General features: G+C 38.4%; 64 protein-coding genes, 1 tRNA gene, 1 pseudogene and 3 other annotated features. Of the genes and pseudogenes, 60 read left to right on the top strand and 6 right to left on the bottom strand.

Annotation, left to right across the window (positions count from 1 at the left end):
• The first annotated feature begins 23 nt into the window (after positions 1-23).
• The 21 genes from HMPREF0519_RS06575 to rpmF all read left to right on the top strand — a co-directional run bounded on the left by HMPREF0519_RS06575 (position 24) and on the right by rpmF (position 18022).
• A complete protein-coding gene (locus HMPREF0519_RS06575; protein ID WP_003560758.1) occupies positions 24-731 on the top strand; it encodes a Bax inhibitor-1/YccA family protein in 708 nt (235 codons plus the stop codon).
• A 137-nt stretch (positions 732-868) separates the two neighbouring features.
• Positions 869-3520, top strand: a complete 2652-nt coding sequence (gene polA, locus HMPREF0519_RS06570) for a DNA polymerase I (protein ID WP_004561627.1) — start codon at positions 869-871, stop codon at positions 3518-3520.
• Positions 3521-3611: 91 nt separating this feature from the next.
• A complete protein-coding gene (mutM, locus tag HMPREF0519_RS06565) occupies positions 3612-4454 on the top strand; it encodes a DNA-formamidopyrimidine glycosylase (protein ID WP_004561626.1) in 843 nt (280 codons plus the stop codon).
• Positions 4447-5040 carry a dephospho-CoA kinase gene (gene coaE, locus HMPREF0519_RS06560; RefSeq protein WP_004561625.1) on the top strand — a complete coding sequence of 198 codons (594 nt, stop codon included), beginning with the start codon at positions 4447-4449 and terminating at the stop codon, positions 5038-5040. The genes mutM and coaE overlap by 8 nt, the downstream gene beginning before the upstream one ends.
• A gap of 11 nt (positions 5041-5051) precedes the next feature.
• Positions 5052-5546 carry a transcriptional regulator NrdR gene (nrdR, locus tag HMPREF0519_RS06555; RefSeq protein WP_035444783.1) on the top strand — a complete coding sequence of 165 codons (495 nt, stop codon included), beginning with the start codon at positions 5052-5054 and terminating at the stop codon, positions 5544-5546.
• Positions 5546-6991, top strand: a complete 1446-nt coding sequence (locus tag HMPREF0519_RS06550; protein WP_004561624.1) for a DnaD domain protein — start codon at positions 5546-5548, stop codon at positions 6989-6991. The genes nrdR and HMPREF0519_RS06550 overlap by 1 nt, the downstream gene beginning before the upstream one ends.
• Positions 6991-7929: a primosomal protein DnaI gene (gene dnaI, locus HMPREF0519_RS06545; protein ID WP_004561623.1), complete on the top strand. Its 939-nt coding sequence runs from the start codon at positions 6991-6993 to the stop codon at positions 7927-7929. The genes HMPREF0519_RS06550 and dnaI overlap by 1 nt, the downstream gene beginning before the upstream one ends.
• Positions 7930-8261: 332 nt before the next feature.
• Positions 8262-10205, top strand: coding sequence for a threonine--tRNA ligase (gene thrS / locus HMPREF0519_RS06540; RefSeq protein WP_040472734.1), 1944 nt, complete (start codon positions 8262-8264; stop codon positions 10203-10205).
• A gap of 59 nt (positions 10206-10264) precedes the next feature.
• Positions 10265-10397, top strand: a sequence feature (ribosomal protein L20 leader region).
• Between the two features lie 38 nt (positions 10398-10435).
• Positions 10436-10945 carry a translation initiation factor IF-3 gene (gene infC, locus HMPREF0519_RS06535; RefSeq protein WP_004561620.1) on the top strand — a complete coding sequence of 170 codons (510 nt, stop codon included), beginning with the start codon at positions 10436-10438 and terminating at the stop codon, positions 10943-10945.
• 30 nt (positions 10946-10975) lie between these two features.
• Positions 10976-11170, top strand: a complete 195-nt coding sequence (rpmI, locus tag HMPREF0519_RS06530; protein WP_003554358.1) for a 50S ribosomal protein L35 — start codon at positions 10976-10978, stop codon at positions 11168-11170.
• Positions 11171-11233: 63 nt separating this feature from the next.
• Positions 11234-11590 (top strand): 50S ribosomal protein L20, encoded by a 357-nt coding sequence (gene rplT / locus HMPREF0519_RS06525; RefSeq protein WP_003554356.1) that lies wholly within the window; start codon positions 11234-11236, stop codon positions 11588-11590.
• Positions 11591-11673: 83 nt separating this feature from the next.
• Entirely contained in the window at positions 11674-12189 is a 516-nt protein-coding gene (locus tag HMPREF0519_RS06520) for a YqeG family HAD IIIA-type phosphatase (protein ID WP_003554354.1), read from the top strand.
• 9 nt (positions 12190-12198) lie between these two features.
• A complete protein-coding gene (yqeH, locus tag HMPREF0519_RS06515; protein WP_004561619.1) occupies positions 12199-13335 on the top strand; it encodes a ribosome biogenesis GTPase YqeH in 1137 nt (378 codons plus the stop codon).
• 18 nt (positions 13336-13353) lie between these two features.
• Positions 13354-13665, top strand: coding sequence for a YhbY family RNA-binding protein (locus HMPREF0519_RS06510; protein WP_003560737.1), 312 nt, complete (start codon positions 13354-13356; stop codon positions 13663-13665).
• A gap of 21 nt (positions 13666-13686) precedes the next feature.
• Complete coding sequence (locus tag HMPREF0519_RS06505; RefSeq protein ID WP_003560735.1) at positions 13687-14319, top strand: nicotinate-nucleotide adenylyltransferase; 633 nt, start codon at positions 13687-13689, stop codon at positions 14317-14319.
• The gene (gene yqeK / locus HMPREF0519_RS06500; protein ID WP_003560733.1) at positions 14309-14920 is read left to right on the top strand and encodes a bis(5'-nucleosyl)-tetraphosphatase (symmetrical) YqeK; all 612 of its coding nucleotides are present in this window, start codon (positions 14309-14311) and stop codon (positions 14918-14920) included. Before HMPREF0519_RS06505 ends, yqeK begins: the two co-directional genes overlap by 11 nt.
• Positions 14921-14930: 10 nt before the next feature.
• Positions 14931-15287, top strand: coding sequence for a ribosome silencing factor (rsfS, locus tag HMPREF0519_RS06495; RefSeq protein WP_003560731.1), 357 nt, complete (start codon positions 14931-14933; stop codon positions 15285-15287).
• A complete protein-coding gene (locus HMPREF0519_RS06490; protein WP_004561618.1) occupies positions 15284-16024 on the top strand; it encodes a class I SAM-dependent DNA methyltransferase in 741 nt (246 codons plus the stop codon). The genes rsfS and HMPREF0519_RS06490 overlap by 4 nt, the downstream gene beginning before the upstream one ends.
• 1 nt (position 16025) lies before the next feature.
• Positions 16026-17159, top strand: a complete 1134-nt coding sequence (locus HMPREF0519_RS06485; RefSeq protein WP_003560729.1) for a nucleotidyltransferase — start codon at positions 16026-16028, stop codon at positions 17157-17159.
• Positions 17160-17242: 83 nt separating this feature from the next.
• Positions 17243-17797: a DUF177 domain-containing protein gene (locus HMPREF0519_RS06480; protein ID WP_003560727.1), complete on the top strand. Its 555-nt coding sequence runs from the start codon at positions 17243-17245 to the stop codon at positions 17795-17797.
• Between the two features lie 51 nt (positions 17798-17848).
• Positions 17849-18022 carry a 50S ribosomal protein L32 gene (rpmF, locus tag HMPREF0519_RS06475; RefSeq protein WP_003560725.1) on the top strand — a complete coding sequence of 58 codons (174 nt, stop codon included), beginning with the start codon at positions 17849-17851 and terminating at the stop codon, positions 18020-18022.
• Between the two features lie 265 nt (positions 18023-18287).
• Here the strand turns inward: rpmF and adhP are convergent, their stop codons facing one another.
• Positions 18288-19304 carry an alcohol dehydrogenase AdhP gene (adhP, locus tag HMPREF0519_RS06470; protein WP_004561617.1) on the bottom strand — a complete coding sequence of 339 codons (1017 nt, stop codon included), beginning with the start codon at positions 19302-19304 and terminating at the stop codon, positions 18288-18290.
• Between the two features lie 249 nt (positions 19305-19553).
• Between adhP and HMPREF0519_RS06465 the strand changes: the two genes are divergently transcribed.
• On the top strand, positions 19554-20240 hold the full coding sequence (locus HMPREF0519_RS06465) for a response regulator transcription factor (protein ID WP_004561616.1): 687 nt from the start codon (positions 19554-19556) through the stop codon (positions 20238-20240).
• On the top strand, positions 20237-21814 hold the full coding sequence (locus HMPREF0519_RS06460; RefSeq protein WP_004561615.1) for a HAMP domain-containing sensor histidine kinase: 1578 nt from the start codon (positions 20237-20239) through the stop codon (positions 21812-21814). Before HMPREF0519_RS06465 ends, HMPREF0519_RS06460 begins: the two co-directional genes overlap by 4 nt.
• A 58-nt stretch (positions 21815-21872) precedes the next feature.
• Here HMPREF0519_RS06460 and yidC read toward each other — a convergent pair whose 3' ends face one another.
• Positions 21873-22904, bottom strand: a complete 1032-nt coding sequence (gene yidC, locus HMPREF0519_RS06455) for a membrane protein insertase YidC (RefSeq protein ID WP_003560720.1) — start codon at positions 22902-22904, stop codon at positions 21873-21875.
• A gap of 98 nt (positions 22905-23002) precedes the next feature.
• Positions 23003-23287, bottom strand: coding sequence for an acylphosphatase (locus tag HMPREF0519_RS06450; protein ID WP_003560718.1), 285 nt, complete (start codon positions 23285-23287; stop codon positions 23003-23005).
• Positions 23288-23343: 56 nt separating this feature from the next.
• On the opposite strand from HMPREF0519_RS06450, the gene HMPREF0519_RS06445 reads away from it, so the two are divergent.
• The 9 genes and pseudogenes from HMPREF0519_RS06445 (at position 23344) to HMPREF0519_RS06405 (ending at position 31713) form a co-directional block, all read left to right on the top strand.
• The gene (locus tag HMPREF0519_RS06445; RefSeq protein WP_003554324.1) at positions 23344-24111 is read left to right on the top strand and encodes a TrmH family RNA methyltransferase; all 768 of its coding nucleotides are present in this window, start codon (positions 23344-23346) and stop codon (positions 24109-24111) included.
• 71 nt (positions 24112-24182) lie between these two features.
• On the top strand, positions 24183-24680 hold the full coding sequence (locus HMPREF0519_RS06440; protein WP_003560716.1) for an HD domain-containing protein: 498 nt from the start codon (positions 24183-24185) through the stop codon (positions 24678-24680).
• A gap of 49 nt (positions 24681-24729) precedes the next feature.
• Positions 24730-25080, top strand: a complete 351-nt coding sequence (locus HMPREF0519_RS06435; protein WP_190870462.1) for a winged helix-turn-helix transcriptional regulator — start codon at positions 24730-24732, stop codon at positions 25078-25080.
• A gap of 37 nt (positions 25081-25117) precedes the next feature.
• Positions 25118-25332: a binding site (T-box leader), on the top strand.
• Positions 25333-25422: 90 nt separating this feature from the next.
• On the top strand, positions 25423-26472 hold the full coding sequence (gene pheS / locus HMPREF0519_RS06430) for a phenylalanine--tRNA ligase subunit alpha (protein ID WP_040472733.1): 1050 nt from the start codon (positions 25423-25425) through the stop codon (positions 26470-26472).
• A 3-nt stretch (positions 26473-26475) separates the two neighbouring features.
• On the top strand, positions 26476-28887 hold the full coding sequence (pheT, locus tag HMPREF0519_RS06425) for a phenylalanine--tRNA ligase subunit beta (protein WP_003560712.1): 2412 nt from the start codon (positions 26476-26478) through the stop codon (positions 28885-28887).
• Positions 28888-28931: 44 nt separating this feature from the next.
• Entirely contained in the window at positions 28932-30050 is a 1119-nt protein-coding gene (gene mltG / locus HMPREF0519_RS06420) for an endolytic transglycosylase MltG (protein ID WP_004561612.1), read from the top strand.
• Between the two features lie 29 nt (positions 30051-30079).
• Positions 30080-30764, top strand: a pseudogene (gene udk, locus HMPREF0519_RS06415) (uridine kinase).
• 24 nt (positions 30765-30788) lie between these two features.
• Positions 30789-31265, top strand: coding sequence for a transcription elongation factor GreA (gene greA, locus HMPREF0519_RS06410; protein ID WP_003554310.1), 477 nt, complete (start codon positions 30789-30791; stop codon positions 31263-31265).
• A 136-nt stretch (positions 31266-31401) separates the two neighbouring features.
• On the top strand, positions 31402-31713 hold the full coding sequence (locus HMPREF0519_RS06405; protein ID WP_003554308.1) for a HesB/YadR/YfhF family protein: 312 nt from the start codon (positions 31402-31404) through the stop codon (positions 31711-31713).
• A 68-nt stretch (positions 31714-31781) separates the two neighbouring features.
• Here the strand turns inward: HMPREF0519_RS06405 and HMPREF0519_RS06400 are convergent, their stop codons facing one another.
• Positions 31782-34412 carry a YfhO family protein gene (locus HMPREF0519_RS06400; protein ID WP_004561609.1) on the bottom strand — a complete coding sequence of 877 codons (2631 nt, stop codon included), beginning with the start codon at positions 34410-34412 and terminating at the stop codon, positions 31782-31784.
• A 127-nt stretch (positions 34413-34539) separates the two neighbouring features.
• On the opposite strand from HMPREF0519_RS06400, the gene HMPREF0519_RS06395 reads away from it, so the two are divergent.
• The 7 genes from HMPREF0519_RS06395 (at position 34540) to HMPREF0519_RS06370 (ending at position 40003) form a co-directional block, all read left to right on the top strand.
• Positions 34540-36597 carry a peptidoglycan D,D-transpeptidase FtsI family protein gene (locus tag HMPREF0519_RS06395; protein ID WP_004561608.1) on the top strand — a complete coding sequence of 686 codons (2058 nt, stop codon included), beginning with the start codon at positions 34540-34542 and terminating at the stop codon, positions 36595-36597.
• Between the two features lie 116 nt (positions 36598-36713).
• Positions 36714-36863 carry a 50S ribosomal protein L33 gene (rpmG, locus tag HMPREF0519_RS13325; RefSeq protein WP_003554303.1) on the top strand — a complete coding sequence of 50 codons (150 nt, stop codon included), beginning with the start codon at positions 36714-36716 and terminating at the stop codon, positions 36861-36863.
• 201 nt (positions 36864-37064) lie between these two features.
• Positions 37065-37613, top strand: coding sequence for a 5-formyltetrahydrofolate cyclo-ligase (locus HMPREF0519_RS06390; protein ID WP_003560703.1), 549 nt, complete (start codon positions 37065-37067; stop codon positions 37611-37613).
• Positions 37614-37635: 22 nt separating this feature from the next.
• Positions 37636-38298, top strand: coding sequence for a rhomboid family intramembrane serine protease (locus HMPREF0519_RS06385; protein ID WP_050768666.1), 663 nt, complete (start codon positions 37636-37638; stop codon positions 38296-38298).
• Between the two features lie 46 nt (positions 38299-38344).
• Positions 38345-38569 carry a YqgQ family protein gene (locus tag HMPREF0519_RS06380; RefSeq protein WP_003554296.1) on the top strand — a complete coding sequence of 75 codons (225 nt, stop codon included), beginning with the start codon at positions 38345-38347 and terminating at the stop codon, positions 38567-38569.
• Entirely contained in the window at positions 38538-39539 is a 1002-nt protein-coding gene (locus HMPREF0519_RS06375) for an ROK family glucokinase (protein WP_003560699.1), read from the top strand. The genes HMPREF0519_RS06380 and HMPREF0519_RS06375 overlap by 32 nt, the downstream gene beginning before the upstream one ends.
• A 44-nt stretch (positions 39540-39583) precedes the next feature.
• Positions 39584-40003, top strand: coding sequence for a rhodanese-like domain-containing protein (locus HMPREF0519_RS06370; protein WP_003560697.1), 420 nt, complete (start codon positions 39584-39586; stop codon positions 40001-40003).
• A 94-nt stretch (positions 40004-40097) separates the two neighbouring features.
• On the opposite strand, the gene HMPREF0519_RS13320 is transcribed toward HMPREF0519_RS06370, so the two are convergent.
• The gene (locus HMPREF0519_RS13320) at positions 40098-40274 is read right to left on the bottom strand and encodes a DUF3042 family protein (RefSeq protein WP_003560695.1); all 177 of its coding nucleotides are present in this window, start codon (positions 40272-40274) and stop codon (positions 40098-40100) included.
• A gap of 106 nt (positions 40275-40380) precedes the next feature.
• Here HMPREF0519_RS13320 and HMPREF0519_RS06360 point away from each other — a divergent pair, with 106 nt between their 5' ends.
• From HMPREF0519_RS06360 to HMPREF0519_RS06325, 8 genes are all read left to right on the top strand, one after another.
• Positions 40381-41127, top strand: coding sequence for a glycerophosphodiester phosphodiesterase family protein (locus HMPREF0519_RS06360; protein ID WP_004561604.1), 747 nt, complete (start codon positions 40381-40383; stop codon positions 41125-41127).
• Entirely contained in the window at positions 41124-42047 is a 924-nt protein-coding gene (miaA, locus tag HMPREF0519_RS06355; protein ID WP_004561602.1) for a tRNA (adenosine(37)-N6)-dimethylallyltransferase MiaA, read from the top strand. The genes HMPREF0519_RS06360 and miaA overlap by 4 nt, the downstream gene beginning before the upstream one ends.
• 86 nt (positions 42048-42133) lie before the next feature.
• Positions 42134-42535 (top strand): MerR family transcriptional regulator, encoded by a 402-nt coding sequence (locus HMPREF0519_RS06350; RefSeq protein WP_003554282.1) that lies wholly within the window; start codon positions 42134-42136, stop codon positions 42533-42535.
• A gap of 14 nt (positions 42536-42549) precedes the next feature.
• Positions 42550-43893, top strand: coding sequence for a type I glutamate--ammonia ligase (glnA, locus tag HMPREF0519_RS06345; RefSeq protein WP_003560688.1), 1344 nt, complete (start codon positions 42550-42552; stop codon positions 43891-43893).
• A 187-nt stretch (positions 43894-44080) separates the two neighbouring features.
• On the top strand, positions 44081-44962 hold the full coding sequence (locus HMPREF0519_RS06340) for a hypothetical protein (protein ID WP_004561599.1): 882 nt from the start codon (positions 44081-44083) through the stop codon (positions 44960-44962).
• Positions 44952-45890 carry a hypothetical protein gene (locus tag HMPREF0519_RS06335; protein WP_003560684.1) on the top strand — a complete coding sequence of 313 codons (939 nt, stop codon included), beginning with the start codon at positions 44952-44954 and terminating at the stop codon, positions 45888-45890. Before HMPREF0519_RS06340 ends, HMPREF0519_RS06335 begins: the two co-directional genes overlap by 11 nt.
• Positions 45891-46040: 150 nt before the next feature.
• Positions 46041-46580 (top strand): dUTPase, encoded by a 540-nt coding sequence (locus HMPREF0519_RS06330; RefSeq protein WP_003560682.1) that lies wholly within the window; start codon positions 46041-46043, stop codon positions 46578-46580.
• A 282-nt stretch (positions 46581-46862) separates the two neighbouring features.
• Positions 46863-47120: a hypothetical protein gene (locus HMPREF0519_RS06325; RefSeq protein WP_040472732.1), complete on the top strand. Its 258-nt coding sequence runs from the start codon at positions 46863-46865 to the stop codon at positions 47118-47120.
• 273 nt (positions 47121-47393) lie between these two features.
• Here HMPREF0519_RS06325 and HMPREF0519_RS06320 read toward each other — a convergent pair.
• Positions 47394-47467, bottom strand: a tRNA-Arg gene (locus HMPREF0519_RS06320).
• Positions 47468-47910: 443 nt separating this feature from the next.
• Positions 47911-47987: a sequence feature (ribosomal protein L21 leader region), on the top strand.
• Positions 47988-48004: 17 nt separating this feature from the next.
• On the opposite strand from HMPREF0519_RS06320, the gene rplU reads away from it, so the two are divergent.
• From rplU to recN, 13 genes are all read left to right on the top strand, one after another.
• Positions 48005-48313, top strand: a complete 309-nt coding sequence (rplU, locus tag HMPREF0519_RS06315; protein WP_003554270.1) for a 50S ribosomal protein L21 — start codon at positions 48005-48007, stop codon at positions 48311-48313.
• A gap of 26 nt (positions 48314-48339) precedes the next feature.
• Positions 48340-48675, top strand: a complete 336-nt coding sequence (locus tag HMPREF0519_RS06310) for a ribosomal-processing cysteine protease Prp (protein WP_003554268.1) — start codon at positions 48340-48342, stop codon at positions 48673-48675.
• A 22-nt stretch (positions 48676-48697) separates the two neighbouring features.
• Complete coding sequence (rpmA, locus tag HMPREF0519_RS06305; protein ID WP_003554266.1) at positions 48698-48991, top strand: 50S ribosomal protein L27; 294 nt, start codon at positions 48698-48700, stop codon at positions 48989-48991.
• 231 nt (positions 48992-49222) lie between these two features.
• Complete coding sequence (gene efp, locus HMPREF0519_RS06300; RefSeq protein WP_003560673.1) at positions 49223-49783, top strand: elongation factor P; 561 nt, start codon at positions 49223-49225, stop codon at positions 49781-49783.
• Between the two features lie 30 nt (positions 49784-49813).
• Positions 49814-50248 carry an Asp23/Gls24 family envelope stress response protein gene (locus tag HMPREF0519_RS06295; RefSeq protein ID WP_003560671.1) on the top strand — a complete coding sequence of 145 codons (435 nt, stop codon included), beginning with the start codon at positions 49814-49816 and terminating at the stop codon, positions 50246-50248.
• On the top strand, positions 50248-50661 hold the full coding sequence (nusB, locus tag HMPREF0519_RS06290; protein ID WP_003554260.1) for a transcription antitermination factor NusB: 414 nt from the start codon (positions 50248-50250) through the stop codon (positions 50659-50661). The genes HMPREF0519_RS06295 and nusB overlap by 1 nt, the downstream gene beginning before the upstream one ends.
• 127 nt (positions 50662-50788) lie before the next feature.
• On the top strand, positions 50789-51655 hold the full coding sequence (locus tag HMPREF0519_RS06285) for a bifunctional methylenetetrahydrofolate dehydrogenase/methenyltetrahydrofolate cyclohydrolase (RefSeq protein ID WP_004561597.1): 867 nt from the start codon (positions 50789-50791) through the stop codon (positions 51653-51655).
• Positions 51645-53003 carry an exodeoxyribonuclease VII large subunit gene (xseA, locus tag HMPREF0519_RS06280; protein WP_004561596.1) on the top strand — a complete coding sequence of 453 codons (1359 nt, stop codon included), beginning with the start codon at positions 51645-51647 and terminating at the stop codon, positions 53001-53003. The genes HMPREF0519_RS06285 and xseA overlap by 11 nt, the downstream gene beginning before the upstream one ends.
• Positions 52993-53259, top strand: coding sequence for an exodeoxyribonuclease VII small subunit (locus tag HMPREF0519_RS06275; RefSeq protein WP_225428937.1), 267 nt, complete (start codon positions 52993-52995; stop codon positions 53257-53259). Before xseA ends, HMPREF0519_RS06275 begins: the two co-directional genes overlap by 11 nt.
• Positions 53231-54154 (top strand): polyprenyl synthetase family protein, encoded by a 924-nt coding sequence (locus HMPREF0519_RS06270; protein ID WP_003560663.1) that lies wholly within the window; start codon positions 53231-53233, stop codon positions 54152-54154. The genes HMPREF0519_RS06275 and HMPREF0519_RS06270 overlap by 29 nt, the downstream gene beginning before the upstream one ends.
• Positions 54135-54950 carry a TlyA family RNA methyltransferase gene (locus HMPREF0519_RS06265; RefSeq protein ID WP_040472731.1) on the top strand — a complete coding sequence of 272 codons (816 nt, stop codon included), beginning with the start codon at positions 54135-54137 and terminating at the stop codon, positions 54948-54950. The genes HMPREF0519_RS06270 and HMPREF0519_RS06265 overlap by 20 nt, the downstream gene beginning before the upstream one ends.
• A 32-nt stretch (positions 54951-54982) precedes the next feature.
• On the top strand, positions 54983-55438 hold the full coding sequence (locus tag HMPREF0519_RS06260) for an arginine repressor (protein WP_003554247.1): 456 nt from the start codon (positions 54983-54985) through the stop codon (positions 55436-55438).
• Between the two features lie 40 nt (positions 55439-55478).
• Positions 55479-57173, top strand: a complete 1695-nt coding sequence (recN, locus tag HMPREF0519_RS06255; protein ID WP_004561594.1) for a DNA repair protein RecN — start codon at positions 55479-55481, stop codon at positions 57171-57173.
• Positions 57174-57281 lie beyond the last annotated feature (108 nt).

Here is a 57281-nt window from a genome sequence, read left to right as displayed (position 1 = left end):
ATTCGAAAGAAGGAGCGAAATTAATGGACAATTTTTCAAATGAACGAAACGAGCGGCGAGTTGTTAACAATGCTGCTGGTTTAAATGCTTTTTTAACTAAAATGTATGGTTGGATGAGTTTAGCTGTATTGGTATCAGCTGCAACGGCTTTTCTGACTGTTACGACAGTTTCAAGAGATGTTTTGAACGGCGGAGGTATGTGGATCGCAATAATCGCCTGGTTTATTTTACCGTTTGTTGTGTCTTTTCAGGCCTTAAAGCGACCATCGTTGGCTTTCGCTGCGTTAATGGGGTACGCTGTTTTAAGCGGGTTCGTCTTTTCAACCCTTGCTTATCGTTATACAGGTGCTTCAATTGCGGCGGCCTTTGTGTCAGCGTCGGCAATCTTTATCACAATGACAGTTTTCGGATTAGTGACTAGAAAGAACCTGGATAAAATTGGTCGGCAGGCAATTGCCGCGTTAATTGCACTTGTTATTGCGATGATTATTAATATCTTCTTGAGAAGCAGCCTAATTACGTTTGTCTTTTCAATTATTGCCGTTGTTATTTTTACAGCGCTGACGGCATATGATACGCAAAAGATGAAGCAAATGTACAATCAGGCGGGTAGCACTGGTCAAGTTTCTGTTAGTGGGCTGGCCGTGTTTGGTGCCCTTCAACTATACTTGGATTTTGTTAACCTATTCTTACAATTATTGCAGATTTTTGGTATGGGTGACGAACGCTAATATATGATTTAAAATCGATGGACCGGGGAATTTTCCCCGGTTTTTTTCATGCTTGGATTTTCGTTTGTCAAGGTCTTATTATTGCCTGTTACGAGTGGTAAAATTAACTTATAAGACTATCTTGTGAGGAGAATTTAATGACTAAAAAATTATTATTAATCGATGGCAACAGTATTGCGTTTAAAGCGTTTTATGCACTTTATAATTCATTGGAGCGCTTTACCAATTCATCCGGATTACATACATCTGCTATTTATGGATTTAATCGAATGTTAGACAAAGTTCTCCAAGAAGAGAAACCAACGGATATTTTGGTGGCCTTTGACGCTGGCAAAACAACTTTTCGAACTAAAATGTTTTCTGACTATAAGGCAAACAGGGCAAAAACGCCAACCGAACTATCGGAACAGTTTCCTTTTATCCGAGAATTGGTCAAAGCTCGAGGAATTTCATCTTATGAACTACCTGATTACGAAGCCGATGATATTATCGGTACCTTGGCAAAAGAGGCAGAGGACAAGGGAGATTATCAAGTTGTCATTTTGACAGGTGATCGGGACCTGACACAATTAACTTCTGACAAAACAACTGTTCAAATTTCAAAAAAGGGGACAACGGATCTTGAAAAATATACACCTCAACATGTAGAAGAAAAGTTGGGTGTTAAACCTTCACAAATCATCGATTTTAAAGGACTAAAGGGAGATAATTCTGATAATTACCCTGGCGTCACAAAAGTTGGTGATAAAACTGCAATGAAATTGGTTCAGCAGTTTGGCTCAATCGAAAATATTTATTCAAATATTGATCATGTTTCGGGGAAAATGCTTAAGGAACATTTGCTAAACGATAAGGATAAAGCAGAACGTGGTAAAGTTTTAGCAACGATTAAACGAGACGCACCGATTAAAGTGTCCTTGGATGACTTAAAATATGAGGGCGACAACCTAGATAAGCTGACCGATTTTTATGAACGAATGGGCTTCAAATCTTTTCTGTCAAATCTTGGTGTTGACGCAACAGATAAAAATGAAATTGAAAACATTCAATATACGAAATTAACTTCAGATAATCTTGATCAGTTAAACCAATTTAAGGATGAAGTATCCTTTTACTTAGAAATGGATGATGAAAATTATCATACGGCCAATTTGATGGGGTTTGTGCTTGGGCATGAGGCTCAGTGGTTTGCGTCAAATGATATTTCTTTATTGAACACTAAACAGGTTAAAGCGATTCTCGAAAGTTCAACTGTTCAAAAAAATGTGTTTGATGCCAAACGGACTTACGTTGGGCTTTATCGGTCTTCAATCACGCTACAAAATGTTGATTTTGATATGTTGCTGGTTTCATATTTGCTTAATACAACTAATAATAGTAATGATGTTGGCACAGTCGCAAAGCTTCATGGGTTTGCAAACATTAAAACTGATGAAGAAGTTTACGGAAAAGGTGCGAAGAAGAAAATCGATCCTGAAGTACCCGAATTCTTTGATCATATTGTTCACAAGGCAAAAGCGATTGATCAATTGCATAATGATATGTTTAAAGCACTTGATGAACATAATCAAACAACCTTGTATCGGGATATTGAAATTAAGATTGCTTTTGTGTTGGCTAAAATGGAGATTGCGGGAATCAAAGTAAATCCAGAGACGCTTGAACAGATGGGAAGCAAATTTAAAGAACGCTTGGCTGAAATTGAACAAACCATTTTTCAAGAGGCTGGTGAAGAATTTAATATCGGTTCTCCTAAACAACTCGGTCATATTCTTTTTGAAAAGATGCGGTTGCCGATTCTAAAGAAAACCAAGACCGGTTATTCAACTTCAGTTGATGTATTGGAAAAGTTAGCACCCGATGCGCCTATCGTGCAAAATGTTTTAAATTATCGTCAAATTTCGAAATTACAATCGACTTACATTGATGGTTTGTTAAAAGTGATTCATAGGAATGATTCAAAAGTTCATACAAGATATTTACAAACATTGACGCAGACCGGCCGTTTGTCTTCCGTGGATCCGAATTTGCAGAATATCCCGGTTCGCTCCGAAGAGGGACGTTTAATTCGTCAAGCATTTATTCCTTCCCATGAAAATTGGCAGATTTGGTCATCTGATTATTCGCAGATTGAATTGCGTGTTTTGGCATCCATTACCGGAGACAAGAATATGCAGGAAGCCTTTCGGGAGGGAGAAGATATTCATGCAACAACGGCCCGAAGAATTTTTGGGTTGGCTTCAAATGATGATGTGACACCTGAGTTAAGGCGGCAGGCAAAGGCAGTTAATTTCGGAATTGTTTATGGCATTAGTGATTACGGATTGGCTAATAACACTGGTATTAGTCGAAAACAGGCTCATCAATTTATTCAAAGGTATTTTGAGGAATATCCGGGTGTCAAAAAATATACAGAAGATATTGTTGAATTCGCTAAAAATCATGGTTATGTTGAAACCATTGCTCATCGACGTCGTTATTTACCTGATATTCATTCAAGGAATTTCAATTTAAGGTCCTTTGCGGAACGAACAGCAATGAACACACCCATTCAAGGGAGTGCAGCAGATATCATTAAAATTGCGATGATTAATATGGATGAGGCATTGAAGCCTTTAAAAACGCGCATGCTGCTTCAAGTTCATGATGAATTAATTTTTGAGGTTCCTAATGATGAAATGGAAACTGTCGAAAAGTTAATTCCAAAAGTGATGGATTCTGCAATCAGGCTTAACATTCCATTAAAAGTAGAGAGTCATTGGGGAAAGACTTGGTATGAGGCTAAATGAAGCAAGATATTATTGTTTGATTGACAGATTATTGCTTTATTTAGGCAACAATTTTTAAGCGTTTAATTAAGTAGAATCAAGGAGATAGATTATGCCTGAATTACCAGAAGTTGAAACTGTTCGAAGGGGCCTGACCGAACTGGTTGCAGGAAGTCAAATTCGGACGGTAGATGTGTTATATCCTAAAATGATTAATTTACCACCTGAGGATTTCACAAACGCACTCAAAAATCAGATCATTAAAAAAATTGATCGCCGGGGTAAATATTTATTTATTCGGATTAACAATGGATTAACAATTGTATCCCACCTTCGAATGGAAGGAAAGTACGATGTTGAGCCTGAAGGAACACCTCTAAGCAAGCACACTCATATTGTTTTTCATTTAACCGATGGGCGTCAGCTTCGATATAATGATACGCGAAAATTCGGTAGAATGAACTTGGTTGACACCGGGCATGAACTGACTGTGGCTGGATTAAAAACAATAGGTCCTGAGCCGACTGAAAGGGACTTAACCTTAGATTACATGAGAAAAATATTTGGTAAAAGTAAAAAGCTGGTCAAGCCGTTTCTTTTGGATCAGAGTAATATTGCCGGCTTGGGAAACATTTATGCCGATGAGGTGCTTTGGTTAAGCAAAATCAACCCTAAGCAGCCTGTCAATACACTATCAGTGGTAGAACTCAAATTACTCCGTAAAAGTATTATTGATGAAATCAAAAGGGCAATTGATGGTCACGGGACTACTGTTCATTCCTACTCCAATGCTTATGGCGAAGCTGGCAATTTTCAAAATCATTTAAACGTCTATGGTCGACAGGGAGAACCTTGTCTTAGGTGTGGTACACCTATTGAAAAAATCAAACTGGCCCAAAGGGGGACACATTTTTGCCCAAATTGTCAGGTGATTCACGGTGATCGTCATGAATAAAGTGATTGGATTAACAGGTGGTATTGCAACGGGAAAATCGGCAGTGAGCACTTTTCTTGGCAGGAAAGGCATTCCGATAATTGATGCAGACATCGTGGCACGTCAGGTTCAAGAGCCCGGTGAGAACGGTTTAAAAGCAATCATAGCGGAATTCGGTCAGGAAGTATTAGCGCCAAGCGGTTGCCTTGATCGAACCAGACTCGGGGAAATTGTTTTTCAACATCCTCAAAAATTAAAACGACTTGTTCAAGTGATGGATCCCTTCATCAGAGAAAAAATCATTCATGAAATTGATCGTTACCGTGATAAGCAATTAACGGTCCTAGACGCCCCAACTTTATTTGAAAACGGGTATACTTATTTGACAGATTCAATTGTTGTTGTATATTGTGATCCAGTGACTCAAATGAAACGTTTAAGACGCAGAGATGATTTAACAATTAGTCAGGCGTCTGCCAGAATTAAAAGCCAGTGGTCACTGCAGACAAAATGTGATTTGGCTGATACAATTATTTATAATTCAGGTAGTTTAGAAAATACAAATATGCAAGTAGAAGATTGGTTACAACAAGAAAAGAAATATTAGAGGTGAAAGCCATGCAATGTCCTCATTGTGGATATAACGGGTCAAAGGTTGTCGATAGTCGACCAACCGATGATGGTCGTGTCATTCGGCGCCGTAGAGAATGTGAACACTGTGGCTTTAGATTCACGACGTTTGAACGGGTCGAAGCAACACCACTTCTGGTTATCAAAAAAAATGGCAATCGAGAAGAGTTTAACCGCGAAAAAATTCTTAAAGGTGTCGTGAGGTCGGCTGAAAAGCGGCCGATTTCAATGGATGCGATTACTGATTTGGTTGATCGGGTTGAAAATAAAGTTCGTTCTTCAGGTGAAAATGAAGTTACCAGTCGTCAAATCGGAGAGTATGTGATGGAGGAACTGGTGAATCTGGATGAGATTGCGTATATCAGGTTTGCCAGTGTTTATCGTCAATTTAAGGATATGTCTGTTTTTTATAAAGAACTCAAAGAAGTTATGGAGAAGGATAAGAAAAAGAATGCTGCTAAACAGCATCCTGAGGAGAAGTAATGTTAAATTCGGAAAATAAATTAACTCCCGATTCGAAATATCTTGTTTTGAATGCCAGTGCAAACAAAAGTGTAGATCAAAGTGTTCTTACCAACTTGTATTTACCAATTATTGGGCGGGGTGCAGTGCAGCTTTATAATTTACTTTGGTCATTGAGTGTGAGCGATCATAATCGATTGATTCTTCATAAACATTTTGAACTCCAAAGTATTTTGGATATTGGTATTGACAAATTATTACGGTATCGCCGTAAGCTCGAAGCAGTTAATTTATTAGTCACATCCGTCTCACTTACTTCACCTGATAGTTATGTTTATTCCATGAGAGAGCCATGCACGGCAACCGAGTTTTTAAAAACTGATATTTTGTCGATTTTACTTTTGGGAAGAGTGGGTGAGGATACCTATAACCGAATTGTTGCTCGGCTGTTTATTCCAATGCCGGATGTTGGTCAGGTTAAGAATGTCTCGGCTTCGCTCCTTGATGTTTTTCAGATCCCAGAAAATTCTGTTAAAAATATTCCTGGTCCGGTTAATATTGCCAAGCAAACCATCTCAGGGAATTCTGCTGAACTGAATCATCTTTATTTGGAAGCTTCAAAAGAGGAGTTTGATTTCAATCTTCTTTTGGATATTTTAGAAAATTCATACGTTGATGCTGCCAGTGTTAAGGCGGCACAGCCATTGATTTTGTCTGAGTATTCACTTTATGGTATAGATGAAATTAAAATGGGTGAATTGATCAAAAAAGCGACAAATCTAAACACGAATAAATTGAATCAGAAAAGTTTGAAATTCATTATTGCACGCGACTTTACACAACCACAAGTTAGGGTGACGGATTCAATAAACAAGAATCCTGAAGATGATGCGGATGCTCAACAACTGGTACAACAATTTGATCAGCCCACTCAACAAGTTATCCAGATTAGTAAAGAAAATGCGCCGATTAGCTTTTTAAAGCAAATCAAGGACCAAAAGGGCGGTATGGTAACTGCTGGTGAGCAACGAATGATTCGAGAACTGGTTTCGAAGGGATTGCTTCCGCGTGAAGTTATTAACGTTCTTATTTACTATGTTCTCATCGGAATTGGAAACTCAACCCTCAATCAAAACTTGGTTAATACAATTGCGGATAATTGGGCTCAACATCATGTAACGAATGCAGAAAAAGCTATTTTACAGGTTCAAAAACGAGCTGAAGAAAAGCAGGAAAAAGAGACACAACGATCGCGACGACGATATTCATCCGGTGGCCGCCGACAGATTACAGAAACACTTCCTGACTGGGCAAAGAAAGAAAAGCAGCAGACTAAGGAAGCATCAAAAAAGGCAAAGCAGTCGGCTGAGCAACAGAAAACAGGTCCTGATGAAGCAGAACGAAAGCGAGTTAATGAAGAGTTGGCAGAGTTGCGGAAGAGAAAAGAGAAACGAGGTGAGAACTGATGGAACCGGTTAGCAAATATATTCAGCAGTTTTTGAAGGAACGAACAATTAACGGAAAGGGCGCAAGAAAAAGCTTTCAGGTCGCTGTTAGGCAAATTGAAACGGATCCTGAAATTCAACAGTTTCTAAAAGAAAATAAGTCGAAGTTGGCAGAGGATGCAGCTCAACGATCTATAGCAAAGCTTCGTGAATATTTAATGGTTCGTGATACATTGAAGAAAAAACAAAAATCATTTGTACCGGGATATGTGCCAAAGCTTGTTGTCAGCGATCATTTGATCGAAGTTTCTTACGCACCATCGGCTGAGACGCTTAATAAGCAAAAGGCCGAACGACTGGCACGACGTGTTACGACTATTTCAATGCCCAAAGATATTCGCAATGCATCGCTTGATAATTTTGATCAAACCGACTGTCGATATCGGGCATTTGCAAAAGCCGTTCACTTTACTTCAAAGTATATGGCCAAAGACCAGTTTGAACCTGGTTACTATATTTACGGGCCTTTCGGTGTTGGTAAAACTTATTTATTAGGTGCACTTGCTAATGATTTGGCGGATAGTGGCGTATTGACAACGTTGGTTCATTTTCCCAGTTTTGAAAGTGAAATGAAGGCGTCAATTTCAGATAACAGTTATCTAGACAAAATTGATGCTGTCAAAAAATCACAGATTTTAATGTTGGATGATGTTGGTGCCGGTTCGTTGTCATCGTGGGTACGTGATGAAGTTCTGGGCGTTATCCTTGAATATCGAATGCAGCAGCAACTACCGATGTTCTTCAGTTCAAATTTGTCCATGGAGCAATTGGAAGAAGAGTGGCTGACATTTAACAATCACGGTGACGCTGAACCGTTAAAGGCACAACGGCTCATGCAACGAATTAGGTTCCTATCTCGCGAGGTAGAAATGCCGGGTCAAAATCGTCGGCCAATGTAAATTGTTTAATTTAGATTGACAACTTTAAGAAGGAATCCTATACTTAAAAGCAATGAATCAAGAAGATATGATAATCATTTCTCATCAAAGGGAGGACGGCTCTAAACTGAAAGGCTGTTTGTTTAGAAAATGGTTGTTACCACTTTTTGATAATCGGATTGCGGATAATGCTATCCCGGATGGTCCCGTTAGCAACCACTTGAGAGCTTTTTGGTGAAGTGGATACTTTTCCAAAATCCAAAAGGGTGGAACCGCGCTAATAACGTCCCTAGTATACAATTGTGTACTAGGGATTTTTTGTGGTTCTAGAAAGAAAAAAGGAGTTAGAGGATATGTCAAAACTTTCATTTGAATTTCCAGACGGTAGTGTAAAAGAATTTGACGACGGCGTTACCGCTGAAGACATTGCAAAATCGATTTCAATTAGTTTAGGGAAAAAGGCTGTTGCCGGAAAGGTTGACGGTCAGTTTGTAAATGATAACGAGCCTTTACATAAGGGTGGTAAAGTCGAAATCGTCACAGGCGACAGTCAAGATGGCCTGAATGTTCTTCGAGAAACTGCGGCTCAAGTACTTAAAGCTGCAATTGCTTCAAATTTCAAGGATATTCGTTTTGGTGAAAGTGCAGCCGATGATGATGGCTTCTTTGTTGATACCGATAAGCCTGAGACTCAAATCAGTGTTGATCAATTAGACAGTTTAACAAAATCGATGCAACAAATTATCAGCAAAGATTTACCTATTAAGGTCACGTTCTTAAGTAAAGACGATGCACTGAAACAAGTTGTTGGGGACCCATATCAGACTGAACTTATTAACGAAATTGCTGATGGTAATCAGGTTAAGTTCTTCGAAATTGGTGATTTCAAGTCTGTTGCTGAAGGTGCTGTTTTACCATCGACTGGTAAAGTAAAGATCTTTAAATTATTATCTGTTGCCGGTGCTTATTGGCAAGGCAAGTCGTCAAATCCAATGCTTCAGCGGATTTACGCAACTGCCTTTAACAAACAATCTGAACTTGATGAAGATTTAAAGAAGCGTCAGGAGGCTCATGAACGTGATCATCGAGTAATCGGTAACCAACTCGACTTATTCTTTGTTGATCCTAAAGTCGGCGCAGGGCTGCCATATTGGATGCCAAATGGTGCGACTATTCGACGAACAATCGAACGTTATATTGTCGATAAAGAAGTTGCTAATGGCTATGAACATGTTTACACACCTGTCTTGGCAAATCTTGACCTGTATAAACAATCAGGTCACTGGGAGCATTATCGTGAAGATATGTTTCCACCAATGGACATGGGCGACGGTGAGGAACTTGAGCTGCGTCCTATGAACTGCCCCAGTCATATTCAAATTTACAATCACCATATTCGGTCATATCGTGAGCTCCCGTTGAGAATTGCTGAATTAGGGATGATGCATCGATATGAAAAGTCTGGTGCTTTAAGTGGCCTACAACGGGTTCGTGAAATGACACTTAATGATGGCCACACATTTGTTGCTCTTGACCAGATTCAAGAAGAGTTCCAAAACATTTTGAAATTAATGGTTGAAGTTTACCATGATTTTGATATAAATGATTATACGTTCCGTTTGAGTTATCGTGATCCTGAGAATACTGAAAAGTACTTCGATGACGATGAAATGTGGAATCGTGCTCAAAGCATGTTAAAGGGTGCTATGGATGAGCTTGGCTTGGATTATGTCGAAGCGGAAGGTGAGGCTGCATTCTATGGTCCCAAGTTGGATGTCCAAACTAAAACTGCGCTTGGCAATGAAGAAACATTGTCGACAATTCAACTAGACTTTATGTTGCCGGAACGATTCGATCTTCATTATGTTGGAGAAGATGGTAAGCAACATCGTCCGGTCATGATTCATCGTGGCCTGGTTTCAACAATGGAACGATTTGTTGCTTACCTGACTGAAATTTATAAGGGTGCTTTTCCGACATGGTTGGCACCGCATCAAGTTAAGATTATTCCGGTTTCACAGGATAAACATGGGGATTATGCTAAGCAGATTAATGATCAGTTGCGTCGATTGAAGATCCGTTCGTCCGTTGATACCCGAGCTGAAAAGATGGGATATCTGATTCGGGATGCTCAAACACACAAGATTCCGTATACACTGGTTGTTGGTGATGAAGAAGTCAATGGCAAGAGCGTTTCTGTTCGTCGTTATGGTGAAAAAGAGACACAAGCAGAATCATTAGATACGTTTGTTGATGAAATTCAAAAGGACATTGCATCGTATTCGCGTAATGATTAATCGCAAACAGTTAATGATTGTTGACACGATTATTAATCAATGATATTATATTTAAGTTGACATGAAAGCAGAGGCAACCCGCTTCTCGCCTTAGTAAAATTATTTTGCTGGGCATGATATCGAGTAAGAACCTGTTCAACTAGGTTCTTTAATGGTGGCGGGTGCATTGCGTACCCGCCACTTTTCTGCTTTTTCAAATTATTTGGAGGTGAAGCACCATAGCTAAAGATATGATGGTTAATGAAGGAATCCGCGCACGCGAGGTTCGTTTGATCGGTCCTAATGGTGATCAACTAGGTGTTAAGTCAAAGTCCGAGGCACTTAAATTGGCTGAAGACGCTGAATTGGACTTAGTTCTTGTTGCTCCGAAAGCAAAACCACCAGTTGCTAAGATTCTTGATTATGGGAAATATCGTTTTGAGCTTCAAAAGAAGGAACGAGAATCTCGTAAGAAACAAAAAGTCATCAGTGTCAAAGAAGTACGATTAAGCCCAACAATAGATGTTAATGATTTTAACACCAAACTAAAGAATGCTAAGAAGTTTTTGGCAAAGGGCGAAAAGGTTCGAGTTTTAATTCGTTTTAAAGGACGTGCCATTACACATAAGGAAATTGGTCGAAACGTTCTCGAAAGAATGGCTAAGGAAACAGATGATGTTGCAACTGTTACCCAGCGGCCGAAAATGGACGGAAGAAGTATGTTCTTAATGCTTTCGCCAAAGGAACCCGATAATAAATAATTATTTAAATTTTGAGGAGGATTTTTACCAATGCCTAAACAAAAAACAAACCGTGCCGCAGCAAAGCGTTTCAAGAAAACTGCAAACGGTGGAATCAAGAGTGCCCATGCATATACAAGTCACCGTTTTCACGGTAAGACAAAGAAGCAACGTCGCCAACTTCGTGGTACACATATGATGGATCACACTAATCTTAAGACTTATAAGAAACTGCTTGCAAAGTAATTTTCTTGTAACATCATGCAACTAGATTAATTATATTGATATTTATCATAGGAGGAATTCAAAATGCCACGAGTAAAAGGTGGAACAGTTACACACGCACGTCGTAAACGTGTTTTGAAATTAGCAAAAGGTTATCGCGGTGGTAAGTCACGTTTATTCAAGACTGCTAAAGACCAAGTTATGAAGTCACAGGTTTATGCTTTCCGTGACCGTCGTGCCAATAAGGGTAACTTCCGTAAAATCTGGATTGCCCGAATTAACGCTGCTGCTCGTTTAAACGATCTTAGCTACAGCAAATTGATGCATGGACTTAAGCTTGCCAACATTGACATGAACCGCAAGATGCTTGCTGAATTAGCTGTCAATGATGCTGATGCTTTTAAAGCACTAACTGATGAAGCAAAAAAGGCTCTTAAGTAATTTCGATATGCTAAAATTAACTTTCACCGATAATTTTGGTGGAAGTTTTTTAAATAAAAACTATTAAAACTAAGGAGGAGCATATGTTGTCAAAATTTAGACCAACTTGGATGATTGAGAGTATTTATAATGTATCTCCTCAGTTCTTGTTGGAAAATAATATCAACTGTGTTCTAACCGATCTGGACAATACTTTAGTTCCCTGGAATTCTAAAAAAGGGTCGGAAGAATTAAGATCCTGGCTTCATGAAGTCAAAAAGTATGGGATTAAAGTCATCGTCGTTTCAAACAATAGTCATAAAAGAATTCAAAAAGCTGTTCAAGATTATGAGCTGCCATTCGTTCCACGTGCGATGAAGCCTTTAACAATTGGCATTCGTCATGCATTAAAGTCGTTTAATTTGAATAAAAAAAATACGGTTATGATTGGTGATCAACTTTTAACAGATGTTGTCGCTGCAAACAGTTGTCATGTTCGAAGTATTCTTGTTAAACCGTTGGTTGACAATGACGCTTGGAACACGACACTTAATCGTTGTCTAGAAAAGATCATTTGGAATAAACTGATTAAAAAGTATCCTAATTTACATTGGGAATAGGAGGAGAGCATGTCAGAAAATGAAGTTGTAGTTGATGGTGAGGTTGTTCACTGTATTGGTTGTGGTGCAAAGGTCCAAACAACGAATAAAGATGCATTGGGGTATACACCAAAATCAGCTTTGGAAAAGGGACTGCAAAATGGTGAGGTATATTGCCAAAGATGTTTTAGATTACGCCATTACAACGAAATCGCACCGGTCAGCTTGTCTGATGATGACTTTCTGAAGTTGTTAACCAGTATTTCCGGCACAGACTCCTTGATCGTTTATGTTGTTGATATTTTTGATGTTAACGGGAGTTTGATTCCGGGACTGCATCGATTTGTTGGGGATAATCCAGTTTTACTTGTGGGTAACAAGTTGGATGTCTTACCGGCTTCTATTAAGGAACGCAAGGTGCGTGATTGGCTGCGTCAACGCGCTAATTCGGCCGGTATTCGACCAATTGACGTTGAATTAATTTCAGCTAAGACTAATTTTGACGTTGATCATCTGCTTGATCAAATTGAAAAGTATCGAGATGGCAAGGACGTTTACGTTGTTGGGGTTACTAACGTAGGCAAATCTACTTTAATCAACGCGGTTATTCGTCAGTCTACCGGTATTAAGGAATTAATCACGACGTCTCGCTTTCCGGGAACAACATTGGATCGAATTGATATTCCATTAAACGATGGGCACTCAATTGTTGATACTCCTGGGATTATTCAACCTGAACAGATGGCACATCATTTGGTCGGTAAAGAGCTGAATTTGGTAACGCCTCAGAAAACAATTAAGCCAAAGATTTATCAATTGAACCCTGAGCAGACGTTATTTTTTGGCGGTGTTGCCCGTTTTGATTACGATTCAGGTGATGGAAAACATGGATTTACGGTATATGCTGAAAACAACTTATATATTCACAGAACAAAGTTGGAGAACGCCGAAGCCTTTTATGAAAAGCATTTGGGAGACTTATTATCACCTCCAAGTGAAAATCGAAAAGATGACTTTCCGCCATTGGAACGTCACGAATTTAAAACCTCGCAAAAAAGTGATGTAGTGATTGAAGGCTTGGGTTGGGTAACGGTTCCAAGTGATGTTGTTGTTTCAGGATGGGCACCGAAGGGCGTTTCAGTTTTGATTCGACCAGCAATGATTTAGAAGACTAAAGGGGTATTTATGGAATTAACAGGGAAGCAAAAACGCTATTTACGAGCATCAGCTAATCGGATGAGACCTATTTTTGAAATTGGTAAAAATGGTCTTTCAAAGATATGGCTTGAAGAGGTTGTAAAAGCACTTGATACTCGAGAGCTGATCAAAATTAATATTTTGCAAAATGCAGCTGTTACCACTGATGATGTTCAAGGCTTTATCGAAGGAAACAGCGATATTACAGTAGTCCAGAAGTTGGGGAAGACGCTAGTGCTGTTTAAGCAATCCGCAAATAAGGATAATCGTGATCTATCAAGCAACGTTTTTTCAATCTAATTAGTATCGAGGTATTTCAAAATGGTTAATGTCAGTCAAACAGTACAAACTTTACCCAAAACAAAGGTTGTCACTCAGGGAAAGCGTAAGCGGGTTGGAATCTTGGGTGGTACTTTTAATCCTATTCATAATGGTCATTTAATTATTGCCGAACAGGTGCGTGACCAACTTGGATTAGATCGGGTTTATTTTATGCCGGATGCAAATCCACCTCACGTAGATCCTAAATTTGCGATTGACGCCAAGGATAGAGTTGCAATGGTTAACTTAGCAATTACTGGAAACTCTAAATTTGCGATTGAAATGACTGAAATTTTCAGGGGTGGGGTTAGTTATTCGTACGATACAATGCTGGATTTAACGCGTCGACACCCGGAGAATCAGTACTATTTTATTATCGGTGGTGATATGGTAAATTATTTATCAAAGTGGCATCGAATTGATGATTTAGTTAAGTTGGTTTCCTTTGTAGGGGTCAAACGTGATGGTTATACACCATCATCAAAATATCCTATAATTTGGGTAGACGTACCGTACATTGATATTTCTTCGACACTGATCAGGTCTAAAATTCGCCAGCATCAGTCTATTCGTTATCTAGCACCGGATGCTGTTTTGAAATATATAAAGGAGAATCAGTTGTATGAAAAATAGTCAAATGACGTATCATGAACAAATTGTGCCATATTCTCGAAAAAAATTAGTTAAAAAATTGAAAGATGCCTTAACGGATAGTCGTTATCAGCATGTTCTGAGGGTAGAACAAACTGCAATGGATTTGGCTGAGAAAAATAATGTTGATATTGAACGGGCAAGCATTGCCGGTTTGGTTCATGATTATGCCAAACAACGACCTGATAAAGATTTTATTAAAGCAATTCATGAGTATCAACTAAATCCAATTTTGTTGAATTACGGTAATTCAATTTGGCATGGTGTGGTTGGCTGGCTATTTGTTAAAAATGAACTTCAAATTAATGATATTGAAGTTTTGAATGCTGTTAGATACCATACAGTAGGCCATCAATATATGACCCCTTTGGAACAAATCGTTTATATGGCTGACTATATTGAACCTGGTCGTGACTTTCCGGGAGTTGATGACGCGAGGAAAATTACCTTTTCTAATTTACAGAAAGGCGTTGCCTATCAAACTAAGCAGACGCTAAGTTATTTGGTGGCACATAATAAACCAGTTTTTCCACAAACTATCATCACTTATAATAGCTGGGTACCAAAGTTTGATTTGAAATAAGGAGAATTTTATGGATAGTAAAGAGATTTCACAGATTGTTGTACGTGCTGCTGACAGTAAGCGAGCTCACGACATTGTTGTCCTGGATATGGAAAAAGTCAGTTTGATGGCCGATTATTTTGTCATTGCCGATGCTAATTCAAACCGGCAGGTAAAAGCTATTGCTGAGGAAGTTATCGATCAGGTTGAGGCAAATGATATCCATGTTTACAGTGTTTCTGGCAAAGAATCGTCTAACTGGATTTTAATTGATCTAGGCGATGTCATTGTTCATGTGTTCCAAAAGGATACCCGTGATTTCTATAATTTGGAAAAATTATGGTCAGATGCACCAATTGTTAACATTGATTCATGGGTTGAGGTATGATTTACCACGAATTTGCCAAGTTTTATGATGACTTATTTGATGAAACGTTATACGATAAATGGCTTGAGTATACGCTTAGGCGTACGAATCGGTCGGATAAAATATTGGACCTTGCATGTGGTACCGGACGGCTTGCAGTAAGACTTTCCAGAGCTGGATACAATGTGGATGGTGCTGATTTATCTGAAGATATGCTCACAATGGCCGATCAGCGAGCGCGGGAAGCTGATCAACAAATTAACTTCTTTCAGTTGGATATGCGAAATTTAAGCGAATTGCCATCTTATGATAACATTACATGCTTTGATGATTCTTTGTGTTACTTGTCATCAGAGTCTGATTTACGACAAACTTTTTCCCAGGTTAGCACTCACTTAAAAACTGGCGGTAGTTTCTTATTTGATGTGATTACGCCATATCAAACCGATGAGGTTTATCCTGGATATATGTACAATTATCAGGATGAAGATCGGGCATTTATGTGGTCAAGTTATGCCTCTGAGAGCGTTTCTCACGCTGTGGAGCATGAGCTGACATTCTTCCTTTATGACGGAGATAAGAATGCCTACGATGCTTATAATGAGCTTCATAAAGAGCGTACTTATCCGGTAGACCGTTATTCTCAAATGTTAACTGGTGCAGGTTTCTCTGAAATCCAAATAACGACAAATTTTGGGGAAGATTCTTTTAAAAATGACGTTAAGCGATGGTTATTTGAGTGTAAGAAGGTAAATTAATTTGCTTAAAGCAGTCGGCATTATTTCAGAATACAATCCGTTTCATAATGGGCACCTTTACCAGATGACACAAGCAAAGAAAAAAACCGGTGCAGATGTCACCGTTGCGGTAATGAGTGGTAACTGGCTGCAACGAGGTGAACCGGCTATGTATGACAAATGGACTCGAGCACTAGCTGCACTTGAAACGGGAGTGGACGTGGTGATTGAATTGCCGTTTTATGCGGCTGTTCAGCCATCACATATTTTTTCGGCAGGGGCCGTTAGACTTGTAGCCGCTATGAAATGTGATTGGCTGGCCTTTGGGGCTGAAACACCGGAGATTGATTATCAAAAATTAATTAATAACCAACCTAAGAAAGACGACTCCTTTAAACAGTTTAATCGGCCATATGCCTCAATTTTTCAAGAATATTTATATAACAGAACCGGTATTCGAATTGATAAACCCAATGATATATTGGCTTTTGGATATGCTAATGCAAACATGTTGATAGGCTCTCCATTGCATCTGGTGCCCATTAAAAGAGTTGGAAGTGCACATAACGATCATCAACTAAGTTCGGGTTTAATATCTAGCGCTTCTGCAATTAGGGATCAGCTGAGAAATGGGAATTTCGATATTGTTCGAAAATTTGTACCTGAATCTTCCTGGCAAACCTTTTCAACAGCTAAAGTGATTGATTGGGAACAATTTTGGCCGTTGTTAAGATTTGAACTTATTGAAGCACCTATTGATACACTGCATTCGATATATCAAATGACTGAGGGAATTGAATATCGCCTGAAACAAGCGGCAATTGAATCTGAAACATTCTCGCAATTTTTACAATTTGTGAAAACAAAGCGTTATACTTACACTAGGATTCAGCGTTTGTGCTGTTACGTGCTGTTACATGTAACTTCATCTGAAATGCTGGTTAATCCTCAGTATATTCGTTTGCTAGGGTGTACGCGTCAAGGGAGACGATATTTGAATCAAATTAAAAATGATTTAGAGTTGCCAATGATCTCCAAGGTGAATCAGGAAGTTGCAAAAAAGTTTGTTTATTTGGACTTTAAGGCTGGGATGTTAATCGAGATGGTTAATGGCGCACATCAGGATTTTTATAAACACCCAATCATTCTTCATTAATGAGTTAATACTATCAAGCAAATCACCTTGACAAGCGTTTTTGTTGCCGGTATAATGAATTTTGTTGCATTGGAGGAATTACAGTGAAATGGTTTTTTAAGGATTTGCAAAAGTACTCCGATACAGATCCGTTCACGTTCAATGAAACCCTTGATATTAAAAGTGACTTGTTGAGTCGTTACGCTGATGAAGTGATCGATGCAAGCACTTTTAAAATAGACGGGGCTGCATTCTCTGATCGTGGTGATGTGATCATTGATACTCATATTGTTGGTAAGTTGGTGGTTCCTTCTTCGAGGTCATTAACACCTGTTGATTTACCGTTGGATTTTACGGTTGAAGAGTATTATGTTCCGTCAAAAGCTGCTGAATCAAGATATGGTAAGGACGATGTCGTTTTTATACTTGGTGAAGAGGACGAAGTTGATAATCGTTCTGCGGTCGTTGATAACGTGATTTTGCATATTCCTATGCACATTTTGTCTCCTGAAGAGGAAGCTGGCAAAACAATGCCAAGCGGACACGATTGGAACGTACTTTCAGTTGATGATTACGAAGATCAGAAGGCAGAATTAAAAACAGTTGATCCACGTCTGGCAAAATTAAAGAACTTTTTCAAAGATAAGGGCTCTAATTAGCTGGGCTTAAAAATTCACTAGTGGATATTTTAGTTACGAGGAGGGAAAGACATGGCAACACCAGCACGTAGAACTTCAAAAGCTAGAAAAGGGATGCGTCGCGGTCACATTAAGTTACAGACTCCTAATTTGAGTCTCGACCCAAGAACCGGCGAATATACATTACCACATCACGTTTCATTATCTGGCATGTACAAAGGCCGTAAGGTTTTAAAGAATAAGTAAAACAAAAAGCAATTTAGAACGCCATGGATTCTAAATTGCTTTTTTCTGTCTAAATTTTAAAGATCGGAATCACTTATTCATGGTTTGAGTAACCGATGTTTTGTAGTAAGAATTATTTTAGAAAAAATTTTCGCCTTTTTCTTGTGTAAAAGTGTACAATTTTTACTTAGAAATGAATTGACCGAATGTAAAAGGAATGCGATAAGGGAGACGAATCCCCTCACATTCCTTTTTATAACGTAGTTTTTATGAATTATGGAACTCTTTATTTGGTAAAGTCAACAACCATGCGACCAACGATTTTGTTTTGTTTCATTTCATCAATGATATCATTAACTTCGTCTAAACGACGGGTTTTAACAATTGGTTTAACTTTTCCTTCTGAACCAAATTGGAAAGTTTCTGCCAGATCTTGTCGAGTTCCAACCAATGAACCGGCGACTTGAATGCCATCTAGGACGGTCTTGTCAATATTAAGTGCCATATCACCCTTTGGAAGGGCAACAGCAACTAAACGACCATCTGGACGAAGGGCATTTACTGAAGTAGTGAATGCTTCAGTTGTAACAGCAGTGATTTGAGCATTATGCACACCGCCAACCTTTTTCTGGATTTGTTCAGCAACATCAGGGTCATGACGGTTAATGGTAATATCAGCACCGTTTTCCTTAGCAGCATTGAGCTTGTCTTCATTGCCATCAACAGCGATGACGTTTGCACCGAAAACATTGTGAGCAAATTGAACGGCTAAATTCCCAAGACCACCAGCACCAACAACCTCTACCCATTGTCCGGGACGAGTTTCGCCAACCTTCAACGCTTTGTACATTGTAACACCTGCACAAGTCAAGGAAGTTGCTTCAACAGGATCTAAACCCTCTGGCACCTTAACGGCATAATCTGCCGGTACAATAACTTGTTCGGCCATTGCGCCATCAACAGAAAAACCGGAATTTTGAACATTTCGGCAAAGTGTTTCACGGCCGGTAGTACAGTATTCACAGTGACCACAGCCTCTGTAAAACCAAGCGATAGATACACGATCGCCTATTTTTAAACTGTCGACGTCATCAGCAACTTGAATAACTTTTCCAACGCCTTCGTGTCCAATAATTCTCCCCGGAACCTTACCAAAATCGCCGGCAGCAACGTGGAGATCTGTGTGACATAATCCACAATACTCAACTTTTACAAGTGCTTCCCCTTGGTGAATTGGTCGTAACTGAACATCTTTAATATCAACGTAACCATCAACTGGGTCTCTAACAACTGCAGCTTTCATTTAATAGATCATCCTTTTTTGTAATTTATTTTCAAACAAGTTCATTATAAGCAAGAAAGGAAAATGATTCAAGTGAAAAAATGCACATAAATGAATAAAGTGAAAAATATTTCCAAAATTTAAGATTCTTTCGAATTCTTAAACTACTACACTAATTTTCTCATAACTATGTTAAAATGAGAATTATGTTAAAATGTTTTAAGGTACAATAATAAATAAATTAAGATACTTTAGGAGAGCTGATTATTTATGAGTCGAATTTTGATAATTGAGGATGAAAAGAATTTGGCGCGTTTCGTCGAACTTGAATTAAAACACGAAGGATATGACACCCAAGTTGAGTTGAATGGACGAACAGGTCTACAAGCTGCATTGGATGAAAATTTTGATGTGATATTGCTTGACTTAATGCTTCCAGAGCTTAACGGGATGGAAGTTGCACGACGCCTTCGTGAAAAGAAGAACACACCAATTATTATGATGACCGCCAGGGACTCTGTTATCGATCGTGTTTCCGGATTTGATCACGGCGCCGATGATTATATTGTGAAGCCGTTTGCAATCGAAGAATTGCTTGCAAGGATTCGGGCACTATTGCGACGCATTCAGATTGAAAACGATCAGCAAAAGAGTAGCAAGAAATCCGTTACTTTTAAAGACCTTACAATCGAAAAAGAAAGTCGCATTGTTCGCAGAGGCGACGAAGTGATTAACTTGACCAAACGTGAATATGAGTTGTTATTAACGTTGATGGAAAATGTTGACGTTGTGTTGGCACGGGATGTTCTGTTAACAAAGGTTTGGGGATATGATTCTGAAGTCGAAACAAACGTTGTTGATGTGTATATCAGATATCTTCGTAATAAGATCAATCGTCCAGGTGAAAATAGCTATATCCAAACTGTTAGAGGGACCGGGTATGTGATGAGGTCATGAGTCAAGCCAATAACAAATCTGGGAAACGCAAGATTTCGTTAAAATGGAAATGGGCCTTTTTTACCTCGATCGGTGTTTTGGCAATTGTGGTTGCTTTTTCAGTGTTGATTTTTAATCGCTTTACAAATGTTTTACTTGAACAAGAAAGAATGCATATCGATAATACGTTATCAACAGTTTCTTCGAGACTAACGAATTATTCTTCGACTTTGGGGAAGGGTGACGTTGAACGTTGTTTAAGACCACAACTTAATAGTGGTGACTCTCAAAGCGATGACAGAAACATTTATTCGGACTCGTTAGTTGTTAATTTTTCACGCGATAGCATTCTTGTTAATGTATATAGTGTTAATGGCAAGCGGCTTTTTGAGTCAAAGAAAAATGATTCCAAACTTGCGTCTTCTTCAAAACGAAAAATCATAACTTCTAGGCAGAATGGCAAAAATATTTTAATCGGTATTGAACCATTGCTTTCCAAGAAGAATGGATCGCTTATTGGCTATGCCCAAGTTATCGATGAATTAAGTAGCTATCGGGCAACAGCTCGAAAATTGGCTGCTATTTTAGCAATTCTTGTTTTAATTTCGGTTTTGATATCAATGATTCTTGCCTATGTATTGGTGGCTGAATTATTGCGTCCCATTAATCAGATTCAAGAAACGATTAATAAGGTTAAAACTGATCCGGATTCTGACGCCCGGGTACCAGATCTTAAGACTCACGATGAGCTTTCCGATTTAGCGGACTTGCTTAACAGCATGCTGGATCAGACCCGTCGTTACATTGATCAGCAGCAGCAGTTCGTTGAAGATGTATCGCACGAATTAAGAACACCTGTTGCAGTCATTCAGGGGCATATAGACATGTTGCTGCGGTGGGGGAAAGATGATCCTGAAGTGCTGGAAGAATCGTTAAAAGCATCACTTCAAGAAACGAAGCGGATGAAGAGTTTAGTGTCCGAAATGTTGGATTTATCACGGGCAGAACAGATTGAATTAAATTATGGCGAAGAGATTACTAATGTTACTGAAGTCTTTGAGCAGGTTTATAATGATTTCAAAATGATTCATCCAGATTTTACGTTTACCTTTGATGATGATACTGATGACCATGTATATGTTCAAATTTATCGTAATCATTTAGAACAGGTATTAGTCATTTTATTGGATAATGCGATTAAGTATTCCGAAAAACGTAAAGAGGTTCATATGTCGCTTTCTACTTCAATGTCAATGGTAAACATTGCTATTCAAGATTTTGGCGAAGGAATCTCCCAAGAAGATATTAATAAGGTGTTTAATCGGTTTTATAGAGTTGATAAGGCTAGAAGCCGAGACAAAGGTGGCAATGGATTGGGACTATCAATTGCTCACCGATTGATTGAAGCTTATCATGGTAATATTTCAATCGAAAGTTCCTTAGGATATGGATCAATTTTTCAAATTAATTTACCAATTTTGAAGAATATGTCTCAAGAGGATGATAATGGCAGCGGTGAAGGAGATACACTACTTAACCTTAATAGTTCAGATTCCAAGGAACCGGATCAATCTAATCAAAAAAATGATCATTAAAAAAGAAGTGCCGGGAAAAAGATCCCCCGACGCTTCTTTTTTGGTAAAATTTATTTTTTTAACGATGCCTTTGTTGCTTACCGGCATTTCGCCGTTTGTCATTCTTGTGAGGTTGCTTCTTGGTTTGTGTTTTTTCAGGATTAACATCTTCAACCGGTTTGATTATCTGCTGTGTTTCACCAGTTTGTTGCTTTCCAGCATTTCGTTGCCGATTTCGATTATGAATATTTTCCTTGGTATCAGTGCCGTTTGATTTATTTATAGGTGCTTTCGGCATTAAGTCTTCGACAGTGACAGGCTTCTTGCCTTCCATCTCTTTGGCAATCTTTTTTCGAATGCCAGGACGATATAAATTCATAATAATTGTTTGGAGACAAGCAAACAATCCGCCGATAAAGAAGTAAATCCCCAGGCCGGCCGGGGCAGAAATAGTGAACAGCAAAATCATAATAGGACTCATGAGCATCATGGCACCCATTTGCTTTTTCTGTGCTTTAGGCGTTCCTAACATCATTAAATATCCCTGTAGTAAGTAAGACAAAAATGAAAGAACAGCCAGAAGCCAACTGGATTGACCAAGCCGAATCCCCATAAAGACCGTATGGGATAGTTCGGGCGAATATCGAATTGCGGCATACAAGGCAGTAAAGATCGGCATTTGTATGATGAGCGGCAGACATCCAATGCCACCCGTCATTGAAATATTATTCTGTCGATATAGTGCCATCATTGCTTGGCTGGCAGCCGTTTGTTCCTCGGTCGTTTTTGCTGCTTTTTGCCGTTGTTGCAATTCACGCATTTGTGGACGAATCATTTGCATGCGTTCCTGTTGAATTGTCGAACTCTTCATTTGACGAACCATAATTGGCAAAAGAAACATTCTAACAATGACGGTCAATACAACAATTGCCCATCCATAACTTCCGACAATTTGTGCAATTGCCTCCATAATTGATTGAGCCGGTCGAGCAAGATAATCGTATACCAGGCCATATGGTTTACCTGATTTGGTGGTCTGAACACAACCACTGAGTAGTAACGCCATCCCGGAAAGCATTCCGAATGTCGTTATGCGCTTAAGTTTTTTCATCGATTAAGACCTTTCTTTATTTATACATAGACAAAGTAAATCTTACTCGATACTGGGAAAGTTTTCAATTTAATCTTGACGAAACTTATTAATCTTTATTAATATTTGACATTGAAGCCCTTTAACGTTGGATTCGTTATATACTTAGTAGAGACAGATCTGATATGAGCGTATGGTGTTGGTGAATTTTTTATTTTCATAATAAACTGTGCCAGGGGAATTGGTTTTCCTTGGGCAATGATTTTCACGGAACCGTCTGGCTTGTTTTGGACCCATCCGGAAATGCCCATTTCTTTTGCAACTTGAATGGTTGCCCAACGAAATCCCACTCCTTGGACGATTCCAAAAATAGTCAGTTCAGTTGTTTTGATTTCTTTATCCATATTTTAAAAGTCACCTCACTTTATACTAATAAATTAATTATAAAAGGAAGAGCTTAATGCAATCAATTACTTCTAATCAAAATAATCGAGTTAAAGAATGGCGTAAGATGCAATCTAAGAAAGGACGATTGAGTTCGGGCCAATATATCATTGAGGGATGGCATATTGTGGATGAAGCAATCAAACATGATCAGCAAATTGATGCGGTTATTGTAACGGATGCCAATTTTTTGGATCAGTTGGAAGTTGATCCTGCAGTGACTGATACGTATTTAATTACACCTGAAGTTGCCAAACATATTTCTGCCACTGAGACGCCCCAGGGCGTTTTTGCGGTTTTGACAACAGAAAACTACCATGAATCAATTCCAGAAAAATTGGGCGGGTCGTGGTTAATGCTCGATAATATTCAGGATCCCGGTAATATCGGAACGATGGTGAGGACAGCAGACGCTGCTGGAATGAATGGTGTTATTTTTGGAAAAGGAACTGCTGATATATATAATCCAAAAGTCGTTAGATCTATGCAGGGAAGTCAGTTCCATGTTCGACTATACTCGGGTGATTTGGCAGTGTGGATGGCAGCGTTTAACAAGCATAATGTACCAGTGTATGGAACGGAATTGAATGATCAGGCTATTTCATATGATGATGTTGAGCCTACCAAACAGTTTGCTTTGGTGATGGGAAATGAAGGAAACGGCGTTTCAGCAGATCTACTTGACAAAACGGATCAAAATTTGTATATTCCAATGAATGGAGAAGCCGAATCATTGAATGTCGCGGTTGCGACAGGAATCTTAATATTTCATTTTGTAAAGTAATGTTCGTTTTTGTTGATATTTTTGGTGATATCTAGTATGATGTCTTGTAATAAAGGGCAAAGGGGTATAATATGCGCAAAGATGAATGGAAAAATGATTCTGAATACGTTCAAATTGTTGGCGATCTGATTAAGAACCCAACTGTTCAAAAATTAGCCAACTATAAACAACACCATCATTCTACCAGACTTGAACATTCTTTAGCTGTTTCATTTGATAGTTATCGAATTGCAAAAAAGCGAGATTTGGATTATCGGGCGGTCGCTCGAGCCGGTCTTCTTCACGACCTGTTCTTTTACGATTGGCGGACAACTAAGTTTGACTTGGGGTCACATGCATTTGTTCACCCACGTGTAGCACTTAGAAACGCAGAAAAGATTACAACGCTTTCACCAGTTGAAAAGGATATTATTTTAAAGCACATGTGGGGACTTACCCTTGCCCGTCCGAAGTATGAAGAGAGTGTGATTGTTTCGCTAGTTGATGACTACGAAGCGGTTAGAGAGTTTATGAATCCATTTAGAACCAAAGTTAAGAACCAAATTGACAGAATTGCAACGACTAAATAATTTTTTTGATTTTCGTATTAATCCAAGTAAGTTTAAGGAGGGGAAACTTATGAAAGAAAACATTGCATTACGTGAACCCATCAACTATTTTCTTTGTCCGAAGTTTGAAAAAACATTTTCGTTTCTGGGGAAGAAATGGAACGGTCTAATCATTGATGTTTTATTGCAAGAAGGTGCCTTGAGATTTCGTGAAGTTGCCAGACAAATTCCAAAGTGCAGCAACCGGGTATTGGTAGAACGATTGCGTGAACTTGAGGATGACGGGGTTGTCATTCGTAAAGATTATCCAAACTCATCCCTTATTGAGTATTCGTTAACGGATCAAGGCAAAGAGTTGGCACCAATTATGCATGCAATTCACTCATGGTCAGAAAAATGGTATCCAAGCACTGAAAGTTAGCTTGACCATTTTTTTATTTTAGATTATCATTCATTAAGTAAATGCGTTTGAGAAAAAGGCAGTAGGCAATTAATTTTTTTAGAGACTCTGTGGTTGGTGTGAACAGAGAAATTGGTTGTACGAATTCATTTTTCGAGCAGAAAATGGGAGTTAATATTAACAAAAATTTTCCGGTAGTCACCGTTAATGATTCTTAAGTGTGTCATTTTTTAGTGACAAATTAGGGTGGTACCGCGAAGCTTCGTCCCTTGATGGACGGGGCTTTTTTTGTGCTTTTATTTTGCTGACGAAATAGTTATTGACTTTGTTTTTGACGCAATAAAAAATATTTGGAGGGAAACCATGTCGTTACGCGATAAATTAACAGAAATTAAACAAAATGGTTTAACGGATATTGATTCAACCGTTGATCTTAAGAAGCTAAACGAGATTCGGGTTCATCTGCTTGGTAAGAAAGGACCAATCACTGCTGCCTTGCGCGGCATTAAAGACTTGCCTGTGGAAGACCGTCCTGAAGTTGGTAGTTATGCAAATAAAATTCGTGATGCGATTACTCAAGCGGTTGCAGAACGTCGTCAAAAGCTTGAAGATGCTGAACTAAATAAGCAGCTTTCAGCTGAAACAATTGACGTGACCTTACCGGGAAAGCCTGTTGCACAAGGTCAGCCCCATGTGATTCAGCAAATCATTGATGAGTTTGTTGATTTGTTTTTAGGAATGGGCTATCAAGTACTGCAAGGCCCTGAGGTTGAGTCTGATAAATATAATTTTGAAATGATGAACTTACCTAAAAACCATCCCGCTCGTGATATGCAAGATACTTTTTATTTAAGTAAAGAGTTTTTAATGCGATCTCAAACATCTCCAATGCAGGCTAGGGCACTTGAAAAGCATGACTTTTCAAAGGGTCCTTTGAAAATGATTTCACCAGGAATCGTCTATCGTCGCGATACTGACGATCCTACTCATTCGCATCAATTCCATCAAGTTGAAGGATTGGTCATCGACCGTCACGTGACGATGGCTGATCTTAAAGGAACACTTATTACAATGGCGCAAAAGATTTTCGGTGATAAGTTTGATATTCGCCTTCGGCCGAGTTACTTTCCATTCACGGAGCCATCTGTGGAAGTTGATGTTACCTGTTTTAACTGTATGGGTAAGGGATGCGATGTCTGCAAGCATACCGGTTGGATCGAAGTTTTGGGTGCCGGAATGGTTCATCCAAATGTTTTGGAAATGGCCGGTGTAGATTCGAAAGTGTATGGTGGCTTTGCATTTGGTGTTGGCCCTGACCGTTTTGCAATGTTGAAATACGGCGTCGATGATATTCGGGATTTCTATCTTGATGATGTTCGATTCTTAGATCAATTTGATAAGAGGGGTAACTAAAGAATGAAAGTATCATATAAATGGTTAAAAAAATACTTGAATTTAGATATTCCAGCTAAAGATTTAGCTGAAAAAATTGAACGGACTGCAGTTGAAGTTGATTCTGTCGACATCGCAGAGGAAGGCTTGAAAAAGTTAGTTATTGGCCACGTTTTATCAATGACTTCCCATCCGGACTCCGATCATTTACACGTTTGCTCTGTTGATGTTGGTGAAGAGGAGCCGCTCCAAATCGTTTGTGGTGCGCCAAATGTTGATGCAGGACAAAAAGTTATTGTAGCTCTGCCCGGTTCGCGTATTGGTGGCAACGTTAAAATTAAGCGTTCGAAGATGCGTGGCGTTGAATCCGAAGGGATGATCTGCGCTCTGGACGAAATTGGATTCAGCAAAGATGTTGTCCCAAAGGAATGGGCAGATGGTATTTATGTCTTTGATGATAGCGTTCCAGTCGGTGAACCCGTTTATCATTATTTAGGAATGGATGATCCAATCATTGATTTGGATGTCACACCCAACCGCGGAGATATGTTAAGTATTTTAGGAACTGTTCATGAATTAGCCGCTATTTACGATCAGCATCCTGATATTAAAAAACCGATTGTTCATGAAGATTCAGCATTAAATGTTAATGACGAAATTAAAGCTTCTGCAGATAATTCTCTCGCAAAAACATATAAGTTACGTGTCATTAAGGATGTAAAAATTGCACCTAGTCCGTCATGGTTACAGATTATCCTTTGGAATGCCGGTGTTCGACCTATAAATAACGTTGTTGATGTGACTAATTATATTTTGATGAAATATGGGCAGCCACTACATTCTTTTGATGAGGATAAAATTGATGGCGATATCCAAGTTCGCTTGGCGCAAAAGGGCGAAAAGATCAAAACACTTGACGAAGAGGACCATGATTTGTCTCCCGAAGATATTGTCATCGCCGATAATGATCATCCAATTGCACTTGCAGGGGTGATGGGTGGTTACAATACTCAAATTGATGAGCAGACGACAAACGTTGTCTTAGAATCTGCTATTTTTGATTCTATTAGAATCCGGAAGACAGCTCAACGACACGTCCTTCATTCCGAAGCATCACAACGCTTTGAACGTGGTATTAATCCAGATGGCGTTGAAGATGCCATTAATGAAGCTGTTAATCTCATTCAAGAGCTTGCTGGTGGCAAAGTTGCTAAAGGAATCGTGACTGCTTCAGAATATCATCCCGAATTACCAACGATTTTTATAACAGCTGCAAGAACGAATCATGTTCTTGGTACTGATCTTAAGATTGAAGACATTAAAGCAATTTTTGATCGTTTAGGATTTATCAGTGAAAAACAAAACGATGGGTTAAACGTTACAATTCCAGCACGTCGTTGGGATATTCATATTGAGGCTGACTTATTTGAAGAGGTTGCTCGAATTTATGGCTATGATAATTTGCCAGCAACGTTGCCGACTGGTCGTCAAACGATAGGTGTGTTAACGTCGGCACAAAAAGTCCAAAGAGTTGCTCGACATGTGCTGGAGGGGCTTGGATTAACACAAGCTATTTCATATTCATTGACAACGGAAGAAAAGGCGCAACTATTCATGATGCGGGAGAGCAAACTGACAAAATTACTTTCTCCGATGACACAGGATCATTCGACATTAAGAATGAATCTACTTAGTGGTTTGTTGGATGATGTTTCTTATAATCATGCTCATAAGGTTAATGATGTTGCCTTATATGAAACTGGTCGGGTATTCTACAAAGATACCGATGATCAAGTTCGTCCAGATGAAGTGGAACATGTTGCCGGTGTTGTAACTGGTAATTTAACAGATCCTTCATGGAATAATCATGTTAAATCGGTTGATTTTTACGATTTAAAGGGAATTGTTGATCAGTTTATCGAGAACCTTGGCATTAATGGTGATATTGAGTATACGTCAACAAATAAGTATCCGGAAATGCATCCCGGAAGAACTGCAGATATTAATATCCACGGTCATTATGTAGGATTTATTGGACAAGTTCATCCAAAGATCACCAAACAATTCAAGATTAAGGAAACTTATGCTTTTGAACTTAATCTGCAAACATTAATCGATCTGCCAAAGAGTGATGATCAATATCAGGCAATTTCGAAGTATCCATCAGTTGAACGAGATATTTCATTCTTAGTTGACAGTGACGTGACTAATGATCAAATTGTTAATTTAATGAAAAAACGTGGTGGTGCATTCCTTCATGATATTCGTTTGTTTGATATTTATGATGGTGCAAATGTTCCTGACGGTAAAAAATCAATGGCTTATTCGTTACATTATGTCAATCCTCGTGAGACATTAAAGGATGAAGTTGTGACAACTGCTTTTGAAAAGATTAAAAAACGGTTAACTGATGAACTAAATGCGGAAATTAGGTAGTTTCAAACTTATAATGAAAGCTGAGAATATAGGAGGAGCATCTAATGAGTAACAACTCAAATGAACGGACCCCCAAACCCAACCGTAGTTTAGGGCGAAAAATCATTATTTCCGTAATTGCGATTTTAATTATTCTGGCGGTGTCCATTAGTTTTCTTGGTTATCGGTATTTTCAAGAGGCCCTGAAACCAATGAATCCGCAGAATACAAACGTTACCCAGGTTCATATCCCACTTGGGGCATCCAATAAACAGATTGGCTCAATCTTGCAGAACAAGAAAGTTGTAAAGAGTGGGATGGTTTTTGATTACTATGTTAAATCCAATAACATGAGTGAGTTTCGTGCTGGCTATTACCAGTTGAAACCAGCGATGAGTTTGAAAACAATTGCTAAACAGCTTCAAAAAGGTGGCAGTGATCAGCCAATCCAAAGTACTAAAGGAAAGGTTTTGGTTCGCGAGGGAGCAAATATTGATCAAATTGCTACTCAGGTTTCTTTAACGACAGATTTTTCGAAGCAAAACTTTATTAGTGTGATGAAAGATCAAGCATTTATGGAACAGCTTGAAAAATCTTATCCTAAGTTATTGGGTTCTGCTATGAAAGCAAAGCAAGTCAGATACCGGCTTGAAGGATATTTGTATCCAGCAACTTATGAAGTTAAGAAGAATACGTCACTTAAGTCTCTTGTTAATCAGATGGTTGCCAAAACTAATCAAGTATTAGCGCCTCACTATCAACAAATTAAAAAGACTAAATTGACCGTTCAGCAATTTATGACACTGGCTTCTCTAATTGAGCGGGAAGGGGTTAATCAGACAGATCGTCGTAAGATGTCAGGCGTGTTATTGAACAGAATCGACATTAACATGCCGCTTCAGTCTGATGTCGCCGTGTTGTATGCCATTCATCGTAATAATAAACAACTGACAACTAAGGATCTTCAGAGTAACTCTCCTTATAATCTATATAAATATACAGGCTTTGGCCCTGGACCTTTTGATAGTCCAAGTATCAGCTCTGTTCAAGCATTACTTCATCCACTTGATCGTTCAAAAAATTATTTATACTTTGTTGCAAATACCAAGACCAGGAAAGTATATTATTCGAAAACGTACGAAGAACATCAACAGCAAATTGCTAAACATGCTTCAAATAATTAAGAGTTGATAACCGAAAGGAAATTCGATTAATGACAGAACCAGCAAAAAAACCGGTTGTGATTGGTGTCACTGGTGGCTCGGGAAGTGGTAAGACAACCGTTAGCCGAAAAATATTTGATGAGTTATCAAACTATTCAATCATGATCTTGCAGCAGGATTCGTATTACAAAGATCAAGATGAGATGACAATGGCGCAGCGAAAACGGGTTAACTACGATCATCCGATGGCTTTTGACTATGATTTATTGGTTAAACAGCTGAAGTCACTTCTAAAGTATCAAGCGATTGAAAAACCGGTATACGCCGGTATACGATTATAATCAATTTACTCGAAGTAAAAAAACCATTCATCAGGATCCTCGAGAAGTTATTATTCTTGATGGCATTTTAATACTTGACGATGAGCGATTACGTGATTTAATGGACATTAAAGTATTTGTCGATACAGACGATGATATTCGACTGATTCGCCGTATTGAGCGGGATACTAAGAAACGCGGCCGTTCATTAGACAGCATTATTCATCAGTATTTGACAACGGTTAAACCAATGTATCATCAGTTTGTTGAACCGACTAAGCGTTACGCAGATATCATTGTGCCTGAGGGTGGCGAGAACCAAGTTGCAATTGATCTGTTAACAACCAAAATGCGCTCGATTTTAAAGAGTCGTGGCAGTGAACAAATCAAACAGAATTTTGATTCAACAATTTAATCTTTTATAAAGGAGAATTTTTAGATGGCTGAACAAGAATCATATCCAATGACCGCAGAAGGTCGGGACAAGTTACAAAAAGAATTGGAGGATTTGAAGGTAAATCAACGACCAAAAGTGGTTGAAAGAATTAAAATTGCTCGAAGTTATGGTGATTTATCGGAAAACTCCGAGTATGAATCAGCAAAAGATGAGCAGAGTATGTTAGAGAGTCGAATTACGACAATTGAGCATATGATTCAATATGCACAGATTATTGACTCTCATGACAGTGACAAGGACGAGGTTACTGTTGGGAAAGCTGTGACATTTAAAGAACTCCCTGATGAGGAACCGGAAACATATACGATTGTTGGGGCTGCTGAGGCTGATCCAATGTCTGGCAAAATTTCAAATGATTCACCAATTGCCAAGGGACTTTTAGGACACCGCTTAAATGAAGAGGTAGTTATTCATATTCCCGCTGGTGATATGAAAGTAAAAATTTTGGAAGTTAAATAGACTATTTTTTTAAAGGCACCCGGTTTAGTGAAATACTTAACCGGGTGCCTTTTGCTCTTTCTTTGTTAATTTCACAAACGATGATATAATGTGTTGTAAGCGAATTCAGAGAAAATCTATAAGGAGTGTGCGATTAATGAAACTTGAGATTACCGATGCTGCAAGTAAATGGTTCCATGATGAAATGGGATTATCTGATGGTAATGGCGTTCGATTTTATGGAAAGGTTTATGGCAAGACTCCCGTACACGATGGCTTCTCATTAGCGATTACCCGTGATGATAATCCTGAAGAGGTTTATACGGAAACTGATAAAGATGGCATCAAATATTTTGTGGATGCTGGCGATGAATGGTTCTTTAAGGGCTATGATTTAGGAGTCGACTTTGATCCGAAGAAGGATCCTGAGAATGTCACTTATTCTTATACACCCAATGGTGAATTATAATTTTAATAAAGTTAAGGAGCTAATACCGATTTTGATTGGCGGTATTAGCTCCTTTAGTTTTACTTTACTTAAATAACTTTTTTGTTCTTGTTATAGTAATATTCCCCGATGATTAAACATACGCCAATCAAAGAGATGGTTACACCAATGCCCAGCCCTTGTGGCCAATAGGTAAACGTCACATGATGGGTTCCCTTTGAGACTGGTACGTAGATAAACATTTTAGCCCATTTTTTGGGGGTCACCGAATGGTTATCTACTTTTACATGCCATCCCTTCGAATAAGGAATAGTTGTTGTGAGGGCTTGTTGCTTTGCTTTAACGTTAACAGTGCCAGTAAATTTATGATTACACCATCTGTCGATTTTATAAGGTGATTTTTTTAGATCTTTTGCAAAGTTGGCAATCTTTTGATCATTTACTTTGTAAAGTTTAACATCTTGTAACCAAACATCATTTGCGTTTGCATAGAATTTAACGTTAATCGTGTCATTTGCAGTACCACCAGTGGCAATATTTGCGACTACGGTTTTTTTAGCGGGCCTAAACTGAACCAGACTATTACCATTAACCAACACTGATAACTGCGTGTTTGAGATGTTTGGCCCCATTGTCATGTAATAAGAAGTGTTCTTTTCGATTGGCACCTTAATTGTTACGTAAGACTGTTCCATCATATTTTTCTTTCGAAGGACGGCATTATCCAAGTCCAAAACCGGATAAATATTATGATATGAAACGTTGGTATAGTTTGCTGACTTGAAGAGGTCGCCGATTTTAGGATCGAGTTGCTGAGCCAATTGATTTTGATATGTGATCGGATTATTTGGAACAACAGTTGTTTTTAGACTGTTTTCGGGTGATACGAAGCCTAGAGGAAGAGCATATGGATTCTTGTAGGTATTTGTTAACTTTGTTTGAGAAGTCAGGTCGTATTTACTCAAATCCGGTTTGCTTGTGAGCGTGCTTAAAAATTGAGGCATCGTTTTTTGGCTTGTTCTTATTGTAACCGGACGTTCATTCATCCAATACTTCATGGATAAAAGCGAATCGGTAAACATTGTGCCATTGGAATAGAATACGTAGGCATCTCCATTAGGTTGGCCGATATTTCCAAAGAAATTTGAAGTTGCCGACTCCAATGTCGAAGAGAAAATAGAACCACCGTTAAAGCCGGCTGTTAGGGCATCATTTTTGGTCCTGGAGAAGGTTTCTCCTGTTCGATAAAACCCCTTGTCTGATTGTTTAATTTTATCCACAAGTGGTCTGGTAATAGAGGCGAATTTTGTGTAATCACTATTATTTAAGTACGAAATATTATTAAGCGAGTTGACAAAGTTTAGGCTCATTTCACCGGTCATTAAAATAGCCATTGCGATTGAAAGCAGTATATTTTTGCGATATAAACCATAAAAGACGATTAATCCGATGCTCAAGATTAAATAAATCCATCCCCAAACATAGTTTTCTGGTTTTAAGTATTCAAATGATTTTATTTTTGTACCAATGTAAATCATGCCAATTAAAATAATCAGTGTACTGCCAATAAAAGTTTTCCAATGAAGACCATTGGTCAAAATGTCTTTAAAAGCTTCAACAGCGGTTAAAATCATCCAGAATGAGAAAATAAATGAAAATCTATATGGGTACCAAACCGGCAACTGCATGCCGTGCCAGAAAAGATCGAGTGGCTGGAAACACATCGAAAGCACAAAAAAGACAGTTAGGGCAAAGCTGGCGATTCTAAGCCGTCCCTTAATTGTTGGTGAGAGGTAGTAATAAGCAAACAAAATGATGATGATGCTGGCAACAAAAATATTGGCGGTACCGTTTGGCAGTTGTTTAAAATCAAATGAACCATTTATAAATTTGCCGAGAATATCAAGCGGATTATATTCGAAACGCACTCGAAATTCATTTTTTGAATAATTGGTTTTGCTCGTCAATAAAGAGAAAAAAGTTGGAATTAGGATCCAAGCTGATAAAATCCCACTAATTAGTGAGGCTTTGATCCATCTATAGAATATTTTTCCATATGAATAAGAAGTAGGTAAAGCCCTTGCGATACCGAAAGTCACCATATATGCGCTCACAAATATGGCAACCATCCAGCCCATGTAGTAATTAATAATAAGCATGGCTGTAAAACTGATTATGTACAGTTTAGTTGATTGGTGCTTGAGGATATTATCAATTCCAAGAAAAATGATTGGAAGCAAAATGACTGCATCTATCCAAAGCATATTTAATTGGTTGGCAACCATCCAGCCCATTAATGCGTATGAAGCTGAAAAGCCAATGACAGGCCAGTCGGTTGCTTGATATTTTTTTTGAAGAAAATAACCGAAACTTAAGCCAGCCAATCCATATTTCAAAATTGTCATAAGTGCTAAAACACTTGGCAACATTGAAATAGGGAATAGTAAAATCAACAGATTGACCGGGCTCATCAGATAATAGCTCCAAGTTCCAAACATATCGCCGCCCAGTCCCTTTGCGAAGGAATACAAAATACCGCTGGGATTATGGAGTAACGTATCTCGGTAGTAAGCAAAAAAATCAATGTATTGCTGCCCCATATCAACTGTCAATATTGAGGAATTACCAAACGGTGCAAAATGTCTGAAGATAAAGTACCCAACTGTGACAATGATTGGAATCAAAAAGCACAGTATTAAAGGATAACGCTTTGATTTCATTTTTGAACTTCCTTTTCTCAAAAAAATAAATGTCAATATTTAGAATATCATAAGAAGTTAAAGATTGGCCAACAGTTCTAGTTTTTGTAATAGAAATTTGATAGAATTGAATTCATGGCAAGGAGTAATGACTTTGAAAATCTTTAAAAAACGAAATAAGAAGAGCAAGAAAACTAAGGCAGCGTCATTGCCTTTTAGAATTAACATTATTTTTATTGTTGTTGGTATTTTATTTATTGCATTATTAACCCAGCTGGCTTATCTTCAGGTCATGTACGGCTCGAAATTTAAGGCAGAGGTTAATCGATCAGATACGTCCGTCGTTTCTGGAAACGTTCAGCGAGGGATGATTTATGATTCGACCGGTAAGGTGTTGGTTGGAAATTCAGCACATCAGGCCATTATTTACACTAAGGGCGTTAATGAAATGTCCAGTGATCTATACCAGACGGCTACGAAGCTTTCTCAGTACGTTAAAGTTTCTAAGAGCAGTCTAACAAAGCGTCAATTGGCCGATTACTATTTGGCTAATACTAATCGTTTAACTGCTGTAGAGAAGAGATTAGGTGGTCTTGATAGCTATAGTGAAGATGCAAAGTACAATAAGGCACTTGAATACGTGGAAAAGATTCCAAATTCAAGATTTAGTCAAGCAACCAAAAATGCGGCCGAAATCTTTGCAAAAATGAGTGGTGCGTATCAACTGTCAACGGTTAACATTAAGGATGATAATGTTTCCGAAACTGAAATTGCGCAAGTCGGTGAGCATTTGTCTGAAATGCCCGGTGTCAATGTTGGAACCAGCTGGAGCCGTAATTATCCTAACGGCAAGGCAATTCAAGGGCTTGCAGGAACAGTTTCAAATGAAAAGACCGGTTTGCCAAGTGATCGGGTAAATGAGTTGCTGGCTGAAGGATACTCTAGAAATGATAGCGTTGGCCAAAGTTACTTGGAACGTCAATATGAACCTGTTTTGCGTGGTACCAAATCACAAACTCAGGTTGTTTTAAACAGTGATAATGAGATTAAGAAGGAAATTAAAAAATACGGTGGTCAAAAGGGTGATAACCTTCAATTAACCATTAATGCCAAGTTCCAGAAGACCCTTCAATCTTTGGTTCGATCAGCTGAACAGGGTGCCGGTGGTAACTCAACCGGTACGTATGCAGTTGTAATGGATCCTAACAACGGTGCTGTTATTGGGATGGCTGGTGTAGATCGTAATCCGAAGACTTCTAAAATCACTGACAATGTCCTTGGAAATATTAACAGCCCGATTGTTATGGGGTCAGTCGTTAAGGGTGCAATGGTCTCTGGTGCTTTAATGGATGGCGTCATCACACCGACAAATAGTACATTGACAGATCAGCCAATTACAACCGGAGGCGTAAAAAAATCTTCATGGTTTAATCATAACGGTGGATCAAATATTTCTGTTGATGCTAGTGGGGCATTGGAAGTTTCATCGAACTCGTATATGATGCAGTTGGCCATGAAAGAGGCTCACTTCAAGTATGTTGAGGGCGGTGCTTTAACCATGAGCCCATCAATTTTTAGCAAACTTAGAGGTTATTTTAATGAGTTTGGTTTAGGGGTTGATACCGGTATCGATATTCCTGGAGAGTCAACCGGATTAAAGGGTGCCAGTGGGCGGCAACACATCGGAAGTGCCCTTGATGAGGCCTTTGGTAACTATGATGCCTATACAACGATGCAGGTTGCTCAGTACATGTCGACCATTGCTAATGGCGGCTATCGGATTGCACCTCATGTTGTTCAATCAATTCGCGGGACCAACAAAAATGGAAGTTTGGGTGCTGTGAAGGCAACTGTGATGCCAAAAGTTCTCAATCATATTGATATGACAAGTGCGCAGCGTGCGGTTGTTAAGCGTGGCCTTTATGACGTTGTTCATGGAACAAACACCTATAAGACCGGTGGAGAATTGGATACAATCAAACCGGAAATCTCTGCTAAGACCGGTACAGCTCAGACCTTCTACAATGGTAATGAAACAGTTACACTTAGTTTAGCTTCTTATGCGCCATCTACTCATCCCCAGGTTGTTGTTGCTTTGGCTATGCCTAATTTAGGCGTAAACGCCGAAAGCAATAACATGCAGTTGGCAAAGAGAATTTATGCGGCATATTGGAAAGAGGTCCAGTCAACGTCGACTGTTAAGTAAAAATACTTAACATTTATCAATTTAATCCTAGTAATTTATAAAGATTGATGATAAAATATTCAGAGTTAATGCTATTAGACTAGCTATAAAAAGAAAAAGTTTGGAGGTCCTATTCCATGCGAGTACACATTACATTGGAATGTACTGAATGCCATGAACGTACTTACTTATCAAGCAAAAACCGTCGAAACAATCCTGACCGTTTGGAGCTTAAAAAGTATTGCCCACGTGAACGCAAAGTGACATTACATCGAGAAACAAAATAAGAGCGTCAGGTTGTAAATTGAATGATGCGGAATTTCGATTTAATTATTTTTGGGTAGTTAAAACAGTCGAAGGCCTATCCGCATTCATTTTACAACGATGCAACCTAAACAGAAGAGGCCGGAAACAAACTGTAATCAGTTTGTCCAGTCTCTTTTTTCTCGTAACACACGATAGTTAGGTCAATTAAAGTAGGTTGGAGAATGCAAAATAAAGCAAAAATGAATCTGCGAAAACAGCAATTGCAAAAGATAAATCACTTTTTACAATGTAAAAATGCTAATACGCTCCTTAAGCAACTATACCAACAGCTTTTTACTGATCCAGATTATTTAAGGGCTGAAACAATAGGAATTACATTAAGCATGGATGGTGAAGTTCCCACCCAAAAAGTGATTGACTTTGCATTGTCGAATGGCAAAAAAGTCGTGGTTCCACGAACGCTTCCACACCGTCAAATGGAATTTGTGTTATTCGATGATTCAACACAGTTGGCAATCACAAAGTTTGGGACCAGGGAACCAATAGGTGGATCTGTGGTATCTAAATCTGCAATTGATATCCTCGTTGTTCCTGGACTGGCATTTTCTCGTAATCACTATCGGGTTGGCTTTGGTGGTGGTTATTATGACCGCTTCCTTACTGATTTTCATGGCCTTTCCATTTCAATTGCAACACCGCCTCAATTTTTTGATGAGCCGGTCTGGCCAATTGAATCCTTTGATATAAAGATTGATAAAATTATCCATTAATGGAAAGGGAGAGATTAGTTTTATGGGCAGATTACGAGATAAACCGTATATGACTTATGCCTTACTCGGAATAATGGTACTTGTTTATTTACTGATGACTATTTCCGGAGGAACCGAAAACGTCGCCAATTTAGTTCGTTTTGGCGCTAAATATAATCCACTTATCCGTGCTGGTGAATATTGGCGGCTACTGACACCTATTTTCATCCATATCGGCTTTACACACATCTTAATGAACGGGATTACTTTATATTTTATAGGTCAATATGTAGAGACGTTGTTTGGCCATTGGCGATTTTTATTAATCTTTTTGGTTTCTGGGATTGCCGGTAACTTAGCAAGTTTTGCTTTCAGTCCAAGTTTATCTGCCGGTGCAAGCACCTCTATTTTTGGGTTGTTTGGTGCTTTTATGATGCTTGGCGAAAGCTTTTCCAGAAACCAAGCTATTGTGTCGATGGCTAGAACGTTTCTTTTATTTATTGTCTTAAATATCGCAACGGATATTTTTGTATCCGGGATTGATATTGCCAGTCATTTAGGTGGTTTGGTAGGCGGCTTTTTAATTGCGTATGTTTCTGGCGTTACTTTTGGAAAGGTCAGCTTGGTAAAGCGGATTGTGGCCGGTATCACGCTGGTTGTGATTATTATTGCAATGTTTATAATGGGCATGCGTAGTAGTTTTTAGGATAAATTTCTAAAATTGAAAGAAATTTGGCTGAGGATGTGAGATAATGAAAACGCTGTATGATGTTCAGCAGTTACTGAAAAAATTCAACATATATGTATATGTTGGCAAACGGTTGTGGGACATAGAGGTGATGGCATTGGAGCTTGATCACTTGCATAAGGCGCACTTAATTAGCCATGATGACTTTATCCATGCCAAACTCATTTTGACTCATGAACACCGTATTGAAGAAAAACATGAAAGCAGGGGGACTTATCTTGGCAAGTAAGAGACTAATTGGAATTGATCTTGGAGGAACCACCACAAAGTTCGCATTTATTGACGAGGATGGAAATATTCTCACAAAATGGAGTATTCCAACAGATATTAGCGATAGTGGCAGCAAGATTGTTCCAAATATGATTAAATCAATTGCCGATCAAATGAGAAGAGAAGATTATAATACTGATGATTTTATCGGTATTGGAATGGGGACGCCAGGTGCTGTCAATCGTGAAAAAGGGACAGTTGTTGGTGCATTCAACCTTGGCTGGGATCAAGTACAACAAGTTGGTCCGACAATTACTGAAGGACTGGGATTACCCATTGCAATTGACAATGACGCCAATTCCGCTGCATTAGGTGAGTATTGGAAAGGTGCTGGCGATAAGGCTGACGATGTTGTTTTCGTGACGCTTGGAACCGGCGTTGGCGGTGGTGTTGTCACCAACGGTAAACTTGTCCATGGTATTAATAACGGTGCTGGCGAAATTGGACATATTTGTGTCCAAAAGAACGGATTTTTATGTACTTGTGGTAAACGTGGTTGCTTGGAACAGTACGCTTCTGCAACTGGCGTTGTGAAGGTAGCTAAGAGTTTGGCAAAGCGGTTTACTGGTAAATCACGCATTAAAGAACTGATTGAAGGTCAAGAAGAATTAACGTCGAAGATGGTTTTCTTCTTGGCGGACAACGGTGATATTTTGGCCAATCAAATTGTCAATGAAGTTTGTTCATATCTCGGATTGGCTTTATCCCATGTTGGAAACACACTTAATCCTGAAAATATTATTATTGGTGGTGGTGTTTCAAATGCAGGAAATACGTTATTACAACCAACAACACGTTATTTCCAAGAAAATGCGTTTAAATCGGTTCGTGATTCAACCAAATTAAAATTAGCACAGTTGGGCAATGATGCTGGTGTTATTGGAGCAGCCTCATTGGCTTTAAAGTTTAAAAATGATAAAGCTATGTAGTTATAGCTAAATCCTTGAAATAAAAATAAAAGTTTGAAAGAGAGATGCTGAAATTGATTGTTGGGGCGTTGAATGCAAATGGTTGGATGTCAATTATTTTAATCGTTATTTTGTTGGGGTGGCTTATCTACACACTAGTCCAAAACTATCGTGTGAAGCAAGCAGCCAAGTATCTGACAAATAAGGATTTTCAATTAGGTATGCGTAAGGCACAAGTAGTCGATTTGCGTGAGCCGAAAACCTTTAAGGATGGCCATATTCTTGGTGCACGAAACGTTCCATATTCAACAATGCGGAACTTTTATCAACAACTTCGTCCAGATTTACCGGTTTACCTGTATGATCAAGGTAAAACAGTCAGTAAACGTGCCGCTCTTTTTTTGAGTAAAAAAGGGTATCAGAATATTTTTATTTTAAAAACCGGCTATCAAAACTGGGATGGTAAGGAAAAAAAGAGTCATTAAGATAACGTGAAACTAAAATAAAAGGCCGGACACAAAAGTAAAATTTCTTTTGTTCCGGCTTTTTTACGTTAATGTTATTAAACTGGGTTAATTTTTATCCATGGTGAGCTGCTCGACTTTTGCGCATAGCCCGTTTACGGTTATCTTCAAATTTTTGTTCCTGATCTTCAATAGGATCAACAACAGATTTCTTAAATGTTAGTAATGCGCCTAAGCCAGCGGCGACGGTTCCTAAAACACCAACGATCAAACCATTAGTGAAATGTTTCATTACAATCCCTCCCAAAAATTCTTTTATACTTTCATTATGCGTTATTTACAGAAAGATTTCTAGTTAATTGATTGTTTTAAATATAAATTAAGGAGCTTAATTTGTGATGCAGATTGATACCAAAATAATTGCTCATCGTGGCAGTCGGGGAACCCGCCCCGAAAACACCCTCGTTTCGTTTCAAACTGCAATTAATGAGGGAGCAGAAGGAATTGAAACCGATGTTCATTTTTCCAAGGACAAGCAGTTCATTATTATGCATGACGAAACAGTTGATCGAACGACCAATGGAACGGGTTTGATTATGGATAAAACACTGGGAGAAATTAAAAAATTGGATGCAGGTATTAGATTTAGTGAGGAGTTCAAGGGAACCCAGGTACCAACACTTCAAGAAGTGGTCAACATGTTAATGAAAATAAATTTCACTGGAATTTTTAATTTGGAATTAAAAACCAATAAAATTCATTATCCTGGTTTAGAGCGGGCAGTTTACGAATATTTTGCAGGGTTGCGTTATCCGTTTCAATTAATCTATTCCAGCTTTAATGGCAAGTCACTGGAAATTTTGAATAAGATCGACCCAAAAGCATATGAAGCCAGACTCTTTAAAACGGCAGCCAAGCAGGCAAAAACATTAAAACGCAGTAAAGTGGTTGAAGATTTTCATCCTGACATTAAATGGATTAAACAACATCCTTTCTATGCGCCTGCGCGGCATTTAAGACCATGGGTAGTAAACTCTACCGAAGACATGCAATATTGCTTTGAGCGGAATATGGCGGCCGTTATTACGGATTATCCGGGAAGGGCTGTTCAATTACGCTCAGAAATGCGAGGTGGCTTGATTTGAAAAAGGTTTTGGCAATTGTAGGACCGACAGCAGTTGGTAAAACTGCTATGTCGATAAAGTTAGCGAAAATGTTTCAAGGTGAAGTTATTTCTGGGGATTCTATGCAGGTATACCGAAATCTTAACATTGGCACTGCTAAGATTACTGAGGAAGAAAAGGAAGGGGTCGTCCACCATCTCATTGATGTTAGGGATATTGATCAACGATTTTCAGTTGCAGATTTTGTGAGTGAGGCAACCAAGTTAATTAACGAAATATCCATAGTGGGGAATTTGCCGATTATTGTGGGGGGAACCGGTTTTTATTTGCAGGCATTGCTAGATGGTCTTGATCTTGGTGGGGATCGGTTTGAAAATGACACGCTACGCCAGCAGCTTCTTGATCAGGCTAAGGAACATGGGAACGCGGCTTTGCATGAACAACTTGAGCGTGTGGACCCACAAGCTGCAAAAAAAATTCCGGCAAACAATCTTCGCCGCGTCATTCGGGCTTTAGAAGTGTATATCAAAACCGGCAATCGTTTTTCAGATCAGGAGAATCAACCTAATCAATATGATTCGTTGATTATTGGTTTGACAACTGACAGAAAAAAATTGTACGACAGAATTAACCATCGCGTTGATTTGATGATGACACAAGGATTGCTTAAAGAAGCAGACTATCTCTATAAAAATGGTGGCGACAAGCTTCAAGCTGGAAAGGGAATTGGATACCATGAATTTTATGATTATTTTAAAAGCCAAATCAGTTTAACTGAGGCGGTTGACCTTGTAAAGAAAGATTCCCGTCATTATGCTAAACGTCAGTTGACGTGGTTTCGAAATAAAACAAAGCCAAACTGGTACGATGTTTTAGACTTCCCTGACTATGTCAAACGACTAGAAGTGGACGTTGAAAACTGGCTTGAAAATAGGGATTGAAAAAATGATGTCATAAAACATGACATTTGCTCTTGACTTTGTTTGTGGGAATGGTATTATGATTACAAGAATTTAGGAGGTGAAACATGCGAGAGAAGGAACTACGGCGTTCAATGTCAGTTTTGCCCATCGGAACCGTAATGAAACTTACCGACCTGACTGCGCGGCAAATCCGATATTATGAGCAGCAAGATTTAATTAAACCTGTTCGTAATGAAGGTAACAGGCGGATGTATTCGCTTAATGATGTCGACAGGCTTCTCGAAATCAAAGATTACCTGGATGATGGTCTGAACATTTCTGGGATTAAAGAGGTTTATAAGAAGCAAGAACAACTCGAAGATGAACGGAAAAAGAATTTACAAAAGGGTCTCACTGATAGTGATGTCAGGAAAATTCTGCAAGATGAATTTATGAATATCGGTGGGCTGAAGCCGCCTTCTTCGACGTTTGACAATCCAAATAATTTCCACAAATTTAATGAGTGATAGGAGCGTTATAAATGGCCACGAGACACAATTATTCAAAAGATGATATTCGCAAGATTGTAAAAGATGAAGATGTTAAGTTTCTTCGTCTGATGTTCACTGATTTATTCGGAACAATTAAGAATGTTGAAGTTCCAATCGGTCAACTGGATAAATTATTGGATAACAAGTTGATGTTTGATGGTTCTTCAATTGAAGGATTTGTTCGGATTGAAGAAAGTGACATGTATTTGCATCCTGATTTGTCAACTTGGATGATCTTCCCATGGAGTACTGATCGCGGTAAAATTGCCCGTGTGATCTGTGAAGTTTATACTCCAGATGGTGAACCGTTCGCAGCTGATCCTCGAAATAACCTGATTCGTGTTCTTGCCGACATGAAGAAGGCAGGCTTTACCTCGTTCAATATTGGACCTGAACCAGAGTTTTTCTTATTCAAAATGAATGAAAATGGTGATCCTACATTACATTTGAATGATAAGGGAAGTTACTTCGACATGGCACCGATGGATCTTGGTGAAAATTGTCGTCGTGAAATTGTACTTACTCTTGAAGAAATGGGCTTTGATGTTGAAGCTGCCCATCATGAAGTTGCACCTGGTCAGCATGAAATTGACTTCAAGTATGCTGATGCATTGACGGCTGCTGATAATATCCAAACTTTTAAACTGGTTGTTAAGACTGTTGCTCGTAAATATGGTTTATACGCAACTTTCATGCCAAAACCATTAAGCGGTATCAATGGTTCTGGTATGCATATCAACATGTCACTCTTTAATGATTCTGGAAACACCTTCTTTGATAAGGATGGTGAATTGGAATTATCACAGGAAGCCTATTATTTTCTTGGCGGTCTCTTAAAGCACGCTCGTTCCTTTACTGCTGTATGTAACCCAATCGTTAACTCATACAAACGATTAGTACCAGGATTTGAAGCACCTGTTTATGTTGCTTGGTCCGGTTCAAACCGCTCACCTCTTATTCGAATTCCAAGCGCCCGTGGCAATTCAACTCGTCTTGAATTGCGAAGTGTTGATCCGGCTGCTAACCCATATTTGGCAATTGCAACTGTTTTGGAAGCTGGCCTTGATGGTTTAAGAAATCAAATTGAACCTGAACACAGTGTTGACCGAAATATTTACCGAATGAATGCTGATGAATTACAAAAGAGTCATATTAAAAACTTGCCAGACACTTTGCATAACGCATTGAAAGATCTTTCTGCCGATGAAGTGATGAAAGGTGCACTTGGAGAACGTCTCTATAACAGTTTCATTGAAGCTAAGAATCTTGAATACGATTCATATAGAACTCAAGTTTCAGAGTGGGAACGCGATCAATATCTTGAAAAGTATTAGTTAATGAATGATATTGTCGAAAATTAACCTGTTAATTTAGTCTCAGAAGTATGCTGAATGCATATTTCTGGGATTTTTTATCTCAAAATTATAAATTATTACGAAATAATTACGTTTGGTCTTTATTTATCTACATTTTTCAGATAACATTGATTATATAAATAACGGGGAAAAACGAGGCTATATTATGGAAAGACAAATGGAAACGGATCAATTCAGTCAAAATGATACGATACTCTCCTCTGCATTGAATGAGAAGATGCAGTATCTAAACGATTTAAATGATTCTGTTAAAAATGGTGATGATTTACAAATTTACCAATTAATGGATCCAAACCGCTATGCAAATGAATTGGCGACAGAAGAGACTGAGAAATCTCAAACGGACCATTTTGGCCTAGCATCAGATTTAACTGCTCAGTTGAGTCATCATTTGAGTAATAAGCTGATTGATTATTTGGGGGCTACATATCCATTCTTTTATTATCATGAGTATGAATTAGGTAAATTTCACATTTATTTTGGGAATTGGTGGGATCATCGTATGTTTGGTGAACTTGATCCAATTAATGTTCGTTTTAATTTCGACGACAATGCATATCAAATGTTATCAAAATCATTTCAACTTGAAGCTGAGAACCGTCGCGTGAATGACGATACAATGCAAAAATTGGGTGATGAGAATGAAAGAATTACTAAATTAATAAGCGAACAAGATCAACGTGATAAACGTAAGGAAGAGATTCGGGAACAGTTAAAAGAGAACCAAGAAAAATCACCGATGCCTTGGGAAGCAGGAAAAGTAAAAGAGGAACGACAACGTTTAAATGATGAAATGTTAAAACTAACTCAAATTGATGAGGAAGCAACAGGCGGTCGTTCAACAATCAAAGAAAACGAAAACAAAATTTTAGCATTATCGAAGGAAGAGACTATTTTGTCTTTGGAAAAGCAAAATATTAGAGCAACCTTTGGAAGCTTCGATGCCTTCATTGAAAATAATAATAATCTTTACACAAAATACCTCCAAAGTCTTTCTAAGGAATCGCAGGTGAGTGATGGTGAGTAATGAAACAGAAGAAAAAGCAATTACCACAAACGAGTTACTGGCAAACTATAGTGATTCCGTACAAAACGGGTTGGATAATGGCTCTAAATACTTACAAGCTTTTCATACGCTGAGTGAAACCACTGACGGTCAGAGTTTATTATCGGCGGCCGTTTCGCTAACGAATTTTAAGTTGAATTCAGATTTTGTAACCTTTCCACATCAGTTTTCTGATGAGGATGTGCAGCTTATTTTCTTTGAGCGGCTGCTTTCATTATCTGGAATTGAAAATAATTTTCGGATTAGTAATCCACAAAGAGTTCAAAAACTTCTATGTAAATTCGATTCATTGGGTGATCAAACATTTACATTTACAAAATCAACTAAGAATTCGGATGGCTTCTTTTTCGGACCAACTTTGAATAATCGTCCACTTTTTTATTTAAATTTAAAAAATAAAGAATTAATGTTTCATGGTGCTTCTTTAATTGAGTATTTTGTTGTTGACTTGGAAGGACTCGAAATTGATGCCATTAAAAATGCACTGGAATTACTAACAAAGGCTGCGGCTATTCTTAAAGAAAATTTTGGTTTTAAGATTGACTTTAATGTTTTGGACGGTGTTAATGGTGAATTCTATCAGTTTGCTGCCGGTGCATTGTCTGAGGATGTCATGGATGAGCTTTTTGTTAAATCAGCAGAGAATCATTTTGTGTTAATGGCTGAAGATAATGGTGGTGCTTCATTAACTTTGGGAAATGGTACTAAGATGACTGTGTATGATGCAAATCAAAATGGTAATCGACCAAAATGGGGTGCGACTATTCGTGATGACCAACAAAATGAAAATTGGTTATATTTATTGTTAGACTATCCATTTATCAAAAAATGGTATTTAAATAACCAAAAACAACTCGAAATTTTATCTAATCAATTTATTTTTGGGTAGATTATTTAAAAAATCAAGTGTGTTCTTGGGCGAATGAAAAGTTGTAAAATTCATTTAAACTCAATAATTCAAATGTGATCAATTCTGATTTGCATTTTGATTATTTATTTAAAAGCGACATGATTTATTAAGAATACAAGAGGTGTCAATATGGATCTGCAGGCATTAGTTTCTTCATCAGTTTATTTAAATCGTCAAATTGAACAAAAAAAACAGATTTTCTGGTCTAACGAAGCCCGGTTAAAAAATGCCTTTGTTTCATTAGATGTTGAATTGGCAGAAATGGCTAATACATCGGAATGGTTTAAAGTTTGGAAAACGCATCGTGGAAAGAGTGATGCGGGCAAGACGCCTCGGGAAACGCTTCTTTATGAATATGTAGATGCACTGGATTTCTTTCTTCTTATTTCGAATCTTAAAAACTGGAATCACTTTGTTCTTAAGTCGCAGGATGATTTTGAGAAGATCAAGCATTTAAAAAAAGAAGATAACCTTGATAAACAGTATCTTGCAATGAAGCGCATGTTGTTTGATGCTTATTTTAATCACAGTGGAGACAGTTTCAATCATTCTTGGCGACTTTTTCTAAAATTTGGTTTAGTTGATTTTGGTTATACTGAACAAGAGATTCAAGATACTTTTAATGATAAAAATAAGATTAATTTAAAACGACAGGATAATAATTATTAAAAAATGTAATTGACTTTTCAAGTTAATTTGTATTTTATGGAGTTTACTATTTTCTATTGAAGAAGTGATTATTAGCAAGCAGCTAGATTTTGATATCAATGGCCATTCAGGCGAGAGTCATTTTTTATTGGGAAAGTTAAATGGACACTGTGAGTGTTAGTGATATAAGGACAGGTAAGATAATTTAAACTAACTTAAACTGATTTTAAGGTCCGTTTAACCTATTTTTGGCATACTGTGATCGTACTAATAAATTTAAACAAGTTTAGGAAGGAATTCCAAATGAAAAAATTATTAGATGACACAAAATTGATTAAAAATGTTGTGGCGGCTCAGTTAACAAAAGTTTTCTTCCCATACATTATTGTAAAAACTGAAAATCAGAAGTATTGGAAACTCAATTTATCAAAGAAGGAGAGCCAAGACCCACTATTCTGGGAATCGATGGAAAAAATATTACAGGAAAAGATTTGGATTCCGGTTGGTCGGAAATATCATCAGATGCTAGATAATGGTTGGGAACTTAGTTCTAAGTCATAAGATTAAAAGGTCTGCTTCATATTAGCTTGAAGCAGATTTTTTTGCATATTTATTTCTTTGGCATATAGAGACCTATCACTCTTCCTTAAAATAATAAGGAACTATCAATATGCTGGCAGGCACTCATTTATTTGGCGATACTATATTGCAAATGATTTTGAAGAGCCAAAATGAGATGGTTTTATAGTGTAAAAAAGCTTCTCAAATCGAAGATTACCAACGACTTGAGAAGCTTTCATCTTAACCGACTACATTGGTTAAGACCTGTATTACTGTCGCAAGAGAGATTCGAACTCTCGACCTACGGTTTAGAAGACCGTTGCTCTATCCAGCTGAGCTATTGCGACAAATCAACAATAACCATTATAGGAAATATGATGGAACTAGTCAATGCGAAATTGGTTTAATTTGTTACTTCCGGAATTAATTACGTTTTTCTTAAGAAAGTTTATTTTTCATTAAATGAAAATGTCTCTCATGCAAAACATTTGAAAAGTTTGCGCTTCAGCTGGATAATTATACTAAGCAGTATTGATATTGCTTATATATTAGGAGGTGGAAGTTGTGGGATTCGTTCTTTTTATTTTTTTAATTTTCGCAATTTGTGGACTTATTCAGTATTTTATCGGTTCTCCAACATCCATGAAGGGGAATGCAAAGCATTTGGCTCAGCGCAAATAGCCATAATTAAAGCAACCGCGGTGTCGGTTGTTTTTTATTATTCTATCTAACAATTAATTTGACGAACGTACCTCATTTATGTATACTTAGAACGTTGTAATTGTGGCTTCCACAGCTACAACCGCTCGGTTCAAGCTATAAGCCCCCTTTATGGGGCGCTTCGTTTCGGCGAGTCTAAGCAAAACTATAAGGAGGTGCACAATATGTACGCAGTTATTACTACAGGCGGTAAGCAATACAAGGTTTCAGAAGGTGACGCTATTTACGTTGAAAAGTTAGACGCAAATGAAGGCGATAAGGTTACTTTTGACCAAGTTGTTATGGTCGGCGGTGATTCAGTTAAATTTGGTACGCCAACAGTTGATGGCGCATCAGTAACTGGCACTGTTGAAAAACAAGGTCGTCAAAAGAAGATTATTATCTTCCGTTACAAACCAAAGAAGGGCTCACGTTCTAAAAAGGGCCATCGTCAACCATATACTAAGGTTGTTATCGATTCTATCAAGGCTTAATTTACGAATGACGAGGTACTGATAAGATGATTAAGGCTACTATCCACCATTATAAAGGGCATGTGTCAGGGATCACGATCACTGGGCATGCAGATGCTGGTGAATATGGACAAGATATCGTTTGCTCAGCAGTTTCGGTTCTTAGCATCACCACAGTTAATGGCTTACAAGAAGTTGTGGGCTTGGATGTTAATGTCGATAGTGATGAGAAAAACGGTGGTTACTTATCGGTTGAAATACCAGTTATTGCTAATTCAACCAAACAAATTCAATCTGATGCCATTTTGAAGACGTTTGAGAATGGGATGGCTGACATCGCAACGAGCTACAGTAAATATATTAAGTTGAACGTAGAAAACTAAACTTTAATCTGGAGGTGTAGATATGCTTGCAATGAACTTACAATTCTTCTCTCACCATAAAGGTGGTGGATCAACTGCCAACGGTCGTAACTCAGCTGGTCGTCGTTTAGGCGCTAAGGCTGCTGATGGTTCTTCAGTTCACAGTGGTTCAATCCTTTATCGTCAACGCGGAACCCACATTTACCCAGGCGCTAATGTTAGTCGTGGTAACGATGATACATTATTTGCATTGGTAGACGGTGTTGTTCGCTTTGAACGTAAAGGTCGCGACAAGCGTCAAGTTTCAGTTTACCCAGTTACTGAAGCTGCTAAGTAATTTTATTAACAACTAACTTTGATGAAGAGGGCCTAGTGGTCCTTTTTTTATGCTTTTTGATTGTTATAATTTTTAAGACCCTTACTTGTTTCACGAAAAATTGGCTATTTAGGATCAAAATATTATATAATCAAGTTATGCTACTTTACAATAAGGCTGTTTGAAGTTTTAAAAATCAATAATTTATTGATTTCAAGCTGACAAACATGTACTTTTAGGAGGAACTATTTAATGGCAATTTCTACTGCTGATTTTAAAAATGGATTAACCATCGAAGTTGATGGCGCAATTTGGCGTATTTTGAGTTTTCAACATGTAAAGCCCGGCAAGGGTGGCGCATTTGTTCGTTCTAAATTAAAGAATCTTAGAACTGGTGCTGTTCAGGAAAAGACATTCAGATCTGGGGCCAAAATGGAACAAGCTCAAATTGAACAACGTAAAATGCAATATCTTTACGCTGATGGTGATATGCATGTTTTTATGGACATGGATACTTATGATCAAATTTCTATTCCAGCTTCCCAAATTAAATCTGAATTAAACTATCTTCAAGAAAACATGGAAGTTAATGTCATTCAATATGGCAACGAAACGCTTGGTGTTGACTTGCCCAATACGGTTACTCTTGAGGTTGCCTCAACTGAGCCTGGAATTAAAGGTGACACTGCTTCAGGTGGTTCAAAACCGGCCACAATGACAACAGGTCTGACACTTCAAGTACCATTTTTTGTTAACCAAGGTGATAAATTAGTGATTAACACAACTGATGGTACTTACATTTCACGAGCATAACTTTTTTAGAACAGAAACGGAGGCTTTAGAATGGCTGAAGACACTAACATTATTCTTCGTGCGAATGATTCCGGATTAGGTAAGATTGAACTTGCCACGAATGTTTTGGAAATCATTGCGGGAATTGCTGCCTCACAGGTCGATGGGGTTAATCGAATGAGGGGGTCTTTCTCGTCCAGTGTTAATGAACTATTTTCACGCAAAAAAGAGCATGGAAAAGGTGTTAAACTGACGTATCAAAATGAAGAATTAAGTTTTGACATTTATGTTTATTTAAATTACGGAGTTTCTGTTCCCAAAGTTGCTCTTGAAATTCAAGAACAAGTTGAACAACAGGCCTTTTTTATGACTGGATTACAGGTTCATGAAGTTAACGTTCATGTGCAAGGCGTTATTCCGGAAAAAACAACTAGTTCTGTTGATCCAAATAACCCCTTTGCGGACGAAGAGAATGGTGAGGCATAGTGGAATTAACACGACACCAAATTCGCGAAATCGCGTTTCAAACTTTATTTGCGCTAAATGCGAATAAACAAACAAACAAGGAAAATTTCTTTGAAGTTCTAACTGATGGCAAGTATGGTGATGAGTATCCGAAATATCTGGATGAATTGACTACTGGCGTAGTGGATCACAAAGAAGAACTTGACAACTTAATTGAGAAGTATTTAAAAAGTGGTTGGTCAATTAATCGGATCGCTAAAACTGATCTGATTATTTTGGAGATTGCCCTTTATGAAATGCTGCATGTTGATGATCTCCCTGCAAAAGTTTCTATAAACGAAGCGATTGAACTGGCTAAAAAGTATAGCGATGATCGTTCAAGAAAATTTGTTAATGGGATTTTGTCACATGCTCTCGAAGAACTGGTAAAATAGATTTACATGAATGTAAATCTATTTTTTTCTTTACATTCATGATTACAAAAAGGACTTTTGACATAATCTATCCGCAACATAGCGGCCTTAAGCATTGTCATAAAACACAAGGGAGAGAGTTGTAAAGATGGCTACAGTGATTGATGGAAGAGCATTAGCAAAGAAGCTTAATCAGCAAACCAGTGAACGGGTTCAAAAAATGCAGGAAAATGATGGCATCACACCAGGACTGGTTGTGATCATTGTTGGAGATGATCCGGCAAGTCAGCGATACGTTCGTAACAAGCATCGGACTGCACAACGTTTAGGCATTAATTCAATTGTGAAGCAGCTGCCTGAGAGTGTTTCTGAAAAAGAGCTTTTGAAGTGGGTCGATCAGTATAACAATGACCCCACAATTCATGGCATCTTGGTTCAGGATCCCTTACCTGACCAAATCAATGAAAAAGATGTTACCCGTGCAATTTTACCTGAAAAAGATGTTGACGGCTTTCATCCAGTTAATGTGGGTAAATTATTTTTAAATGATTCCACCAAATATCCTGTTTCTTGCACGCCTAAGGGAATTATGACAATGTTTTCCGAATACCATATTGAATTAAAGGGTAAAAATGCGGTTATGCTCGGACGAAGTGCTATTGTAGGAAAGCCGATGGCAGCGCTAATGCTAAACCAAGGTGCAAGTGTGTCGATTCTTCATCGATTAACAAAAGACATTACAGAATATACTAAAGACGCAGATATCATTGTTTCCGCAACTGGGCAGCTACATACGTTGACCAAGAATGACGTAAAGGTAGGGGCAACCGTAATTGATGTTGGTCAAAATCTTAATGAAGAGGGGCATTTGGTTGGCGATGTCGATTACGATGATTTGTTTGACAAAGTTGCTTATATCACACCGGTACCGGGTGGTGTCGGTCCAATGACAATTGCGACTCTAATGCAGCAAAGTGTTGATTTGGCAGAATGGAGCATTCATCGTGACAACTGAGTATCTATCAGTAACTGCGTTAACAAAATATATTAAAAGAAAATTTGATGTTGATCCTTATCTTATGAAAGTTTATTTGACAGGTGAAATTTCCAATTTCAGATTACGACCAAATGCGCATCAATATTTTAGCTTAAAAGATGACCATGCTAAAATTAGTGCGATTATGTTTAAGTCAGCATTTAATCGGATTAAGTTTGTTCCTGAAGAGGGGATGAAAGTTTTGGTAACCGGCCACATTTCGGTATATGAACCGAGTGGCAGCTATCAAATCTATGTTGACAGTATGGAACCGGATGGCGTTGGCCAACTTTATCAGGCCTATGAGCAACTAAAAAAGAGGCTTGATAAAGAAGGCTTATTTAGTCAACCTAAAAGGCAGTTGGTCCAGTTTCCGAAAAGGATTGCTGTGGTGACTTCTCCAAGCGGTGCCGTTGTTCGAGATATTATTACAACAGTTCGACGGCGTTATCCGATTGCTCAAATTGTTCTGTTTCCGGCTTTAGTGCAAGGTGACGAGGCCAGCACCGATATTGTTAGGCAAATTGTAAAGGTGAACCAACTTGGTCATTTTGATACCTTGATTATTGGTCGTGGCGGCGGTTCGATTGAAGATTTATGGCCATTTAATGAAGAAAATGTGGCTCGAGCAATCTCTGCAAGTACAATTCCGGTTATTTCATCTGTTGGTCATGAAACGGATACCACCATTGCAGATCTGGTGGCCGATGTTCGAGCAGCGACCCCAACGGCGGCTGCGGAATTGGCGGTTCCACGTTTAGATCAAGTGTTGGTTGAATTAAAAACAACCCAAAATCGGATTATTAATGCGGAATATCAGTTGATTGAACAGGCTAAATTAAGATTGAAGCGGCTTCAACAATCGACGGTTTTCACTTCACCCCAACGGATTTACGAGACCTTTTCCCAAAAATTAGACCTACTAAGGCAACGTTTGGAAAATCAAGCAGATAAAGTAACTGCATCACGAAAAAATAATTTGTCTCAGTTACATATGAGACTTCGCCTAGTTGCGCCAACTTATATGATTAAAGAGCAAAAACAACGTTTGAATGTGTTGCAGTTGCGTCTTAAGCAGAGTCAATTGCAGAATTTGAATAAAGTCAAACAACAGTATCTGATGTTAGTTGGCTCGCTTGATCACCTAAGTCCTTTGAAAATTTTAGGTAGAGGATATACGTATACAACTGATGAAAATGATCACTTCATTAGCAAAATGGCAGATTTAAAAGCGAAGACGATTAACGTTCACTTCTCTGATGGTGTTATCAATGCATCTATCAATAAAATGACAAAAGGAAAAGAGGATGAAGATGATGGCAGATAGTCAGTCTAACGAAACATTTGAGCAAAAAATGGATAAATTGGAGCAAATTGTAAATCAACTCGAGCAAGGAAACGTTTCGCTTGAAGAATCCATGGATAAATTTAAAACCGGTATTAAACTAAGTGAAGAGCTTCAAGAAACCTTGACAAAAGCCGAGCATACAATGGCCAAAATGATGGATAAAGATGGCAACGAAGTTCAATTTGAAAGTCCAGATAATACAAAGGATGATAATAATGGGAACCAAGCTCAATGAGTTCATAAAGGAATGGACGCCCAGGATTAACCAAGTGTTGGAAAGTAAAATCGAGCAGGATACCGATCAGCAAAAATTGTTTGAGTCAATGAGTTATTCGGTTAATGCGGGAGGAAAAAGATTACGACCGCTTTTAACAATAGCAACCTTAATAACTTTCAATCAAGCAATAACTGATTCAATTTTAAAGGCAACTTGTGCATTGGAATTATTGCATTCATATTCGTTAATTCATGATGATCTTCCAGCAATGGATAATGACGGTCTTCGTCGCGGTAAACCTACTAATCATACAATATATGGTGCAGGAATGGCGACATTGGCAGGTGACGGTTTACAGGCACTTGCATTTCAATGGGTTGTTGATAATGATTTGACTGCTGACACTCGTTGTCAGTTGGCCTTAGCTTTGGCAAAAGCAGCGGGTCCACGTGGTATGGCTTCCGGACAAGCCGATGATATAGAATTCGAAGGTACACGTTTAAAGCTGCATGAACTTCAGAAACTTGATCGCAATAAAACCGGAGCGTTAATTTCTTATGCGGTAAATGCCGGTTTAATAATGGCACAAGTACCTAAAGATCAGAAAAAAGATTTGTTGGCGTTTGCGAATAATTTTGGAGCAGCGTTTCAAATCTATGATGATATTCTTGATATTGTTGGTGATGAAAAGGCAATTGGCAAACCGGTTCATCAGGATGCTGATAAAAACACCTATCCTAATCTTATGGGATTGGATGGTGCTTATGAAGCTTTACAGCGGACGGTTGATCAAGCCCGTCACGCTTTAAATACAGCAGGTCATGAGTTGAATATCGATACCTCTTTATTATTAGACTTTTGCAGTTATTTTGTAATTAAGGATGAAAGGCATAATGGAAAAACAACGCGTTGATGTATTACTAGTAACTCAAGGCCTCTTTGACACTCGTGAAAAAGCAAAGAGGGCCGTTATGGCCGGGGAGATACTTGGCGATAACGAAGAACGTTTAGACAAGCCGGGCATGAAGATTTCGGTGGATACCGAGTTGCATTTAAAGGGAAAACCAATGCCATACGTGAGTCGTGGCGGATTGAAACTAGAAAAAGCACTTAAGGTTTTCGGCATTAGTGTTAAAGACTTAACCGTTCTTGATATCGGATCATCAACGGGGGGATTTACGGATGTTATGCTGCAAAATGGTGCCAAACTCAGTTATGCTTTGGATGTTGGCAGTAACCAACTTGTGTGGAAACTGCGGCAAGACCCAAGAGTTGTTGTCATGGAGCACACCAATTTTAGATATAGTAAATTGGCAGATTTTTCTCAGGGACAGCCACAGTTTGCTTCAATTGACGTTTCGTTCATTTCACTTGAATTAATCCTACCGCCATTGAAAGCGATTTTAATTCCCAACGGAGAGGTTGTTGCTTTGATTAAGCCTCAATTTGAAGCAGGAAAGAAAAATGTTGGTAAACATGGTATTGTTCACGATCCGGCCGTTCACAAAATGGTGCTTGAAAAAATATTGAATTTTGCGGTCACATCCGGTTATTCTGTTGAAAACCTTGATTTTTCACCGATTAAGGGTGGGGCCGGCAACATTGAGTTTTTAGTTGAATTAAAGTCAGTTGAGCAACCTCGAATGAATCCAAATGTTTCAATTGAAAAAGTGATTGAAAACGCTTATTCTGAGTTAAAGAAGCAATAAAAGATTTCTCGTTAATTTTTGGAGGTGTTCTCATGCGTAAAAAGGAAAGGCAGCGCTTGATTAAACAACTGCTTGTCAGTAACGATATTCAGCGTCAGGAAGATTTCGTTTCCTTGCTCAGCGAGCAAGGTGTCAAGGTTACCCAAGCAACGGTTTCACGCGATATTAAAGATATGCAATTGGTTAAGGTTCCTTCGATTACTGGGGGCTATCGATATAGTTTACCAACTCAAAAAAATGTTGATACCGAAAAGAAGCTAATCCAAACTATTCGTGATTCTTTTGTATCGGTAGATTCTCAGGATAAATTTGTTTTCATGAAGGTGTTGCCTGGGAGTGGTCCAGTTATTTCAACACTGCTTTATCAAATGAATTATAGTGAAATATTTGCGACCATTGGCGACGACAGCACCGTTTTTATTGTTTGCAAAACAGATGAAGACGCTGCTGATTTTCGTGGGCGGATTAATAGTATGGTAAGCAGCTAGGAAGCTGAGTCAACTTATTATCATTTGAAAGGGTTTAAAAATGTTACTTGAATTATCTATTACCGACTTTGCCATAATTGAACATTTAGATATTGAATTTCAGTCCGGGATGACTGTCTTGACCGGAGAAACAGGTGCTGGGAAGTCTATCATCATTGACGCGGTTGGTTTACTGGTTGGTGGAAGAGGATCCCACGATTTAATACGAACTGGTGCTAAAAAATCAGTAATTCAAGGCAACTTTATTTTAAGTGATGATAATCCTACATATGAAGTTTTAGATGAACTTGGGATTGACCATAGTGATGGGAATGTCATCATTGAAAGAGAGATATTTGCCAGTGGTCGCAATAGCTGTCGTGTTAACGGCATGATGATTAATATTGCAACGCTTCGTCGAATTGGTGAAACAATGGTTGATATTCAAGGTCAAAATGAACATCAAGAATTAATGAAGCCCGAACGCCATATTGAATTGTTGGATGACTTTGCCGAGGACACCATTCAACCGGTTTTGGTAAAGTATCAAAAAGATTATGATCAATTTGTAAAATTACGGGCAATTAATGAAAAAAAGCATCAAAATGAGAAGGAATGGGCGCAACGTGTCGATATGTTAAAATTTCAGATAAAAGAAATTGAGGCGGCTGATCTTCATGAACATGAGGATGAAGAATTGACGGCTGAACGTGATCGATTGAATAATTTCCAAAAAATTCATGATGCTCTTCTTAATAGTTACGAAGGCATCAGTGGTGAAGATACCAGTTCTTTGGATTCTGTTGGTTCATCAATGAGTTCAATGCAGGAAATTGAAGAGTTGGACCCGGATTTTAAACAAATCTCCGACGATTTATCTGGAGCATTTTACACGTTGCAGGATGTGGCAAGTCAGATTTCCGATCAGCTAAGTAATTTAGAATTTGATCAAGATCGGTTAGATCAGGTTGAACAGCGACTTAATACAATATATCAGTTAAAGCATAAATATGGTGACTCCGTTACTCAAATTTTAGAATACCTAAAAAAAATAAAGAATGAATTAAGCGACATGTCTGGGGATGCGGATGACGATGATAATTTAGAGCGGCAGCTTGCTGAAATCAAGACTTCCTTAATTAAGAATGCTAAAAGGATCGGTGATATTCGCAGGCGCTTTGCCAAGGAATTAGAGCGGGCAGTTCATCAACAATTGCGTGATCTTTATATGGATAAAGCCGTTTTTGAAGTTCGCTTTAAGGAAAATACAACTTTGAATCGTTTAGGTGCGGATCAAGTTGAATTTTATATTCAAACTAATCCCGGTGAAAAAATGTTGCCATTGGTTAAGTCGGCATCCGGCGGGGAATTATCACGGATTATGTTGGCACTAAAAACGATGTTTGCAAAAGCAGCCGGTGTCACTTCGATCATTTTTGATGAGGTTGATACGGGAGTTTCAGGCCGAGTAGCCCAAGCAATGGGAAATAAAATTTATACAATTTCAACGAAGTCCCAGGTCTTATGTATTACTCACTTACCACAGGTTGCGGCAATGAGTGACCATCACTACTTTATTCAAAAGCAGATACATGACGGTCGAACAACCACTACCATCACGGAACTGAACAAGCAGGATAGCGTTAACGAAATTTCTAGAATGCTTTCAGGAACGACGGTGACCAAATTAACTAAAGAACACGCGAGTGAACTCATATCAATGGCCGATGAAGAGAAAGCCCGAATTCGAACTTGAGTTGAAAATTGGTTATGTAGGTAAAACATGAAACACACTCAAATAAGCCAAATACCTTTTTGGGTGTTTGGCTTATTGAGTTAAATTGAGTTTTTGCTTAAAAATTGA

The sequence above is a fragment of the Lentilactobacillus hilgardii DSM 20176 = ATCC 8290 genome (assembly GCF_000159315.1).
Lineage (GTDB): Bacteria > Bacillota > Bacilli > Lactobacillales > Lactobacillaceae > Lentilactobacillus > Lentilactobacillus hilgardii.
Note: the sequence above shows the minus strand (reverse complement) of the source record. Positions and strands in the feature narration are given on the sequence as shown.

Bases quoted from the DNA above. Each gene is read 5' to 3' on its own strand.
- HMPREF0519_RS06575 (WP_003560758.1), top strand. From the start codon at position 24: ATGGACAATTTTTCAAATGAACGAAACGAGCGGCGAGTTGTTAACAAT.
- polA (WP_004561627.1), top strand. From the start codon at position 869: ATGACTAAAAAATTATTATTAATCGATGGCAACAGTATTGCGTTTAAA.
- mutM (WP_004561626.1), top strand. From the start codon at position 3,612: ATGCCTGAATTACCAGAAGTTGAAACTGTTCGAAGGGGCCTGACCGAA.
- coaE (WP_004561625.1), top strand. From the start codon at position 4,447: ATGAATAAAGTGATTGGATTAACAGGTGGTATTGCAACGGGAAAATCG.
- nrdR (WP_035444783.1), top strand. From the start codon at position 5,052: ATGCAATGTCCTCATTGTGGATATAACGGGTCAAAGGTTGTCGATAGT.
- HMPREF0519_RS06550 (WP_004561624.1), top strand. From the start codon at position 5,546: ATGTTAAATTCGGAAAATAAATTAACTCCCGATTCGAAATATCTTGTT.
- dnaI (WP_004561623.1), top strand. From the start codon at position 6,991: ATGGAACCGGTTAGCAAATATATTCAGCAGTTTTTGAAGGAACGAACA.
- thrS (WP_040472734.1), top strand. From the start codon at position 8,262: ATGTCAAAACTTTCATTTGAATTTCCAGACGGTAGTGTAAAAGAATTT.
- infC (WP_004561620.1), top strand. From the start codon at position 10,436: ATGATGGTTAATGAAGGAATCCGCGCACGCGAGGTTCGTTTGATCGGT.
- rpmI (WP_003554358.1), top strand. From the start codon at position 10,976: ATGCCTAAACAAAAAACAAACCGTGCCGCAGCAAAGCGTTTCAAGAAA.
- rplT (WP_003554356.1), top strand. From the start codon at position 11,234: ATGCCACGAGTAAAAGGTGGAACAGTTACACACGCACGTCGTAAACGT.
- HMPREF0519_RS06520 (WP_003554354.1), top strand. From the start codon at position 11,674: ATGTTGTCAAAATTTAGACCAACTTGGATGATTGAGAGTATTTATAAT.
- yqeH (WP_004561619.1), top strand. From the start codon at position 12,199: ATGTCAGAAAATGAAGTTGTAGTTGATGGTGAGGTTGTTCACTGTATT.
- HMPREF0519_RS06510 (WP_003560737.1), top strand. From the start codon at position 13,354: ATGGAATTAACAGGGAAGCAAAAACGCTATTTACGAGCATCAGCTAAT.
- HMPREF0519_RS06505 (WP_003560735.1), top strand. From the start codon at position 13,687: ATGGTTAATGTCAGTCAAACAGTACAAACTTTACCCAAAACAAAGGTT.
- yqeK (WP_003560733.1), top strand. From the start codon at position 14,309: ATGAAAAATAGTCAAATGACGTATCATGAACAAATTGTGCCATATTCT.
- rsfS (WP_003560731.1), top strand. From the start codon at position 14,931: ATGGATAGTAAAGAGATTTCACAGATTGTTGTACGTGCTGCTGACAGT.
- HMPREF0519_RS06490 (WP_004561618.1), top strand. From the start codon at position 15,284: ATGATTTACCACGAATTTGCCAAGTTTTATGATGACTTATTTGATGAA.
- rpmF (WP_003560725.1), top strand. From the start codon at position 17,849: ATGGCAACACCAGCACGTAGAACTTCAAAAGCTAGAAAAGGGATGCGT.
- adhP (WP_004561617.1), bottom strand. From the start codon at position 19,304: ATGAAAGCTGCAGTTGTTAGAGACCCAGTTGATGGTTACGTTGATATT.
- HMPREF0519_RS06465 (WP_004561616.1), top strand. From the start codon at position 19,554: ATGAGTCGAATTTTGATAATTGAGGATGAAAAGAATTTGGCGCGTTTC.
- HMPREF0519_RS06460 (WP_004561615.1), top strand. From the start codon at position 20,237: ATGAGTCAAGCCAATAACAAATCTGGGAAACGCAAGATTTCGTTAAAA.
- yidC (WP_003560720.1), bottom strand. From the start codon at position 22,904: ATGAAAAAACTTAAGCGCATAACGACATTCGGAATGCTTTCCGGGATG.
- HMPREF0519_RS06450 (WP_003560718.1), bottom strand. From the start codon at position 23,287: ATGGATAAAGAAATCAAAACAACTGAACTGACTATTTTTGGAATCGTC.
- HMPREF0519_RS06445 (WP_003554324.1), top strand. From the start codon at position 23,344: ATGCAATCAATTACTTCTAATCAAAATAATCGAGTTAAAGAATGGCGT.
- HMPREF0519_RS06440 (WP_003560716.1), top strand. From the start codon at position 24,183: ATGCGCAAAGATGAATGGAAAAATGATTCTGAATACGTTCAAATTGTT.
- HMPREF0519_RS06435 (WP_190870462.1), top strand. From the start codon at position 24,730: ATGAAAGAAAACATTGCATTACGTGAACCCATCAACTATTTTCTTTGT.
- pheS (WP_040472733.1), top strand. From the start codon at position 25,423: ATGTCGTTACGCGATAAATTAACAGAAATTAAACAAAATGGTTTAACG.
- pheT (WP_003560712.1), top strand. From the start codon at position 26,476: ATGAAAGTATCATATAAATGGTTAAAAAAATACTTGAATTTAGATATT.
- mltG (WP_004561612.1), top strand. From the start codon at position 28,932: ATGAGTAACAACTCAAATGAACGGACCCCCAAACCCAACCGTAGTTTA.
- greA (WP_003554310.1), top strand. From the start codon at position 30,789: ATGGCTGAACAAGAATCATATCCAATGACCGCAGAAGGTCGGGACAAG.
- HMPREF0519_RS06405 (WP_003554308.1), top strand. From the start codon at position 31,402: ATGAAACTTGAGATTACCGATGCTGCAAGTAAATGGTTCCATGATGAA.
- HMPREF0519_RS06400 (WP_004561609.1), bottom strand. From the start codon at position 34,412: ATGAAATCAAAGCGTTATCCTTTAATACTGTGCTTTTTGATTCCAATC.
- HMPREF0519_RS06395 (WP_004561608.1), top strand. From the start codon at position 34,540: ATGACTTTGAAAATCTTTAAAAAACGAAATAAGAAGAGCAAGAAAACT.
- rpmG (WP_003554303.1), top strand. From the start codon at position 36,714: ATGCGAGTACACATTACATTGGAATGTACTGAATGCCATGAACGTACT.
- HMPREF0519_RS06390 (WP_003560703.1), top strand. From the start codon at position 37,065: ATGCAAAATAAAGCAAAAATGAATCTGCGAAAACAGCAATTGCAAAAG.
- HMPREF0519_RS06385 (WP_050768666.1), top strand. From the start codon at position 37,636: ATGGGCAGATTACGAGATAAACCGTATATGACTTATGCCTTACTCGGA.
- HMPREF0519_RS06380 (WP_003554296.1), top strand. From the start codon at position 38,345: ATGAAAACGCTGTATGATGTTCAGCAGTTACTGAAAAAATTCAACATA.
- HMPREF0519_RS06375 (WP_003560699.1), top strand. From the start codon at position 38,538: ATGAAAGCAGGGGGACTTATCTTGGCAAGTAAGAGACTAATTGGAATT.
- HMPREF0519_RS06370 (WP_003560697.1), top strand. From the start codon at position 39,584: ATGCTGAAATTGATTGTTGGGGCGTTGAATGCAAATGGTTGGATGTCA.
- HMPREF0519_RS13320 (WP_003560695.1), bottom strand. From the start codon at position 40,274: ATGAAACATTTCACTAATGGTTTGATCGTTGGTGTTTTAGGAACCGTC.
- HMPREF0519_RS06360 (WP_004561604.1), top strand. From the start codon at position 40,381: ATGCAGATTGATACCAAAATAATTGCTCATCGTGGCAGTCGGGGAACC.
- HMPREF0519_RS06350 (WP_003554282.1), top strand. From the start codon at position 42,134: ATGCGAGAGAAGGAACTACGGCGTTCAATGTCAGTTTTGCCCATCGGA.
- glnA (WP_003560688.1), top strand. From the start codon at position 42,550: ATGGCCACGAGACACAATTATTCAAAAGATGATATTCGCAAGATTGTA.
- HMPREF0519_RS06340 (WP_004561599.1), top strand. From the start codon at position 44,081: ATGGAAAGACAAATGGAAACGGATCAATTCAGTCAAAATGATACGATA.
- HMPREF0519_RS06335 (WP_003560684.1), top strand. From the start codon at position 44,952: ATGGTGAGTAATGAAACAGAAGAAAAAGCAATTACCACAAACGAGTTA.
- HMPREF0519_RS06330 (WP_003560682.1), top strand. From the start codon at position 46,041: ATGGATCTGCAGGCATTAGTTTCTTCATCAGTTTATTTAAATCGTCAA.
- HMPREF0519_RS06325 (WP_040472732.1), top strand. From the start codon at position 46,863: ATGAAAAAATTATTAGATGACACAAAATTGATTAAAAATGTTGTGGCG.
- rplU (WP_003554270.1), top strand. From the start codon at position 48,005: ATGTACGCAGTTATTACTACAGGCGGTAAGCAATACAAGGTTTCAGAA.
- HMPREF0519_RS06310 (WP_003554268.1), top strand. From the start codon at position 48,340: ATGATTAAGGCTACTATCCACCATTATAAAGGGCATGTGTCAGGGATC.
- rpmA (WP_003554266.1), top strand. From the start codon at position 48,698: ATGCTTGCAATGAACTTACAATTCTTCTCTCACCATAAAGGTGGTGGA.
- efp (WP_003560673.1), top strand. From the start codon at position 49,223: ATGGCAATTTCTACTGCTGATTTTAAAAATGGATTAACCATCGAAGTT.
- HMPREF0519_RS06295 (WP_003560671.1), top strand. From the start codon at position 49,814: ATGGCTGAAGACACTAACATTATTCTTCGTGCGAATGATTCCGGATTA.
- HMPREF0519_RS06285 (WP_004561597.1), top strand. From the start codon at position 50,789: ATGGCTACAGTGATTGATGGAAGAGCATTAGCAAAGAAGCTTAATCAG.
- HMPREF0519_RS06275 (WP_225428937.1), top strand. From the start codon at position 52,993: ATGGCAGATAGTCAGTCTAACGAAACATTTGAGCAAAAAATGGATAAA.
- HMPREF0519_RS06270 (WP_003560663.1), top strand. From the start codon at position 53,231: ATGATAATAATGGGAACCAAGCTCAATGAGTTCATAAAGGAATGGACG.
- HMPREF0519_RS06265 (WP_040472731.1), top strand. From the start codon at position 54,135: ATGGAAAAACAACGCGTTGATGTATTACTAGTAACTCAAGGCCTCTTT.
- HMPREF0519_RS06260 (WP_003554247.1), top strand. From the start codon at position 54,983: ATGCGTAAAAAGGAAAGGCAGCGCTTGATTAAACAACTGCTTGTCAGT.
- recN (WP_004561594.1), top strand. From the start codon at position 55,479: ATGTTACTTGAATTATCTATTACCGACTTTGCCATAATTGAACATTTA.